This window comes from Sinomicrobium halophytocola (genome assembly GCF_052983395.1).
On record NZ_JBRKIT010000034.1, the window covers coordinates 1 to 57671 of the forward strand.

Here is a 57671-nt window from a genome sequence, read left to right on the forward strand (position 1 = left end):
TACAAAAAGAAAATATCCCATCAAACGATCGTTTGATGGGATATTTAGTATTTTTAATCCTGTTAATCCTGTAACGCTTTTTTAGGACGCTACATCATACAATATTTTTACCTTTAGAAAAACATGACAAATGCCCCCTATCCTACAAAATATTATTAATGCTATAATAAATTCAACTCCGGACAAAAAAGACATCTCCTTCACCACCAAAATTCCGGAAGAATAGTATTTCTGGCCACCTACTACTACTACACACAAACCCGGGATGATATCTGCCACCAAAAGATAGAGGAACCTATACCAAACACACCCCCTCAGCATGTATATCCGCGGAAGGACCAAAACAACATTCAACCCGTTGCTCCCACTTTAAAACCCGAAAAACGGCCATTAAAGCAATCCCTTTGACACCGGAAGTAGTTGGTTTAGCGGCGAACCCATTCCCTTTAGCCGCTAAACAGGTTGCTTTTGATGTCATACCCAACTATTTTGACGGCAAACCGGGTTACGTCAACCGCTAACGGGTTTGCTTCCGATGTCATACCCAACTACTTTGACGGTAAACCGGGTTACGTTGACCGCTAACCGAGTTGCTTCTGATGTCATACACAACTACTTTGACGGTAAACCGGGTTACGTTAACCGCTAACCGGGTTGCTTCTGATGTCATACACAACTGCTTTGACGGTAAACCAGGTTACGTTGACCGCTTAAGGGAATGGGTTTACGGTGCCATGAACCCCTTTAACGGTAAAAGGGAAAGGGAATGAATGCGTAAGCAATTGGGTTAGCGGTTAACCCGGTTGCTTATGACTGCGTACGCAAATACAAAAGCGGCGAACTTAATTAAGTTCGGTGTTAACGCAATCCCTTAAATGGGACTATCCGGACTTGCCGGGGAATAAAAACCCCAGTAGTTTCCGCCACCGGAAATACTTCCGGATGACCCAGGCAAGTACGATAAGAACCATAACCGCTGTAGCCATCAACTACCAGCGTGGGCTGGTAGCACCGGTACGCTGTACGGCCCTGGCTTCGCACTGCCGGGCTTCCCGGGTATGGGAGCTGTCCCCCAGGTTGTATTTTTCCTGTAAGGTATGCCGGTGATGTCTGCTCAACAATGCATCGTAAACAGTTACATTCCTCGTAGATCTTCATCCTTTTCGGTCTTTCTCCCTGAAGCCCGGACCGGGGCTCACAGGCATGATAGCCATCCATATTGACCCTATAAATAATTCCTCGCTACCCGGACAGGTTTTTCAATAAAAAAATGCAAAAAGAGAAAAGCTACCGAACCCCGAATCTACGTTAAAAGACCGCACTTCACGGATATCGAACTATCCACTCTCCCCAAAATTCACTACTTTTGGTAAAACTTAAAAACTAAAACATGGGGATCATTCAAACCTTACATTCGTACTGGGCTTACCTTACCCTGATCATGCTCATTATTGCTGTTATTAACGCTATTGTCGGTTATTTCAGCAGTAAACCTTTTATCATCGGGAAGGACCTTCGTATCAGTCTTTTTGCCCTTATATTTACGCACATTCAATTGCTGCTGGGCATTGTCCTTTACTTTGTTTCCGATCGTTTCTCCCTCTGGTCCGAACTGGGGGCAGGCGGTGTCATGAAAAACGACCTGGCCAGGTTATTGCTCGTGGAACACCCTTTTACCAATATACTCGCCATTATACTGATAACCATAGGCTGGTCCAAACACAAAAAAGTGGAAAACGCCAAGGGAAAATTCGGTAAAATAGCCTTTTTCTATACCATAGGCCTTATTCTCCTGCTGAGCAGAATTCCCTGGTCGCAGTGGATGTAAATAATACGATGCACTAGCGCAGCCGAAGGGTGCCAATGGGATAATTCGATAATGAAATAGTAGTCTTAAAAAGACAATCCTCTCCCCCTCCAGGGGGAGATGCCGCAGGCAGAGGGGGTGTCCCCCGGCAAAAACCAAATACTATGCTAAACACATTGATATCCTGCATAGAAGACAAAGGCGTACGGGCCACCCCGGTGAGGATACTCACCCTGGAACAGTTCTGCAAGGATTCCAATGCCAAAAGCCTTACCGAATTGCAAATACTGCTCGACACCGTAGACAAGGCCACCATATACCGCACCCTGAAAACCTTTGAGAAGCACGGCATCCTCCACGCCATAGACACGAACGGGGATGCCGTAAAATACGCGCTGTGCAGCCCGTTCTGCCTTGCGGAAGAGCACACGCATACCCATCCTCACTTCGTGTGCGAAAAATGCAATGCGACGCACTGCCTGGACAAAACCAAAGTAGCTCTGAACAACTTTCCTTCCGATCATACTTTCGAGAGTATGGCGGTTATCATAAAAGGATTGTGCCCTTCCTGCAAATCTTCCCGGTAAATGCCATATCCGAACTGCTTACTCCAACTCCATTACCTGTACCGGGAGACGGGAAAGCGCATTTCAAATCCGGATCAGCTCATAAACTTTGCAACCGGGTTACATAAAATTACCCTTAATTTTACTCCATAATATCCAATACGTGCCCGGATCAAATATATTTCCGGCACATAAATACAATCTTATGGAGCCACATACTCACAATAACGGGGGTAATCACGATCACAACCACGGCGGTATCTTCGGAAAGAATACCGAATTGGTCTTTTCCCTGATCTGCGGTACCCTCCTGCTTGCCGGTTTTCTTCTTAATAAATTTACAGGTTTGAGCGGGTATGATCTATACCTGTATGTCCCGGCATATTTCTTCGGAGGGTTCTACGCGACTAAAGAAGCCTTTGAAAAAATACGCAAAAGAGAATTCGAAATAGACTTTCTGATGCTCGTAGCAGCCATAGGTGCGGCCATCCTGGACAAATGGGCGGAAGGGGCATTGTTGTTATTCCTTTTCAGTCTCGGTCATTCGCTGGAACACTACGCTATGAACAAGGCCAGGAATTCCATTAAGGCCCTCGGCAACCTCAGCCCTAAAACCGCCCTGGTGAAAAGAAACGGAAAGAACGAGGAAATCCCCGTGGAAGATCTCAACATCGGGGACATCATACTCGTAAAACCCAATAGCAAGATCTCGGCAGACGGTGTCATTATAAAAGGAAAAAGCAGTGTGGACCAGGCCTCTATTACCGGCGAAAGTATCCCGGTTGACAAAATTCCCGCAGAAAACGAGGAAAAACTATCGGATTTCAGCACCGTACCGGACGAGAGCAAAGCTTTTACAGGTACTATAAACGGTAACAGCGCGTTGGAGGTCAGAGTACTCAAACTGTCCAAAGATTCCACTCTTTCCAGGCTTGTAGCCCTGGTCAGCGAGGCCGAAGCCAAACAGTCCCCCACCCAGCAGTTCACCAAAAAATTCGAGAGAATATTTGTTCCGTCTATTATTCTACTGGTTGTAGCACTGTGTTTTGCCTACCTGGTCATAGACGAGCCTTTCTCGGCCAGTTTCTATCGCGCCATGACCGTTTTGGTCGCAGCCAGTCCCTGTGCCCTTGCTATTTCCACACCAAGCGCCGTGTTAAGCGGTGTTGCCCGCGCCGCACAGGCGGGAGTGCTGATCAAAGGAGGAAAAGCCCTGGAGAACCTGGGCAGCCTTTCCGCCATAGCATTCGATAAAACCGGGACCCTGACAAAAGGAGAGCCCAGACTTACCAACGCGATTCCTTTTGACGGAATTTCCGAAGAGGCATTCCTGAACTGTGTCCTTGCGGTAGAACGTCAAAGCGACCATCCGCTTGCCAAGGCCATTACCAAAGATATTTCCGAAATGTTGCAAAAATTCCAGACGAATGAAATCGAAGCAACTGATATCGAAGCACTCCAGGGAAGGGGAATTAAGGCGACTTACGAAGGTGAAACCGTGTATATCGGCAACCCTGCCCTTTTTGAGGAAGATCTGAAAGTACCTGTCCCCGATACTATAAAAAATAAGATCCGGGATTTTCAGCAACGGGGACACACCACAATGCTGGCCCGGAAAGGAGACACTTTTCTCGGGGTGCTGACTTTAATGGATACGCCCAGGGAATCTGCTGAAACTACCTTACAGGCATTGAAAGATTTGGGAATTCGTCGTATGGTTATGCTTACCGGCGACAACCAGAAAGTGGCCGATGCCATTGCAGAACAAACCGGGCTCACGGATGCTTATGGTGACCTGCTGCCCGAAGATAAGGTAGAAGCCATACGGAAACTAAGAGAAAAAGAAACACAGATAGCCATGGTCGGGGACGGTGTCAACGATGCCCCGGCCATGGCAAACAGTACCGTAGGTATTGCGATGGGTGCCGCGGGATCTGACGTAGCCCTGGAAACGGCAGACATAGCGCTTATGGATGACAAGCTCGAAAAACTTCCCTTTGTCATAGGACTCAGCAGAAAATCCAGGCAGATCATACGGCAGAACCTGTTTATCAGCCTGGGAATCGTATTATTCCTGATCCCGTCCGCCATTATCGGCTTTACCGGTATTGGTCCTACGGTGGCCATACATGAAGGTTCTACCCTGATCGTTGTTATCAACGCCCTCCGGTTACTCGCCTACAAGCGTTAATGTACCTTTTTGCTGTCTCCGGGCGCCTGGTCGCGTGAAAACATGCCGTAATCCCGACTTACCTCAGCCACCCGGAGCCTGTAATCCCGGAAAACATAAGCTCTTCCCTTCCTTTGGGCTCCTCTGTGCATTTCTAACGTACGCCACGACTTTACCGACTCCTCGTCTTCCCAGAAGGAAAGGGAAAGTAGTTTTTCCGGCTGTGCCAGGCTCTGAAACCGCTCCACGGAAATAAATCCGGAAGCCTTCTCCAGTTCTTCCCGTAACCCGGCTGCTATATCCAGGTAATCCTGTTTGTTCTCCTCAGATAATTCCACTTCAAAAATTACTGCAATCATTCTGTTCTTTTTTAAGGTTAACAAAACCAAACCCTTATCAAAATTGAAGTTCATAGGTTTTGATAAGCAATCCTCCCCGTCTGGCAGACGGGGAATTTGCGCTTTAGTTATTGGTTATTAAGTTATTGAGTTATTTAGGCAATACCCATAAACTGAATAACTCAGCAACCTAATAACCCGACTGTTCTTTTATGAAAAAACCACAACGGACTGATCTTTAACTAAAATAAAAATCTGACCCTTAATTCGCATTAATAACTTCAACTATTTTTGAGACCAATCAAACAATCCCTCTATTCCGAAAGTTTCAATATCACCCGCTCCGGAATCCTGGCGTGGTACAACGGAGCATAGGTTATATCCGCCGACAATTCCATTGTTTTAAAACGGGAAGTCATATAGTCAAGCATGTCCGTTGCCAGGCTTATGGAAAAGTGATCGGCAGGACAGAAATGAATACCGGAACTAAATGTCAGGTAATCTCCGTTATTTTCCCGGCCGGGATCAAAAGTTTCCGCACGCTCAAATACGGCGCTATCCCGGTTCGCCGATGCCAGCATCAACAAAAGTTCTTCGCCTTCTTGAAGGTGATATCCACCTATTTTCATATCTGCCGACAATATTCTCCTGGTATGATGAAAAACAGGAATATGCCGCAGTGTCTCTATCACCAGTTTCCGGAAATACTCCCTGCTGTCCTTTTCCGGAGTATCCTTCCGGCAGAGGAATTGTATAAGTACATTGTTCAAAAGCCCCCACATGGCATCATAACATTGTATGCAAAGCCCTATCAGGTTAGAAACATATATTTCCGTATCTGCCATTCCCCGACTCATATTCCTCAGGTGTTTTTCAATGGACGGATACAGACTTTGGGAAACCGTATCCAATTGTCCTGTATCTTCATGTGTCATGGCAGTTGTCATGTATTTTTTAATTATTGTGATGTTTGACAGTATAAAATCTATATCCCCTTTCCCGAATCGCAAGCTTTTTAACAATACAGTTATCGGCAATACTTTCGCTACTGTTTCCGTCCAGTCCACACTTTCTTTATGGATCCCGGCCAGCAATCCGTCCATAATTTCCTTTATATCCACAGGCTCCATGAGTTTGACAAGATACATGACCACCTCTTTCCTCTTTTGGTGCTGCGGGAGATTGCTCCTCCTGGCCAGGTTTTCCCGGATAATCCGGGTATAGCTGCTGCACGATCCTTCCGTACCGGAATACGATTGTGGTATTTTTACCCTGCTGTTTTCCAGGACATAAAGACAATTTTTATAACCATATATGGCCCACACTCCGTTTATCTCATCCCGGTATACGGGGTTTTTACTTCGCATCCTTTCATACAACAAAAAAGGGTTTTCCACTTCGGATTGTAAAAAACAGGTGTTCATTTTTTTAGCTTTGGAATTATTACCGGTACAAGATTACATCATTCTGTCCCGGGATATTTCATCGGTAAATGAAATGTAAAATATCCTTCTGTCGTAGCTTTGTATAAAAACAGGAAATGACCTTTGAAGCCCGTTATAAAAAAATAGCTTCTCTGCTGGGAGAACCGGTACGGGCCACGATGCTTTGGCACTTACTGGACGGCAGGACCTATACCGCCGGAGAACTGGCTGTTTGTGCGGATACTACTCCACAGTCGGCCAGCAACCATCTCCAGAAGCTTTTATCCGCAGGACTACTGGCAGTGGAAAAGCAGGGAAGACACCGGTATTACAGGCTCGCCACTCCCGAAGTGGCTTATGTCATAGAATCTATCGCCAACCTGGTTCCCCCTGAAAAGCAAAAAGATCGAAAAGAGCAACCTACCGTCTCGGGGCCCAAATACGCAAGGACCTGTTATGACCATCTTGCAGGAAAGGCAGGGGTAATGATAACGGAAGCTATGGTAACGAACAGGATATTAATTGCCGAAAATGGTACTTTTACCGTTTCCGATACCGGAAAATCGTGGTTTTCCGGATTAGATATCGATGTGGACAGCCTTCGTTTAAAGAAGCGTTCTTTCGCAAGACCGTGCCTGGACTGGAGTGAGCGGAAACATCATCTTGCCGGGGCTTTAGGTGCCGCTCTCCTGGATCGGATGATCTCCTTGCAATGGATACGGAAAAAACAAAATTCCAGGGAAGTTATCATCACCTCCGCAGGACGACAAAAATTATATGAATTACTAAAAATTAACCTGTAATATGCTTTTCAGACAATAAGAATAATATCAGAACCAGAACCCGAGGTTAAAAAACCACAATCCCTTGCCTCTCTCGGGAGACCAGGAATACTTCAGTTCTATAGGCCCCACAAAGGTTTCCAAGCCATAACCTACGGCATACCCTGTATAGGTCGGGGCCTGAAACCAGTCACCCCCTTCAAAAATGTCGTTCCCGGCATTGGCAAAATTAGCTGTAAAATTCAAATGGTTTTTACGCATAAATTCATAATCAAGCGTAGCAGTGCCCTTCACATAACTGTTTCCTCCGAAACTGATAAAATCATATCCCAGGAACGGCTTAAAATTATTGATAAGATCATTCCCGTAACCTCCGAGTACATATTCCAGGGATTCTGCCCCGGTCTCCCCTAAGGTAGAGCCCGCTTCTGCAGAGAGGTTCAAAGCTATATTGCGGTGAAAAACAGGAGTGGCCACCCCCGCTTTAGCTTTTAGCATGGAAAACTCGCTAAACGTATTGTTGTAATTGGAAGACGCAAAGTAAAAGTGATAATCCGCATCAAAATACAATCCCTTCCTGGGAAAATGACGGCTGTCGTATGTATCCAGCTTCATAAAACCGTATAAACTGTAATAATCACTGTCCTCAAAGGTGGCTTTTCTGCTGTCTCCCTGCGATATGGTTTCCGATTCTATTCGTAACCGTTTGTGTTCCAAACCGGCACCTACGGAGAATTCCTCCCGGAAAACGGTCTGCAGGTAGATCTGGTTGGTGAGATCGGACAATTTGGCCCCTATCTGGCTCAGGCCGTCAACAATAGGAGATTGTTGTTCGGAATCTTCCAGGAAATCCACGCTGATATCCGTGGTAAATCTGTTATATGACGATTTTACACCGAAGCTCCAGTAAAAACCCTTATCCAGATAATATTCCAGGTTATACCGGAGATTGTCTCCCAATACAACATCCAGGGACAATACATCATCGTCCAGGAGAAACTGCTTTTTGGTAAGGTTTAACAATACCGCACTTTTGTATAAACCATCGTAATGCAATCCGAAACGCAGGAGCATCGTCCTTTTGTTTTCCTGGAGTCTCATAAGCATATTATACTTATCCTCTTCCTCCTTATCTTTCATAAACCTGTAACGTATACTTTCAAAGTTGTTGGTTGCCGACAAATTTGCCAATCCCTGGTCCAGTTTTAAAAAAGATACTTTCCCCGATGTAGTAAAACGCAGTTTCCCCTTGATATATGCCCTGGAATACTTGTCATTCCCTTCCAGGGTTAAACCGCTTATATCAATACTGTCAACTTCTTTCATGTAATGTTCGGGTCTTGGTCCGGATGTCTGCCGGGCTGCAAGTTCCCGGAGTACTTGCATCTTTTCCCTTGCTGCCGTCTCCCCTTTAGCGATAATAGACTGTCCCCGGTCAAAGGACACTACAGAAAAACCTTTTATCTCCGGTTTTATGTAAACATCCGTTTCCCCGGCCTTCTTCTTCATATCGCTTACGGTACGGTAGTTATTGATCTGCATCAGAATATCGGTCGCTGCACTGAGTTCATCCCTTTCCGCCAATGCATCCTGTACATCAATTCCTATAATTTTCTCCGCACCGAGGGCTTTTACCCCGTTAATAGGGTAATTATTGACCACTCCTCCGTCTATAAGCACATTTCCTTCTATTTCCACCGGATTAAACAGGGAAGGGAACGATCCGCTCGCCAGGATAGCTTCCGGCAGATATCCTTTGTTCAACATTACAGGCTCTCCCGTTTCCACATTGGTTGCAATACAGAAAAACGGAATGGGCAGTTTACTAAAATCTTCGACATCGTTTACGGGATAGAGAAGTTTTACCAACAAGTTGTATATATTCTGGCCCCGCGACAAGGCCCTCGGAAAAGATATTTTAAAATTATCAAAAGGAAGGGTAAGCGCATAACGTTCGGAATTTTCTTTTTCGTAAAAGGTACGGGCAGACCGCGGTACGTTATCCTGTATAAGTTCGTTGAAATCGACTACCTGAAAAATAGAATCGAGCTGTTTTGCCGAATACCCGGATGCATATAAAGCACCTATTATTGCCCCCATACTGGTACCTCCTATATAATCAATACGCACCCCGGCCTCCTCGATGACCTTAAGCGCGCCTATGTGCGCAAGTCCTTTGGCACCTCCACCACTCAAAACCAGTCCCACTTTTACATCTTCCGGGTCACTGTCCTGCGTATAACCGGACAAGGCAGTCATACACAACAGGAAGAGGAGTACATGCTTTTTCATTTTTATATATTTTTAAACCTAAACCCTTTTTTAATGATGAATGATGAACACCAAAAGTAACGGCATCCGTGAATAACGTCATCATTGGCTATTCTGAGATCCGTCACTTCCTTTACCTCATTCCAATATCGAATCCCGAAAGATAAATTACCAACCCCGAAGTTAAAAACCCCTTTTAAAATATTACTTCATCATTCGCCATTCCCCGGTTCTGTTACTTCGATCTTCATCTCATAATATACGCAAAAAACCTCATCACAGATATCCTTCAATGAAAATAATCATAAACCTTCTTTGCCTTCACCTGCCCGATCACTTTTGATATATCGTTCAGTTCTGCCTCTTTTATCCGTTTTACCGAACGGAACTCTTTCAGTAGCTCTTCGGCTGTTTTATGTCCCACGCCTTCAATGTTCGTAAGCTCACTGTCTATTGCGGCATTGCTTCTTTTATTTCTGTGGAATGTAATGCCGAAACGGTGTGCCTCATTCCTGAGATGCTGTATCACTTTCAGGGTTTCCGATTTTTTGTCCAGGTAAAGCGGTACGGAATCTCCCGGGTAATATATTTCTTCGAGCCGCTTGGCAATACCCACTATGGCAATTTTACCCCGGAGTCCCAGAATTTCGAGACTTTTTAATGCGGAAGACAATTGTCCCTTCCCTCCGTCTATAACGATAAGTTGTGGCAGGGATTGTCCTTCTTCCAAAAGTCTTTTATACCTTCGTAACACCACTTCTTCCATAGAAGCAAAATCATCCGGCCCTTCCACGGTCTTGATATTAAAGTGCCGGTAGTCCTTCTTACTGGGCTTGCCGTCCCTGAAAACCACACAGGCCGCAACCGGGTTGGTTCCCTGTATATTGGAATTGTCAAAACACTCAATATGCCTGGGTTCCTGTTTCAGGCGCAGGTCCTGCTTCATCTGTGCCATGATACGGTTTACATGCCTGTCCGGATCGGTGATCTTTACCTGTTTAAAACGCTCCTGCCTGTAAAAGCGGGCATTTCTTTCGGATAGCTCCACCAGTCTTTTTTTATCTCCGAGTTTGGGTATAGTGACTTTAACGTTATCCGAAGTCTTTACGGCAAACGGAACATAAATCTCACCGGACCTCGAATGAAAACGCTGTCGCAACTCCGTAATGGCAAGTTCCAGTAATTCCTTATCGGGCTCCTCCAGTTTCTTTTTCATTTCTATGGTATGCGCCCGGATAATAGAACCGTAAGATAGCTGTAAAAAATTGACATAGCCATAACTATCGTCCGAAACTATGGAAAACACATCCACATTGCTGATTTTCGGGTTCACTATGGTCGATTTGGCCTGGTAATTCTCCAGCACCTCTATTTTCTCCTTGATCCTCTGGGCTTCTTCAAATTGCATCTCATCGGCACAGGCTTTCATCCGGGCCTTAAAGCTTTGGAGGGAATCTTTAAAATTACCTTTGAGTATCTCCCTTATGGCCCTGATCTGTGCATCGTATTCCCCGATGGATTGCAGCCCTTCACAGGGACCTTTACAATTCCCGAGGTGATATTCCAGGCATACCCTGTATTTCCCGGCATTTATTTTATCTGCGGAAAGGTCGTAATTACATGTGCGCAACGGATACAGCCCTTTGATAAGTTCCAACAGGGTCCGGATGGTTTTCATACTGGTATACGGACCAAAATATTCGGAGCCGTCCTTTATAACCCTTCTCGTGGTAAAAATCCGGGGGAAACGTTCCTTTTTGATACAGATCCAGGGGTAAGACTTATCGTCTTTCAGCAAAACATTGTACCTGGGCTGATACTTCTTGATCAGATTGTTTTCCAGCAGCAGGGCATCGGTCTCTGTCGGAACAACAATATGCCTGATATCCTCAATTTTCTTGACAAGTACCCTTGTTTTACCGTATTCGTGATTTTTATGAAAGTAGGAAGAAACCCTTTTTTTCAGGTTTTTGGCCTTTCCTACATACAATATCTTTCCGTCCTTGTCATAAAACTGATACACCCCGGGACTGTCCGGAAGTGTCTGGAGTAGTATTTCTACAGAAGTAGCGCTCATATAGCGAAATTAGTAATTTTATACGTTACTTTTTGCCGATCCGCTCACCGACTTCACCCTGTTTTCTTTCCCGGAAGAAAAGATGGCATGATTTTTAAGGTATATTTGCATATACTAAAAATATTCATACCTAAAATAAAGAATTATGAGAAACTTAAAATTCATATTCGGACTTTTCCTGATGGCTGCATTTATTACTTCCTGTAGTGTACACAGGGTACATACCAATGCTAAAGGAGACATTCCTCCCGGGCAAATGAAAAAGATAACCGGTGAAAAAAGCGCCAAGAAATACGCACCGGGACAACAGAAAAAGCAACAGAACTACCGTTAACCCGTAAATTTCAGTACATGACAAATTTGTTTTATGCAGATTTATCGGTAAATCAGTTTGGCCTGTCCCGATAATCGGGACAGTCGAAATGGACGGGTTAAAACCCTGAAAGCTTTGGGGAGAGGGAAATCCACCCGGATTGAATTTTGTCATGTATTAAACCGCTAAATAACAACCGAAGCTTCGAACCGGGATTGCTTTATAGTACATCAAAAAGTTTCATGGACAAAAAGGAACTAAGAATAAAATACAAAGGCCTGCGTAGGGAAATAACAGATACGGTCGCCGAAGACAAAAGCCTGGGTATAGCCAATAAGATATTATCCTTACCTATATGGAAAGGTACATATTATCACATTTTTCTCCCTATTGAAAAACACCGGGAAATAGACACTTCGTTTATATTGAGCATTCTCCAGGGAAAAGATAAGGAGATCGTATTGGCAAAAAGCAATTTCGAAGACGGCTCCATGCTCCACTACCTGCTTACGGACAATACGGTAATAAGAAAGAATGCTTACGATATTCCCGAACCTGTTGATGGACTGGAAGTGCCCCCCGCAAAAATAGACGTTGTTTTTGTGCCGCTGCTCGCTTTTGATACAAAAGGGCACCGTGTAGGGTATGGCAAAGGGTTTTACGACCGGTTTCTGTTTTTATGCCGGACCGACACGATAAAGATAGGCTTGTCCTTTTTTGAAGCGGAGGAACATATTACGGAAGTCCTGGAAAGCGATGTAAGACTGGATTACTGTGTAACCCCCGAAAACATCTATACATTTTCCTGAGCCGCTTCCTCCTGTTTTTTGGGGAATGCCTGTTTATGGAACATCAAAAGGACCACAACACCGACAAAAATGGCCGAATCCGCAAGGTTAAATACCGGCTCGAAAAAACGAAAGCTCTTTCCGCCCAGGCCGGGCATCCAATTGGGCCAGGTCGTATCTACCATCGGAAAATAAAGCATGTCCACTACCTTACCGTGAAAGAGTTTACCATAAGGTTCGTCTGCGAAAAGGGTCGCCACCTGGTTATGGCTCTCGTCGAAGATCAGTCCGTAAAAAACAGAGTCTACGATATTCCCGAACGCTCCGGCAAAAATAAGGGCTATGGAAATAATTAATATACCGGGACTGTTTTTCTTAACGGCATCGTACAGCCAGTAACCGATACCACATATAGCCAACAAACGAAATATGGTGAGCGCTATCTTTCCAACCTCATCCGAAATAAACGGAATAATATCACTGAGTTTGGTACCCCAGGCCGCTCCTTCATTTTCAATAAATAATATTTTGAACCAGCTGAAAACAGTTACCGATTCTCCCAGGATAAAATGGGTCTTGATATAAATCTTGCTGATCTGATCTATAAGAACGACAAGGAAGATTAGTAAAGCGGCTTTTTTTAAAGACATGATACCTTTTGCAAATATGTCCGCAAAGAGCGGATTTTATATGTCATTTTTCTTTTTCTCCTTCACTCAAAGGCCAAAAATACAAATATTTCCCTTTCGGCAACGGTGTCCTTTGTTTAAAAGAAAACCTGCCGGACACGGAAAATCGGCAGGTCTTTGTATTGCATATTGCTATCGGGATCATCCGGATGCCTGTCAAGACATTACATGCCGTATTCCCCAAAAAATTCTCTAGCTCTTTTGCATGTTTTTGGCTTCGATGCTGAGAGTAGCATGAGGCACGAGTTTCAGACGTTCTTTACTGATAAGTTTACCGGTTACGCGACAAATACCATAGGTCTTGTTCTCTATACGGACCAATGCGTTCCGGAGGTCTCTGATGAACTTCTCCTGCCGGATGGCCAACTGTGTATTGGCCTCTTTACTCATGGTTTCGGACCCCTCTTCAAAAGCTTTGAATGTAGGAGAGGTATCGTCTGTGCCGTTATTACCGTCATTCATATATGCACTTCTTATCAGCTCCAGGTCCTTTTTGGCTTTGTCAATTTTTCCTTCTATCAATATCCGGAACTCTTCCAGTTCTTTATCGGAATATCTTACCTTTACATCTGTACTCATAGCGTTAATGTTTTTGAATAAACAATTTGGTATTCACATCATCAAAAGCAACTTCCGTACCGTTTTCCATATGCTCTTCAAAATCGAGTTCTGCTGTTAGAGTCTCTGTCTTGATATAATCCAGATTACTCGTTACAGCCTGTTCTACAAAACCATCTTTTTGAAGCTTCACATCTATCTTGTCTGTTACGTCAAAGCCGGAATCTTTTCGAAGGTTCTGTATCCTGTTCACCAGTTCTCTTGCTACTCCTTCCCTCCGAAGGTCCTCGGTGATCGTAACATCCAGAGCTACGGTAAGCCCTTCCGACACTGCTACTAACCATCCTTCTATGTCCTGTGAAGAAATCTCCACTTCATCGCTAACTAAAGTAATGCTTTTTCCGTTAATTTCCACCTCAATAAGGCCATTTTGCTCGATTTTTTTAATATCCTCCTGCGTAAAACCCTGTATTTTACTGGAAATCACCTTCATATCCTTGCCAAACCGCGGTCCTAATTTCTTAAAATTAGGTTTCACCTGTTTTACCAGCACTCCGGAAGCATCGTCCAGCAGTTCTATCTCCTTGACATTCACTTCCGATTTTATAAGGTCGGCCACGGCAAGGATCTCTTCCCTGCTTTGCTCGTCCAGTACCGGGATCATTATTTTCTGCAACGGCTGGCGTACCCGGATACTTTCTTTTTTTCGCAGTGACAACACGAGGGAAGATATGGTTTGTGCCTTCTCCATCTTGTGTTCCAGCAATTTGTCGACACATTTCTCGTCATATACCGGAAAATCCGCCAGGTGTACACTTACCTTATTCCCTTTTCCGGTCACTGCCGTGAGGTCCCTGTATAACCTGTCCATATAGAAAGGTGCTATGGGAGCCCCGAGCCTGGCAATTACTTCAAGGCAGGTATATAACGTCTGGTATGCCGAAATCTTATCTTTGCCGTAGTCCCCTTTCCAGAAACGTCTTCTGCTCAGGCGTACGAACCAGTTGCTCAGGTATTCCTGGGTGAAATCGGAAATGGCCCTCGCTGCCCTGGTCGGTTCGTAATCCGCATAAAAACTGTCTACCTTACGGATCAGCGTGTTCAGTTCCGAAAGTATCCAGCGGTCTATTTCCGGACGTTCCTCCAAGGGTATATCGGCTTCTGAATAGGTGAAATTATCTATATTGGCATAGAGTCCGAAGAAAGAATAGGTATTGTACAACGTTCCGAAAAACTTACGTCGCACCTCGGCTATCCCTTCTACATCAAATTTCAGGTTATCCCACGGGTTGGCGTTACTGATCATATACCAGCGGGTAGCATCCGGACCGTATTCTTTCAGGGTAACAAAAGGGTCTGCGGCATTTCCGAGACGTTTGGACATTTTCTGCCCGTTCTTGTCCAGTACCAGTCCGTTGGAAACCACATTCTTATAGGCTACGGAATCGAAAACCATAGTTCCTATGGCGTGCAGGGTATAGAACCATCCCCTGGTCTGGTCCACTCCTTCTGCAATATAATCGGCCGGGAAGGCTTCTCCCTGGTCTATTTTTTCCTTATTTTCAAACGGGTAATGCCACTGGGCGTATGGCATGGAGCCACTGTCAAACCAAACATCGATCAGGTCAGACTCGCGCTTCATCGGTTTTCCGGAAGGCGATACCAGGACAATGCGGTCTACCACATTTTTGTGCAGGTCCACCTTTTCATAGTTCTCCTCGCTCATATCTCCGGCAACAAAGCCGGCAAATATGTCTTTCTCCATTACCCCGGCCGCAACCGCTCTGGTCATTTCGGTTTTCAATTCTTCAACGGAGCCTATGATGATCTCTTCTTTACCGTCTTCCGTACGCCATATGGGCAGTGGTATCCCCCAGAAACGGGAACGGGACAGGTTCCAGTCGTTGGCATTCTGCAGCCAGTTACCAAAACGTCCTTCACCGGTAGCCTTCGGTTTCCAGTTTATGGTAGTATTCAGATCGTACATCCGTTCTTTTACCTCGGTCACCTTTATAAACCAGGAATCGAGCGGATAATACAATACGGGCTTGTCCGTCCTCCAGCAATGCGGATAGCTGTGCACGTATTTTTCCACTTTAAAGGCCTTGTTCTCTTCTTTCAGCTTAATGGCTATCTCCACGTCCACCGATCGCTCCGGCATCTTGTCATCGTCGTAATATTCGTTTTTTACATATTTGCCGCCTACTTCCGGCAATTCCTTACGAAAACGTCCCTGGAGGTCTACCAATGGCACGGGATTGTTATTGTCATCGAGTACCAGCATTGGCGGTACTTCCGGAGAAGCTTCTTTCGCCACCCTGGCATCGTCCGCACCGAAAGTAGGCGCGGTATGTACGATACCCGTACCGTCTTCGGTAGTAACAAAGTCTCCCGGAATTACCCGGAAGGCATTTTCCGGATGCTGATACGGCAACGCATACGGCAACAACTGTTCGTATTTTATACCTACAAGGTCTGTCCCTTTGCATTCGGCCAGTACCTGGTAAGGTATCTTTTTCTTTTCGGGGGTATAGGTATCAAAATCCTCCCCGTTTTCCGCTACATAATATTTGCCTGCAAATATGCTTCCCACCAGGTTCTTTGCAAGAACTACCTGTATGGGTTCAAAAGTGTACTGGTTGAATGTTTTTACCAGCACATATTCGATCTTTGCCCCTACGGTAAGCGCGGTGTTGGACGGCAATGTCCACGGGGTTGTCGTCCAGGCCAGCAAATGGATATCACCATGTCCGCGAAGTATTGCCGGAAGCGCATCCTGTTTTGTTTTGAACTGTGCTACAACCGTAGTATCCGTAACATCCCGGTAACATCCGGGCTGGTTGAGCTCGTGAGAACTCAGCCCTGTTCCCGCCTTGGGAGAATAGGGTTGTATCGTATAGCCTTTGTAGATAAGGCCTTTGTCGTATATCTGTTTGAGCAACCACCATACGCTTTCCATATATTTGGATTTGTAGGTGATGTACGGATTATCCACATCTACCCAGTACCCCATTTTGCGGGTGAGGTCGTTCCAGATACCGGTATATCGCATAACCGCTTGCTTACAGGCCTGGTTATATTCTTCTACCGATATTTTTTTACCGATGTCCTCTTTGGTGATACCGAGTTCCTTTTCCACGCCAAGCTCTACCGGAAGTCCGTGTGTATCCCACCCGGCCTTACGCTTTACCTGGTAGCCTTTCTGAGTCTTGTAACGGCAAAAAATATCCTTGATAGCACGCGCCATCACATGGTGAATTCCCGGCAGCCCGTTGGCCGAGGGCGGTCCTTCGTAAAAAACGAAGGGTTTGCATCCTTCCCGCGATGTTATACTCTTTTCAAAAACACTGTTTTCCTCCCAATAGTTCAGGATTTCTTCTGCCAGTCCGGACAGTTCAAGACCTTTATACTCGGTAAATTTCATTAGTTATGCTCCTTATCTCTTTTAAGATTGCGAAATTAATCATTTTCAACGAATTGTAAAGGAGGTAAGCCGGGAAAATCGGCGGGTTTGTTACAGAGACAAGCCATGACAACTTCCATCGGCCGAAACCCCGGGTATTTAAAGCTGGTTATGAGTTTATTCTCTTCAGTCTTCAAAACCGGGACGATGAAATTCCCGTACATTGGGAAATTCTTTCAGGATACCTTTTTTTATCTTTTCCAGCAGTACCAGTATACGGAGTATTTCGTCTTCGTGTTCTTCAAAACGCGACAAAAGTACCGTCCAGGCAAAGACAGAACGTTCCGTGCCTATCAGCGCCACTTTTGCCGAACCGTTGCCATCGTTCTGCACCGGATCGTCATCTTCATCGGGGAAACTGTTTTCGTATTGCAGGGCACGCATGATCTTTACGTGGATCTGAAAGCTGTACCAGTGAATTACCTCAACGGCTTCGGAAACTTCGAGGAGAGACTCTTTTGCTTTTCCTTCCGTAAGTCCCAGCCTGGCATTTTTGAGAAATTCGTCTTTTACACTTTCCAGTTGTTTTTCATTTTTCCCCAGCCATCTTTCATTTTCTTCCGCATATTTTTTGCTCAGCACAGACAGGTCGTGTTTTATGGTTTTCCTTTCCTTTTTCATTTCTTCTTCTGCAGCATTTCCCTGTTCTACACCGCTCAGGTCAATGCCTTTTTCGCCGGCGATTTCCGTCATCATTTCCACAGCCTGTTTCAGGTTGTCATGGACTCCCTGCCAGAATTTTTCATTTCCGGCATCCTTCTCTCCGTCTGCCAAACCTTTTTCCATGCTGTAAACACGGCACCTGGATGCCAGGTGACAACGTTCGCACCAGCGATCGCAATAATTATATACTCCCGGGATAAAACGTCCGTCATTATCCGCAAACAATTTCATCAATGCTTCTTTATCCATAGTTATATCTTTTCGTAACACCCCGGGGGTCCGGGATCTCCTGTTTATCTTTTACAAACAACCTTTCATGCAAAAACCGTCTCAACGGAACACCTCGTGTAAAATCTGCAAGGACTTCGGCTTGCGGAAGCCCGTAAGATGCAGTTCGTAATAAGTTATAAGGGCATTTAAAATATTCCTTCGAATTTCTTTTGTGAGTTTAATCCGGGACATGTTCTCAAAATCCGTACCTAAAAATTTCCGGAAGTGGGTCAGGGTATCTCCGTCAATAACGACGCTATATCCCGCATGGGAGACAAAAACGCCTTCAAGAAGGTCAAAATAAGGGAGATGTTCTGAGGATGCATCCGGGTAAAAACCGAGATACCTGGTTAGTTTCAGAAGGAATAATATATGAAAGTTCGCTGTTTTTTCCTGTGTATCCAACCAAAGGAGGGCTTCTTCCATGTACCGGTACAACGCGGTATTCTCTTCTTCCTCCTGTATGCAGTTGTTCAGCACTTCGGCCAGGAAAAGCACCACGGTATTCTTGGTCATATCGGAATAAACGGTATGATAATGATGTTCTACCCGGGCATCTTTGATATGCTCCAGGTTGCCTTTACCCTTGTGACCGGCGGTGATCTCTAACTGATTAAGCGGAAAAAAAAGGGCTTTTTTTAATTTCCCCTTACGGGAGGACAGTATGCCACGCAAAAGATAGGACTGCACACCACAGCGTTCGGTAAAACACTTTACGATAAGACTGGTATCGCTATATTTTATAGCCGACAGCACTATGGCTTTGGTGGTAATTACCATACACGCAATGATTATTTCCCGGATTCACTACAAACCTAAGGAAATTTTGCAAGTATCCGGATACCGGAAAACCAGTATATCAGGGCAAGCGCATCATAATTGAGCAATCCCATTTAAGGTTAAAAGCTTAAGGTTTGTTACCGGATACCGGTTTGCCAGTTTGCCGGTTGTTGATGAGTTCGGAGTTGAAAAGGAAACCTTCCCTGCAAAATTCCAGGACTCCCCAACTTAGCACCCAATATCTTCAATCTTTATCAGATTCCTGAGCCCTTCGGCAGGATATCCGCCGGACGGGCAGAATAAAGCCGAAGGCCGGTCACTTTGTTTCCCGGTCATCCATTACTCACCATCTGCCTTCCTGTATATGGTATAGTTACTTTATACCGAAAAATCCGGTATTTGCTGCTGCCATAATTTATAATAATGTCCCTTATTGTGATACAACTCCTTGTGGCTCCCTTCTTCTATAACTTCTCCCTTGTCCAGCACCACAATTTTATCGGCATGCACCACGGTACTCAGCCGGTGGGCAATGACCACAATGGTCTTATTTTTCTCCCGCAGATTGGCAATGGTTTTTAGCACAAAGCTTTCCGAAGTACTGTCCAGTGAAGAGGTGGCTTCATCCAACACCAGTATTTCTGGCTGTTTGTAAAGCGCCCTGGCTATGGCAATACGTTGTTTTTGTCCCCCGGAAAGGGTAGCCCCGTTTTCCCCGAGATAGGTCGCAAACCCGTTGGGCAGGTTCTCTATAAACGGGAGTATCCCTATGCTCTTGCATATTTCCATGATCCTTTCCATATTGGGCTGGAATTCTCCGACAGCAATATTTTCTACCACATTTCCTCCGAAAAGATCTATTTTCTGTGGCACTACTCCTACCAGGTCTCTCAGACTGGAGTTTTCAATGTATTTTAAATCGTATTCCCCTATGATGATCTTCCCTTTCTGGATAGGGTAAATGTTTTGCAGAAGGGAGATCAGGGTTGATTTTCCGGAACCGCTCTCCCCGATTACCGCGGTGATCTTACCTTTGGGTATATCCAGGGAAAAATCTTTAAAGACTTCTACCCGGGTGCCATATCTGAAAAACACATTGCGGAAAGCTATATCTCCCATGTTTTCCCGGGTAAGTTTTATTTTATCCTCCTGTTCTTCGCGTTCCAGGTCCATAATCTCAAACAGGCGGTCTGCTGCGATCCAGGCATTTTGTATTTGCTTGTTTGCCCCTACCAACTGGGCCACCGGACCTGTAAAATAACCGATAATAGCATAAAAAGACAGCAATTCTCCAGGGGTTATCTCGCGGTCAATGACAAAATAAGAACCACTCCACAACAGGATAATGGTAAACAACTGGGAAATAAAGGTAGAGGAAGTACCAGAGAAAACGGTATTTAAAGCCGACTTATAGCCGATATTCAACAGGTTAATAAAACGGGCTTCCGTCTTAATATTTGCAAAAGACTCCAGCCCGAAACGTTTGATGGTCCCCACGGAGTTCAACGATTCTACCAACTGGCTTTCCAGGTCGGCTGCACGTTCCATAACTTTTCTCTCCGCTCTTTTATTGAGCCGGTTGGTCACCACGTAAATACCAATATAGAACGGAATGATAGCCAGCATAATAAGTGCCAGTTTCCAATAGTAAAAAAACATTAATGCGAAAGAAAAGATAAGAATAAGCACATTTACGGTAAGGCTGAGCGCCACCCCGTTGATGAAGGTACGTATCTTAACGGCATCGTTAATACGGGAAATAATCTCTCCTACCCGCATGGTATCAAAAAATTGCTGCGGTAATTTCAGCAGGTGTTTATAATAACCGAGTATGAGCCGGGCGTCTATTTGCTGTCCCGTCTTTATGAGAAAGGTGTCTTTGAATATCCCTACGATTATCTGCAATACCAGCAGTATAAGCATTACAATACTCAAGAGGTTGAGAAGTTTGGTATTACTCCCCGTAAGCACATAATCTGTGATCTTCCCGAGATAAATAGAAGTGGAAAACCCGAGCAGGGTAACAATAAGCGCCCCGAAAAAAGCCTGCAGAAGGACAAATTTATGAGGACGTAACAAAAACCAGAACCGCCTGAGCGAAGAAACCTTTTCATTTCCGGCAGAAAAACTTTCGTCCGGTATCAAAATCACCAGAACTCCTGTCCATTCTTCCTGAAACTCCTTATGGGTTTTCTTGTGCATTTTTCCATCTCCCGGATCCATGACCACCACATGTGTCTTGGTTACTTCGTAAACCACCACATAATGGTGCAATACCTCGCGGACAATAACATGGGCTATTGCGGGTTTGGGAATCTTAAAAAGGCTGTTAATGTCTCCTCGCACTCCCTTGGCCTCAAAGCCCAGTTTCTGGGCGGCTTCAATCAGGCCGAGTACATTGGTCCCTTTCTTATCGGTACTGGCATACTGCCGTATACGGGCAATGGGTATCTGTAAATTATAATGAGCTGATATGGAAGCCAGACAGGTAGCGCCACAATCGGTAATGTCGTGTTGTTTTATTATGGTATTCTTTTTTGCCATAGTAGTAATTCGGGTTTGGGAGCGCAAAGTAACCCTGAAAACTGCAAAAAACATGCAGAGAGTGTTTTTTTAACCCGGGGAAGCAGTTCAGGAGGGATCAGGATTAAGGGAACGCATTGCTGAGAAAGCAGAGATTTTAGCCCGGACGCCCGGGATGCTTTTGGTTACAGGTTTTAAATTCCAGGCACCCGTATTCGCATATGCAGTACTCAAGCGACAGGTTGTTTAGTTCTTTAGTCGGGAGTTCTGAGTTGTTCTATAAAATCATCCCAATCTGTTCTGTACCCGGGAAAGTACATTTTCTGAATTACTGCGGGTATCACCCCCTCCGGCAAATATCTCTGGCTAAAAGATTCCCAACCGCAGAGCTATTAAAAAACCATCGTCAACAAAAAAAGCCATTCCCAAAAAGGGAACGGCTTAAACTTTCAACTGAAATATATTACAAATATCTCTATGCTTCCGCAGAAGCAGAAATCGAAATACTTCCAAGCAGGTTAGACAGGAGAGAAACAGCCCCGCCTACAGTTCCGGTAACGAAGCCTAATATGCCGGAAAGCGCACCGCTTAAGCTTCCTATACCTATGCTGATAGTTAATCCGCCGTTTGTTTCGTTCATCTCTGTAGCGTTCAGTTCCTGAACTCCGTAGTGGTCTAAATTTTTCATAGTAGAATCTAAATTAAGTTAATAAAACAATTATAAGGTGTACAACTTCGTAACAGTTGTGGTTGGATTCCGGCTGACCAAAGCAACCGAAATAATATCACAAAACACTTATTCAGGTGTGTAAACTCTTATTTGATCAAGGCTAAGTTAGCTATATTCACTGCACAAACCTTGCAGTTTTAAAGCTTACTTCCCGCACAAGAACTTTTCTTACATAGACATAAAAAAAAACTGCTTTCCCTATTCGGAAAAGCAGTCTTATAAACGTTCAAAGGTTGGGGATACTACAATCCTCCGATAATTCCGGCTACATATTGTGCAACAGCCACTGCCGCATCCTGCACAGCGTCTACCACAATATTAACCACTCCAAGGGCCAACCCAAGTGCTTGTCCGAGGCTAAGAGTTATGCCTCCGTTGATTTCATTCATTTCCGTAGCGTTCAATTCCTGAACTCCGTAGTTTTCCAGATTTTTCATGATTTGTTAAGTTAAGTTATACAATAAGATTAGGATATCACTTCCGCACGATCATCAGATCATATAAAAATGATGGGGTACAAAAAAACGAAGTGCCAAAGTTTACTGCTAATTTACTATAGTTCACTGTAAAAACCTTGCAGTTTTGTATGTTTTTGATTACAAAAAAAAGAGGGTGACCAAAATCACCCTCTTTCTTTGTATTCTCTTGTAAATTCTGGATTAGATACCTCCAAGAAGACCTCCTAAAAGACCGCTTACCAGGTTTACAACAGTTCCTACAACACCGGTTACAGTCCCGATAATTCCGGTTACCAGGTCAATAACTCCGTCGAGATCTCCTAAAAGACCACCGTTTACTTCTTTTAATTCGTTAGTGTTCATTTCCTGAACTCCGTAGTTTTCCAGATTTTTCATGATAAAGTATTAATTAATTACACATTGATTTTTGATTATTTAAATAGTCTTTTACCTTTTGTAAAAGATTAAAAAATACATAGTCAGGCAGGACAACTATCTGCCGTTACGCTTATGACGTAATGTCCTGCAAAAAGCTGTTCACATATTCTTCCACGGCCTGTACCGCGGCATTCATATATCCTAAGACAATATTAAGGATGCCGTTTAGCAGTGATATGGCATCGCCAAGATTTATGCCCCCGTTAATTTTGTACAGTTCGGAACTTTCCAGTTCCTGAACTCCGAATTTGTTCAAATCCTTCATAACAATTCAATTAGGTTCAATAAGGTTTGGGTGGGGTCAAAAAATATTAAATGGGGAAGTTTGGATACCGCTAAATTAGTCTTATTCACTGCACAAACCTTGCAGTTTAATGTTTTTTTGATTTCTAATCCATGAAAAAACCGGGTGTTTTCGTATAAAACCCGGTTTTGACATTTCCGATTGGTGTAACGATTACAGTCCGCCCAACAGACCTCCTAAAAGACCTGTAACGGTGCTAACTACAGTTCCTACAACACCAACAACAGTATTGATCACACCAGTCACCAGGTTAAGAACCCCGTCAAGACCTCCGATCAGTCCACCGTTGATTTCGTTCATTTCAGTAGCGTTCAGTTCCTGAACTCCGTAATTGTCTAAATTTTTCATAATGTTTGATTTTAATTAAGTTATATGAATTAATTACTTGATTATGCTATTTCATTGTATATCAAATTCAAAACAAAAGCTTACACGACCTTTATTTTACTATGCTAAGGTAGGTTTGTTCGCTGCACAAACCTTGCAGTTTTTCTTTTAATTGGACGGAAATAAAAAACCGTATCAAAGAGAATTTCCAGATTTTCCGGGACAGAATCCCTGTTTTCTGTATTTCTCTTTAATACGGTTTTTCTGTATCTCCGAATAAACCTGTTACAGGTCTACCATTCCGGTGATAAGACCCAAGGTGAGTTCCACGATGCTTCCCACTACGGAAACAATTCCTCCTACCACTCCGGTAACAGTTCCGAGAACTCCGGTAACAAGACCGATAACCGCTCCCAGGTCAAGACCTCCGTTGATTTCCTGTAATTCAGCTGTGTTCAGCTCCTGAACACCATAATTGTCTAAGTTTTTCATGACATAATACTTTTAAGTTACACAATAATTTAGGACATAGTATTTAAGAAAATATTACAAAACAAAAGCTTTGGCATCTTTGTTTCATACAACTAAGATAGTATCGATCCCTGCATAAAGCTTGCAGTTTGAATTTTATTTGATAAAAAATAACTTCCCCCGAAAATCTCGGTAAGTTCATTATCCTTCAGCACAGTCACGGAAACCGTTACCTGAAGATCAAAATCATCTTCATAAAAATATGTTTTGTGCACCCTGCTATACGACACAGGAGCCTCTATATCTTTCAACTGCTCTATGAGCTGGTACACCTTACGCTCACTTATCTGCATAAGCCGCGCCAACTGGGGAGGCGACCCCGTAGCTTCTTTTACAATAAGCTGATGTAGTTGTTGCAGTCGTTCCAGGTTCTTTAAATTATTCATTACCTAAAGGGGTTTTAGATGGTTAATTCCACTCTAAACGTACAAATCGTATTATTTTTCTCAATCCTGACGTGCTCTGGATGGATTCAGCCAATCATCTACCTTATCATAAAGCAGATCGAATAAGGATCTCTCGGTAAGCTTAAAATTAGCTGTCAGGGTCATTCCTTTTTTCAGATTTCCTTTAAAACCGTTTTTCAGTTGCAGGTAATTCTCATTAACGCTGCACCTTACCTTAAATGCAGCAGATTCCTCGTCGATGGTTTCTATATCGTTACCTATACTTACTATCTGCCCCGAAGCAAAGCCCCACTGATTATAATTAAAGGCATCTATCTGGTACGTTATGGACTGTGCCTCCTTTACCAGGCCGATATCCGTAGGTGCCACATAACATTCAATAAGCAATTTGGTGTCCGGAGAGATCTCCCCGATCTTCACTCCCGAATTTATATATCCGCCAACATCCAGTCCGCCAACATTTAACAGTGTGCCCGACACAGGGGCTGTCAGTACGTGGTTCTCATTACTGGAGCTGTACTGGTTAAAATCCGATCCCAGTTCATGCAGTGTATTATTCAGGGAAGCGTGTTCCGATTGCCATTGATAACGCTGTTGTGTCTTATAGTTATCCAGGTCATTCACGGCCATATCGTATTCCAGCTTTTTGGCTTCGTATTCGGAATTGGAAATCACTTTACGCTTGTGGAGCTTTTCGTGTCTTTCAAAATCTTTACGTGTTGTTTCCAGACGCGTTTTCAACTCTTTAATCTTTTGATTGTACTCCATGTAGCTGGCTTTATACTTCGCGGAAGAAAGCTGGGAAGCAGATATAGGCCTGTTACCGGAAAGCAGGGACAAATCATGTACAAAAGTCCTGTTTTCCCCGATTTGCTGCCGGTACAGCGAAAGTTTGTCACTTACCTGTTCGTTATTCAGTATAAGCAAAGTATCGCCGGCTTCCACCCTTTGGTTATTCATCATGTTTTTGTATGCCACCTTTCCGGAATTGATCAGGGTAAGTACCGTACGCTCATCTTCAGGCTTAATAATACCTCTTGATGTCGTATATACGTCCACGTAAATAAAAGGAAGCGACAATAGAAATCCCATAATACTCAACAGAACGACAGCGTAGATGATTTTACTACGGTTCCTGAGTTTAAAATGATGGGCCTCCACAGTACTATCAATTATTTCTTTGGGGAAGATTTCCATAAAGCACATTGAGATTTTGAAGTATAAAAATAGGCAAATTATCGATAATGTGCCCAAGTTTTGCGATAAATTACTGTAAATATATCGCAAACCGAGAATTAAATGACAGGAAAAAACACTGGAAAACAACAATATAAGAAGTGTTTCTACAAAAGGAAATGACATACGTACATCGAAAAAACAGTTACCGGACAGAAAAATATAAAAGTAATCTCAAAAGTTCCGAAAGCTATCATTCCGAACCGATCCGGAAAACGTATAATACTGATTTAAAGCATATTTAAAACCAAAAACAACACGTCAACCTTACTCCACGCAAAAGTTCAGATTAACACACATATTACTTCAGGGATGCTTTTACGCAAGGCTTTATACAGAAACGCAAATAACGGGTAAGGAGGTAAATTTAGGCCCTATGCAGTCTCCCTTCTATAACAAGATATACTTTAAAAAAGAATCTCTGAAAAACATAAATTGAACGCCTTACTCCCGTAAAAGGATATCCGGAAAGGATAATAAGCATATTTTTAACCGGCTTATATTGGAGTGCCGGCAATAGAAATCCATACGGAACGGAATAAAAAAGAGGTTGCCTTTTAAAGACAACCTCCCGATATATCATCAACTACGATAAAACCGCTACACTACACCTTGTGCCAGCATGGCATCGGCCACTTTTACAAACCCGGCAATGTTAGCCCCTTTAACATAATCTGTATACCCGTCTTCCTGCTTACCGTATTGGATACAGGAATTGTGTATATCCAGCATAATTTTCTTCAGCCTTTCGTCTACTTCCTCACGGGTCCAGCCCACCCTTAGGGCATTCTGTGACATCTCCAGTCCGGAGGTAGCCACACCACCTGCATTAGAAGCTTTTCCGGGAGCAAATAATAATTTGGAATTGTGAAATACCTCCACTGCACCCGGGGTCGATGGCATATTCGCACCTTCGGCAATACAAAAACAACCGTTTTTCACCAATATTCCGGCATCTTTATCATCCAGTTCATTTTGTGTGGCACAAGGCAACGCAATATCACATTTTTCTCCCCACGGAGTTTTTCCTTCCACGTATTTCGCCTTGGGATATTTATCAATATACTCGCTGATCCTTCCGCGTTTAACGTTTTTGAGTTCCATTACATAGGCGAGTTTTTCTACGTCTATGCCATCTGCATCATATATATAACCCGACGAATCGGATAGGGTAAGTACCTTGGCTCCCAACATCACGGCTTTTTCCGCAGCGTACTGGGCCACGTTTCCGGAACCGGATATAACCACTTTTTTCCCCTCAAAACGCTCTCCTATAGTCTTCAGCATACTTTCTGCAAAGTAAACCGTCCCGTATCCGGTAGCTTCGGGCCGGATTAGAGAACCACCCCAGGAAAGGCCTTTTCCGGTAAGTACTCCCGTAAATTCGTTTTTAAGTTTTTTATACTGGCCGAACATAAAGCCTATTTCCCTTGCCCCCACACCGATATCACCGGCAGGAACATCGGTATTTGGTCCTATATGACGGAAAAGCTCCGCCATGAATGCATGGCAAAAACGCATGATCTCGTTGTCTGACTTTCCTTTGGGGTCAAAATCGGCACCTCCCTTTCCGCCACCCATAGGCAGCGTAGTAAGACTGTTTTTGAACACCTGCTCAAAGGCCAGGAATTTCAAAATACTAAGGTTTACCGAAGGGTGAAAACGGAGCCCCCCTTTATACGGTCCTATGGCAGAGTTCATTTCTATACGGTATCCGCGGTTTACCTGGATCTCTCCCTTATCGTCCACCCAGGGAACGCGAAACATGATAACCCTTTCCGGTTCTACCATTCGCAACAAGATATTCTTTCCGTTATAAATATCATGTTTCTTTATATATGGGATCACCGTTTCCGCAACTTCCTTTACGGCTTGCATAAATTCCGGTTCGTGGCCATTCCGTTCTTCCACGAGTGCTAAAAATTCTTCAATTGTTTGTTTCATAAGTGTGTCGTATCAAAAATAGAGTCAAATTGGAAAATTCTTAAAATATCGCTGCAAATATACGATATAGTCAAAATGATGGTGTTGTTTTTTCAAATTATTAACGATGTTTTATCCCAGAGCTTGTTTCATATCTTCGGTTAGATCATCAATATCTTCTATTCCTACGCTAAGCCTTATCAGGGCATCCGATATGCCTAGTTTTTCTCTTTCTTCTTTCGGTATGCTCGCATGGGTCATACTCGCGGGATGACCGGCCAGCGACTCCACACCTCCGAGAGATTCTGCCAGGGTAAACACTTTTAACTTCTCTACGACACTTATGGCTTTATCCTTGTCGTTACCTTTGATCACAAAAGAAACCATTCCGCCAAAACCGCGCATCTGTCTTTTGGCAACTTCGTGGTTCGGGTGGTTTTCCAGTCCCGGCCAGTATACCTTTTCCACTCCGGGGTGCCTTTCAAGAAAAAGAGCCATGTCCCTGCCGTTCTCACAATGGCGCTGCATTCGCACATGAAGGGTTTTTATTCCCCTCAGCACCAGAAAACTATCCATAGGCCCACAAACGGCGCCGCTGGCATTCTGTATAAAGTACAACCTGTCTGCCAGGTCCTTGTCCCTCACGATCAGCGCTCCCATCACCACATCACTATGGCCTCCCAGGTATTTCGTGGCCGAATGCATAACAATATCAGCCCCCAGGTCCAGCGGCTGTTGCAGGTATGGCGTGGCAAAAGTATTGTCTACGGCGAGCAGCAACCCGTTTTTCCTGGCTATGGCCGAAACTTTTTCGATGTCTATAACATTCATCATAGGATTGGTGGGTGTTTCCACCCAGATAAGCCTTGTGGCAGGAGATATGAAGTCTTCTATTTTCCCGGCATCTGCCATACCCGTAAAACGGAACCGGATACCGAGATTTTCATATATTCTGGTAAAAAGCCTGTATGTTCCCCCGTAAAGATCGTTGGTAGAGATAACCTCATCCCCGGGCTTTAAAAGTTTGAGGACCGCATCTATCGCTGCCATACCACTGGCGAAAGCCAAACCGTATTTTCCGTTTTCCAGGCTTGCAAATGCATTTTCAAGTGCCGACCTGGTAGGGTTGTGTGTCCTGGAATATTCGAATCCTTTATGTCCGCCGGGAGTAGTTTGCGCATAGGTGGATGTCTGGTATATGGGAGTCATAACGGCCCCGTAAGCTCTATCGTATTCCTGCCCCCCGTGAATGGTCTTGGTATTGAACTTCATATGCACATTGTTTAATCCGGAAACTGCCCGTGCCCGCATTACACTTAACCGGAAATGCCGCACCACACAGATCTTCCGTTCCTGTAACTGCTACACAAAAATAGTATTTACTTTTTCCTATTCATAATAAAGAAGTATCTTTAGCTTATTATTCTTGCTTTTACAGAGCAATGGACTCCCTTAAAAAATGGTTCTTGCCGTAACCCACAGAATATAAGCACATAACACCCGAACAGAAAAGCTTAATAAATTTAACCGGAACCAATGAAAGTGAAAAATATACACTACCGACTCGGACTCTTACCCATTTTCTTATTTCTTATCCTGGCAGGCTGTGTCACGAACGACGAACTTTCTTATTCCCCTCACAAAATAGCGACGGACTCCGGAGATTGCGATCAAAGTCCATGTGCCAAAGTCAAAGTGAGCTTCCCTACCGCAGTGGCCTCTACGGCTATTGCGAATAAGATCAACGCTATAATCGACGACAAGATCATAAGCTATTTTATCATAGACCCCGATGCCAAAAAGGAAGAATCCATAGAAAAAGCGGTGGAAAATTTCAAAAATGAATACCTCAAAGACAAGGAAATGCAACCGGATTTTGCATTCGGCTATGAAGCGGACATCCAGGGAGAAGTACTCTTTAAAGGAGAAAAGCTGCACAGCATTGCATTCTCGGCATTTATGTATACCGGGGGTGCGCACGGGTATTCCAGCCTCACCTATCTCAACCTGGACCCTCAAACCGGCAAGGAATACGACAACAAGGAACTTTTCACCGACATGGGGTCGTTCCGGAAAATCGCGGAAAAAAAATTCCGGAAACAGGAAAAAATTCCGGAAGGCAGTAACATCAACAGTACCGGATTCTGGTTTGAAGACGACACCTATCAACTTCCGGAAAATATCGGTTTTACTAAAGACAATATCATCCTTCACTACAATGCCTACGATATCAGTTCGTATGCGGAAGGTGGCAAGACACTCGAAATCCCCCTGGAAGAGGCAAAACAATACCTGGCTATTTTATAGCCCGTTTTAACGCCAGTATATACCCCAGGTGAAGACCTTCGTGCATATTGTTATAAGCCATCGCCGAGTCTATATCGGAGAGGGTCACATTCATGCTGGTCGTATAGGTGTTATATGTCTTAAAAAGCCCCTCCCGGTAATCCTCCTGTAATTTGTCAGGATTACTCAAAAATATTTCCCTGAAATAGCGCAGCTCCTCTTCCGTTATCGGTTTTTCCGGGTCCGGAGCGGTCCCCTTCCTATAGTCATTTATAATATCTTCGCTCACGTTGCATTCCAGCCCGGACAACCTGTAACACAATATCTGTTGCGACACCACAAGATGTGCCAGGTTCCACGCTATGTTATTATTAAACCCTTCGGGGATCTTATTGATCTCTTCCGGGGATAATCCTTCAATGGCATTGACTACCAGGTTCCTCGTGCTTTTTAAAATTTCCACTTGTTTTTCGTACATCGCTGATCTTTTTTCCAAAACTAATCCAATTCATTTAAACTTTTCCGGTCTGTCATAAAAAGTAAACGAGTAAACAAGTTAAAGAACTCAAAAACAAGTTTATAAAAAAGTTTAAATCCCCTCATCATTCAGGTGCATTCCCCTCCGGAACAAACGCATTAAAAAATTATAAATAGTTCAATCAAGATTGCAGGTTGCAGGTTTCAAGTTCCAGCGAAAGGCACCCAGCCTCCCGGTCATCCTTACAATCCCTATGCCGTCATTTCACAAACACCTTTAACTCATTCCCACACTCTCACACTCTCAGATACTATGCACATGATGTGTTTACCCAGCATTCCCCTTTTTTCGTATCGGAAAAGTTATACTACTTTTGTGCAAAGCATTATTTTATGGACAAGATATATCACCTCAGCACCTGCGACACCTGCAAACGAATCATAAAGCAACTTCAACTTCCGGATTCGTTCGTCTTACAGGACATAAAATCCGAACCGATCACGGTAAAACAGCTGGAAGAAATGAAAAAACTGGCCGGTTCTTACGAAAGTCTTTTCAGCAGAAGAGCAAAACTGTATAAGGAAAGGAACCTGGCGGAGGAAAAACTAACCGAAGAAGACTACAAGCGTTTTATCCTGGAGCATTATACTTTCCTGAAAAGACCGGTAATACTGGCGGACGGAAAGATCTTCGTAGGAAACAGCAAAAAAACTGTCGAAGAAGCTGCAAAGACCATTGCAGGAATGCAGGGTTAAGGCCCGCTATGCAAAAAGAAACCCGGATTTCCGCCTGCAAAAAAGCAGTTTCGGAAATCCGGGCTTTGAAAGTCTTCGCCTTTACTTTTTATTATAATTCCAGTGCTTTTTTAATATTTCCGTCCATGAGCAGTTCTTCCGGGCTCTCCAGGGCTTCTTTTATAGCCACAAGGAAACCTACGGATTCCCGTCCGTCAATGATCCTGTGATCATAGGAAAGGGCCACATACATCATGGGGTGTATCTCTACTTTTCCGTCTACGGCAATAGGGCGCTCTATAATATTATGCATTCCCAGGATACCGGATTGCGGCGGATTGATAATAGGTGTAGACAACATACTTCCGAATACCCCTCCGTTAGAAATGGTAAAGGTTCCTCCCGTCATTTCATCTACGGTGATCTGTCCGTCACGGGCACGGATGGCCAGACGTTTGATCTCCGATTCGATTCCCCTGAAGCTCAGATTTTCCGCATTTCTTACTATCGGAACCATAAGGCCTTTGGGGCCTGATACGGCTACGGAAATATCGCAGAAATCATAGCTTATTTTATAATCTCCGTCAATCATGGAGTTTACGTCCGGGTATAGCTGCAATGCTCTTACCACCGCTTTTGTAAAGAAACTCATAAAGCCGAGGCCAACCCCGTGCTTTGACTTGAATTCTTCTTTATATTGATTTCTCAGCTTAAAGATCGGTGTCATGTTCACCTCGTTAAACGTGGTGAGCATCGCTGTTTCGTTCTTGGCCGAAACCAGGCGCTCTGCAACTTTTCTGCGGAGCATGGAAAGTTTTTTACGTTCCTGCCCCCTGCTTCCGGGCCCGGGTGTCCCCATAGAAGGCACCGCTTTTACAGCGTCATCTTTGGTTATACGCCCGTCTTTACCGGTTCCTTTAACCTCATTGGCAGCAACTCCTTTTTCCTCCAGTATTTTTTTAGCTGCAGGAGAAGCCGTACCAGAGGCATATGTTTCTTTCTTTTCGGGCTGGGCCGGTTGTGCTGCCGGTTTCGCCTCTTCTTTCGGAGCTTCTTTCTTCTCTTCTTTAGCTTCCGGTTTTTCTTTTTCGTCTGCGGAACCTCCTTCCGGCTTCGCGGCACTGGTATCTATTAAACAAACCACTTCCCCTACGGCAACAGCATCGCCTTCTTCGGCTTTGAGCGTAATGATACCACTCGCCTCCGCAGGAAGCTCCAGGGTTGCTTTATCCGAATCCACTTCCGCAATGGCCTGGTCTTTCTCTACATAATCTCCGTCAGAAACCAGCCATTCGGCTATTTCCACTTCTGTAATAGATTCCCCCGGCGAAGGAACTTTCATTTCTAAAATCATTGTTCTATAATTTTATTGGTCGTATTCTTATTTTTAGTTTCCATATATGGTAAGGATATTTTTTAATGTCCGTAACCATTTTTGGCCCGGTAATCCCGGATGTTGTTATCCCTGGTTTCGTCAAAGACATACGCTATAACTTCCTGATGTCTTTTTTTGGACCTTACGGCACTTCCGGCCGCAGGAGAGGAATAGAACCTTCTGGAACATACTCTGAATTCTCTCGCGTTCTCCAAATGCATCAGCAAATGGCTCCACGCACCCATATTCCGGGGTTCTTCCTGTGCCCACACAACGTCTTTGGCACTCTTATACTTACTTATAACTTCCTTGATCTTATCGGAAGGCAACGGGAACAATTGTTCCAGTCTCACCAGCGCTACGTCTTTCTCCCTGCCTTTCTCCTCACGGGCTTCAAGCAGATCGTAATAGAATTTACCGGTACAGAAAACCAAGGTCTTTACATCTCCGGCCTTTACGCCCGCATCGTCGATTACCGGCTGGAAAGATCCGTTTACAAAGTCTTCCACACTGGAAACCGCTTTCGGATGGCGCAGTAAACTTTTAGGCGTAAACACAACAAGAGGTTTACGGAAATTCACTTTCATCTGTCTGCGCAGCAGGTGATAGAAGTTGGCCGGGGTAGTACAATCCGCCATATACATATTGTCTTTGGCGCAAAGCTGCAGATACCTCTCCATACGTGCCGAAGAGTGTTCCGCTCCCTGTCCTTCATAGCCGTGCGGCAACAACATCACGAGGCCGTTCTGTATTTTCCATTTGTCTTCCGCAGCAGAGATATACTGGTCGATCATTATCTGTGCCCCATTACTGAAATCTCCGAACTGGGCCTCCCATATGGTCAGTGTCTTAGGACTGGCCATGGCATAACCGTAGTCAAAACCTACCACTCCATATTCTGACAGTAATGAGTTAAAGGCATAGAAATGACCCTGTTTTTCATTCAGCTCATTCAGCAACACCACTTCTTCTTCGCTATCCTCTACCTTGAGAACGGCATGGCGATGCGAAAAAGTTCCTCTTTCCACATCCTGTCCGCTTATCCTTACATTAAAACCTTCGTCCAGCAGCGTCCCGTAAGCGAGAAGTTCTCCCATAGCCCAGTCCAGGGTATCGGTTTCAAAGAACATTTTGTGCCTGTCCCCTATGAGTCTTTCTATTTTCCTGAGGAACTTTTTATCTTCAGGAAGCTTAGTGATAACCTCCGCTATCCTGGTGAGCTTATCTTTGGGATAACCGGTATCGACCGGCTTTAGCATCATATCTTCCCTTACCAGCTCATATCCTTTCCATTCATCCTCCATAAAAGGGATGATCCGGGTGGTATTCTCTTTCCTGGAATCCTCCAGTTCTTCCTCCAGCAGTGTTTTGTATTTGGATTCGAGTTCACTTACATACCCGCTGTTTATAATACCTTCTTTTATCAGCTTCTCCGCATAAATATCCCTTGCGTTTTGATGCTTGGCAATGGCTTTATAGAGTTTCGGCTGCGTGAATTTCGGCTCATCTCCTTCGTTATGACCATACTTGCGATAACCGAGAAGGTCGATAAAGACATCTCTTTTAAAGGTCATACGGAAATCGAGAGCAAAAAGCGCTGCATGCACTACCGCTTCCACATCATCCGCATTGACATGAAGTACGGGCGATAAAGTCACTTTTCCGACATCGGTACAGTAAATAGACGAACGGGCATCGAGATAATTAGTGGTAAATCCTATCTGGTTATTTACGACCATATGAATGGTACCCCCGGTTTTGTAACCGTCCAGCTTAGCCATCTGTACTACCTCATAGACAATTCCCTGTCCTGCAATGGCAGCATCTCCGTGTACTACTATAGGAAGTACTTTTGAGAAGTCATCTTCATAGTGGTTGTCCTGCTTTGCCCGTGTAATCCCTTCCACTACCGCCCCCACAGTCTCCAGGTGTGAAGGGTTGGGCGCGATGTTCATCCGTATCTCCTTACCTGCTTTGGTCCTTCGTTCGGAAGTCCAGCCCAGGTGATATTTAACATCCCCGTCAAAAGCAGGGATCTCATAGTCTTTTCCGTCAAATTCGCTGAAAATATCTTTTGCGGATTTTCCGAAGATATTGGTCAGTACATTGAGGCGGCCACGGTGGGCCATCCCCATAACAAACTGCTTTACTCCCAGGTCTGCCGCCTTGTCTACAATAGCATCCAAGGCCGGGATAAGGGATTCTCCCCCTTCGAGTGAAAATCTCTTTTGCCCCACATACTTGGTGTGCAGAAATCCTTCGAACGATATGGCATCATTCAGCCTGCCGAGAATGTGTTTTTTCTCTTCGGCAGAAAAAGAAGGATGGTTATCGTTGATATTGAGCTTGTTCTGTATCCATTGTACTTCTTCAGGCTGGCGGATGTACATATATTCCACCCCGATGGAATCGCAGTAGATCGCCTGAAGGTGGTCTATAATCTCCCGCAGGGTTTTGGTTCCTATACCGAGTATTTCACCGGCCTTGAATCCCACATCCATATCCGCATCCGTAAGACCGAAGTTCTCCTTCTCCAGCGTAGGAGCATATTGTCTTCTTTCCCGCACCGGGTTGGTCTTGGTGAACAGATGTCCCCGCGTACGGTAGGCATCAATGAGATCGACGACCCGGAATTCCTTCACCACTGTTTCCGGCACTTCTGTTTTACCGGAAGTCCCTGCAGAAGAAGTTGTTCCGGGAACGGTTGCTTCAACACCATTCGAAGCCACAAAGTCACCGGGTGCGGCGCTCTCCACTCCAAAATCGAATCCTTGAAAAAAAGCCCTCCAGCTGGGTTCTACGCTGTCGGGATTCTGTAAATACTGATCGTATAGGTCAGCAAAAAATGCTGTATGCGCAGCATTCAAAAAAGAATACTTGTCCATATTATCTTTTTCAGCTGTCTCGTTATGACAAATTTTTTCCAAAAGTACGATATTTCAAATACATGGTGTTAAAGTTTTGACACATTTATATATACAATTAGTAAGATTTTAACAAGTCGAAACAAAAACACAGCCGTAGCAACTATATCCCCTTTTTTTGTGGGATTCCTGGCATTTTACGTGATAGATTTCAAGACCCGGAACGGGAGTCGGAAGGCCTTCCGGAAGCTATTATGAAACCGGAGTTACGGTGTCAGATCCTGTTCTTGAACCACACCTTTTGCCACTCTCTTTTCAGGATAAGAAACGACACTTCCCCGGATATCTCTACCGTATCCAGTGCCTGTATGCTTTTCACTGCTGTTTCGGGGACGTCGATAATATAGAGCAGGTTCAGATAATCGTTAAACCTGTCCCGCATAAGCAGAAAGACCGTTTCGTGAAGTGTTCTCCCCAGTTTTTCGGGAGAAACGGTCGTTTCCAGGTCCATATGGATATTAGCGGACAGAAAATCCTTATTCAACTGCATCACCAGCTTTTCCCATAATTGTTCTTTCCGGGCACAATCCAGTAAGGACGCCATATCTTTCACCTGTGGTACCACAACATTATTTTAGTCTGATGGTTATTTCAGCGGAGCGGGCCATCACCCCGTTCCGCCCTTTTCATTATGGTTCTGTACTCTCGTTTTTGTAAACCACTCCTTCTTTCATCACAAAAACCACGTCCCGGAGGGTTTTTATATCTTTGGTCGGATCGTCGTTCACCGCAATAATATCTGCAATATAACCTTTTTTAAGTTGCCCGATCTGATCTTTCATTCCCAGCAACATGGCCGGAGTAACGGTGGCTGACCGGATAGCTTCTGCTTCCGGCATCCCCGCTTCTACCATATACTGGAATTCCTTTGCATTATCCCCGTGTTTATACACCCCGGCATCCGTACCGAAAGCTATTTTCACTCCTTTCTTATACGCTTTTGCAAAAGTGCCCTGTATCTTCGGCCCCACTTCCCGGGCTTTGGGGACTACCAGGTCGGGGAAATACCCATCTATCTCGGCTTTTTCAGCCACTTCTTTTCCTGCGATTATGGTTGGCACATAATAGGCATCGTATGCTTTCATCATCTCCATAGTCTCCTCACTCATAAACGTACCGTGCTCTATGGTCTTCACTCCTCCCTGAATGGCACGCTGCATGCCTTCATCGCCATGGGCGTGAGCTGCTACCAGCATACCGTAATCGGCTGCCGTTTCGGTTATGGCCTTTATTTCATCTAAAAAGAACTGCGGATTATGCCCGCTTTTTGCCACACTGAGCACTCCGCCGGTAGCCGTTATTTTTATGACATCCGCGCCGTTTTTGTAACGCTGACGCACGGCTTTCCGGGCTTCCTCCGGCGAATTTATCACGCCTTCCCTGGGCCCCGGATCTCCCATAAGGTCTTTACGGCTGCCATTGGTAGGGTCCGCATGTCCCCCGGTAGTGGCGATGGATTTTCCTGCGGAAAAAATCCGGGGACCCGTCACATATCCTTTTTTTATGGCATCACGCAACGCGGTATTAATACCACTACCGCCCAGATCCCTGACCGTGGTAAACCCTGCCATCAGCGTCTTTCTGGCATATAAAGTAGATTCAAAGGCCACATCGGCCTCATTTTCGGTATACCTCGCCAGGTAGCGTTTGGGGTTGGTCTCGTGTTCCAGGTGGACGTGCATATCCACAAGTCCCGGTAAAACGGTTTTGCCGGAAAGATCTATAATGTCTCCTGTATGTTCCGGGGTTATATAACCATCTGCCACCTCTGTTATTTTACCATCGGAAATAACCAGGGTTTTTTCGTTGAGGATCTTACCGCTCTCCGTATCGAGAATTTTCCCGCAATGCAGGTAAATCTTTTGTGCCTGAAGTAAAGCCACACTGAAGAGCGCGGCACACAGAAGTATTTTTTTCATTGTTGTTCTGTTTGGTTAGTTAATTCGTATGAACTACAAAACAGTCCCGTTTTCCGGAAAAATTGAAAATTCTTCCGGGCGGACTGTCCTGCTTACTCGTTGTTAGCTCGCAACAATTTAATCAAACTTCTGTAACATCCGGGCGCAAAGGCCGTATTTTTTCGGCATGTAATTTTTAATTTCTTCAAAATTACCACCTCATTCATACCGATTTATCAGCTTCTTATTTTCTTTTCCCACGCCCAGGCCGAACGCATGGCTTCATCGAGAGTAGATTTTGCCTTCCATCCCAGCTCCGTATTGGCTTTGGTGGTATCCGCATAGGCGGCGGTAATATCCCCTGGCCTGCGGTTTACTATTTTATAATTGAGTTTTTCCCCGGAAACTTTTTCAAAACTTCCGATCACTTCCAGCACGGAACTTCCTTTTCCGGTACCTACATTGTACACTTCGTAATTACTTTTATTATCACCCTTCAGTAACCGCTGCAGCGACACCACATGGGCTTTTGCCAGGTCTACAACGTGGATATAATCGCGTATCCCGGTACCGTCGGGTGTCGGGTAGTCACCCCCGAAAACAGAGACTTGTTCGCGCACTCCGGCGCCGGTCTGTGTAATAAAAGGCACCAGGTTTTGCGGTACTCCCAGAGGCAGTTCGCCTATTTCCACGGAAGGATGCGCCCCTATGGGATTGAAATAACGGAGCGATATGGCTTTCAATTCTTTATATACATTACAGGCATCGGCTATGATCTCTTCTCCTATCTGTTTGGTATTTCCATAGGGAGATTCCGCTTTTTTAACGGGGGCATTTTCCGTGATCGGCAGTTCGTCTGCCTGTCCGTACACCGTACAGGAAGAACTAAAGATAAAGCAGGACTCTCCCTTATCCCGAAGCTCCTGTAATATATAGACCAGGGTATTGATATTGTTCTCGTAATACAACAGCGGTTTTTCCACGCTTTCGCCAACAGCTTTGGATGCGGCAAAATGGATAACCCCGGAAACGTCGGAATGTTTGGCAAAAAACTCCTTTACTTTCGCTTTTTCCCTGAGGTCTATCTTTTCGAACTGAGGGGTTTTTCCCGTAATACGGGTTATTCTTTCGAGCACTTCTATGGAGGAATTGGAGAGATTATCGATGATTACCACCTCAAATCCTTCGTTCTGCAATTCCACCACGGTGTGGGAGCCAATAAAGCCAAGCCCCCCTGTTACCAGTATTTTCTTTTTTTCTGCCATTTTCAAATAACCTTTATCGGGTTAATTCACTATTTATTTACAAATTCCTTTATTTTGGATGTAATGTATGCTATCTGCTCGTCGTCCAGTTCCGTGTGCATGGGCAGGGATATCACTTCTTCCACCAGTTTATTGGTCACGGTAAATTCTTCTTCTTTATATCTTTCGTCTACATATGCTTTTTGCCTGTGCAGGGGTATGGGATAATAGATTCCGCACGGTATTTCGTGTGCTCCCAGGAAGGCCACCAATGCATCCCTGTCCGCTCCCGCTATTTTGAGAGTGTATTGGTGATAGACATGCGAATCGGCTTCTCCTACCAGGACCGGGGTAACCACGTTGTCTTCTCCTTCTAATGCTTTGGTATATTTTGCGGCGGCCTCTTTTCGTTTCTCGTTATAGGTATCCAGCAAGGGCAATTTGGCACGCAGTACGGCCGCCTGTATGGAATCGAGCCGCGAATTCACCCCGATGACATCGTGGTGATAGCGTTCATACATACCGTGGTTGACAATACCTCGTATAACATGTGCCAGGTTGTCGTCATTGGTAAAGATAGCTCCGCCATCCCCGTAGCAACCGAGGTTTTTCGAAGGAAAAAACGAGGTAGCCGCCACATCGCCTATGGCGCCGGCTTTTACCTTATTACCATCTTTAAAGGTGTAAGTAGCCCCGATCCCCTGTGCATTATCTTCAATCACGTAGAGGTTGTGCTCCTTTGCTATTTCCATAATAACATCCATATTGGCACACTGGCCGAAAAGGTGTACGGGCACTATGGCTTTTGTTCTCGGCGTTATGGCTTTACGTATGGCTTCCGGGTCTATATTAAAAGTATCCGGTTCCACGTCCACAAGTACCGGGGTAAGCTGAAGCAGGGCAATAACTTCTACGGTAGCCGCAAAAGTAAAGTCGGCCGTGATCACTTCGTCTCCGGGCTCCAGGCCGAGACCCATCATCGCTATCTGCAAAGCATCCGTACCGTTGGCGCAGGGAATAACGTGCCTCACTCCGAGATATGCCTCGAGTTCTTTTTGAAATTCACGTACTTCCGGGCCGTTGATAAATGCCGTGGAACTAATAACTTCTGCTATGGAACGATCAACGGTATCCTTGATAAATTCGTACTGACCCTTGAGGTCTACCATCTGTATCTTCTTCACTATATCTGTATTTAATTTGCGTGCCGCATACTGAAAAAACCCACTTCGCAGAAAAGTTAACGCTACGGGTTATCGATAGATGAGCGGCTGAAAAACATTTCAGAAAAACCAAACAATAATACGAAATAAAGGAACGTCTGCCAATGAAACGGGAATGAATTTCTCCGATCCCGAAAATTCGGTTTTACCCTGCAGGTTTGCAGAAAGTAATGTATTTTAGCAGCCAAAGAACAGGATTTCATTCCGTTCCTCAAATTCCGGTTGTACCATGCTGTCTTTTATCTACAACATCCTGATTTCCGTTGCGGGCCTTCTACTAAAGATCATAGCCCCGTTCAACAAAAAAATAAAGCTTTTTGTCAACGGCAGAAAAACGGTATTTTCCGATCTGCGGAAAATTACAGTCCCGGGCGACAGGATCATTTGGTTTCACACGGCTTCGCTCGGCGAATTCGAACAAGGACTCCCCGTCATTGAAAAGATCAAAGCCGAATTTCCCGATCGCAAAATACTGGTCACCTTTTTTTCCCCTTCCGGATACGAGGTAAAAAAGGGCAGCAAAGCCGCAGATATCATCACATACCTGCCCCTGGACACCAGGAGGAATGCAAAAAAATTCCTCAACATGGTAAAGCCCGAACTCGCCGTATTTGTCAAATATGAATTCTGGCCGAACTACCTTTCCGAACTTAGAAAACGAAAAATAAACACTATTCTTATTTCCGGCATATTCCGTAAAGACCAGTTGTTCTTTAAGCCCTACGGGGGATTTATGCGACATTCCCTCCAAACGTTCCGCCATTTTTTCGTGCAGGACGCAAATTCCGGAGAACTGCTCAAAGGCATAGGTATAGACCGGGTGACCGTTAGCGGCGATACCCGCCTGGACCGGGTAGAGGAGATCCTGCACCGGGACAATACACTTGAGTTTATGGAAACATTCAAGGACGGCAAACCCTGTTTTGTGGCCGGAAGCACCTGGCCGGAAGACGAAGAACTGCTTTCCGAAATGATAAACAATGCCCCGGAAGGTATTAAGTTTGCCCTGGCGCCGCACAATATAAAACCCGCACACAATGAGAGCCTGCTAAAATCCATTCGCAGAAAGGCCATACTTTATTCCGAAAGAGAAAAACACCATTTACAGGACTACGATGTTATTATCATCGATACCATAGGAATACTGACCAGAATATACAGTTATGCCGACATCGCATACGTAGGCGGTGGTATGGGCACCACCGGACTCCATAATATCCTGGAACCTGCGGTTTTCGGGATTCCTGTCATTATCGGCAAAAACTACGGCAAATTCAAGGAAGCCAATGAACTGGTAAAACTGGGCGGAGTACTTTCTGTTTCCGACAAAAACCAGCTTTTTGAGACCTTTTCACAACTTATTGAAAAAGAGGAATATAAAAAACAAACAGGAGGAATTAACTCACTTTATGTTGAAAAAAATACAGGCGCCGTAATCCAAATCATTGATTTTTTACGTATATTATTATAACAGGCAAATAAAGGAAGGTCAACGAAAAAAATATTTTTCCTGATTTTTCTATTTATTAACTCGTAAAAAATATTCAGATTATGAAAAAAGTATCTTTAAGCATGGTTTTATTGGCTGTATTTGCAATTACCCTCGCGTCATGCAGGGACACCAAGAAAAAAGAAGACGCCGGAGATAAAATAGAAAATACTCTGGATGAAACCGGAGACAAGGCAGAAGAAGCCTGGGATGACACCAAGGATGCTGCGGAAGATACCTGGGACGACACCAAGGATGCCGCAGAAGACACCTGGGACGAAACTAAAAAAGCAGCCGATACGGTAAAGGAAAAGGTTAAAAAGACCGGCGAGAAAATCGAAGAAAAAATCGATGACAATAAATAAGCTGAAAACCGGCAGCAAATTGCATAGAAAAACCCGCCACAACAATACGGCGGGTTTTTCTTTTTGACAATCTCTCCTGTTGAACTCGTCTTGAGTTGTTGTATCACAACAATACCCGGGGGCACTCCATACAGCACCAAAACAACAGGATACAACACAAAACGACCTTGACAAATCGGTAGCGTATCTTCGCGAAAGCGGTTTTCTGAAACCCGAAATTGATATTGTCCCCGGCACCGGACTGGGGAAACTCACCGACGAATGCGATCCGGATAACCTGGCTCCCATAGATATCAATGACATCATAGCTATCGCTACAAAGGCTGGGCCCGATATGACACTACTTTTCAGAGAATTAACAAAACGGCTCCCTGCGTAAAACTTTACATCACGGCAAATAAATAGCCCGGTATGCCGTTTAAGATTATATGTGAAACACCCGAAGAAAGAAAAATACACGGCTTAGGGTACGTATCCTCGTTCCGGATGACTAAAACAGGCATTAGTGCAAAGAAAACACATAGCCTCGCCCCATAACAGAATTTTCCCAGCTAAAAAAATTACTCGGGAAAACATCCAAAACATCCGGTATGCTCGTATCTAATGACAACAGTTATTCCGAGCTGCCCCCGGCTAATTGTGAAAAGAAGATATACCCGTCACGCATATAAAGATGTTATCCTGTTTTAACCTTTGGAAGTACATTGTAAAAGTTTGGCGGATTCAAAACACTGAAAATGAACATACGTGCAGGGAAGATCCTATATAACGAAATACCAGATCGTTATAAAAACGGAATAGTGAACCGAAAAGTTTCGGGAACCGTAAAAGATACTATCTTTGCCGCCGTTAAATTTTGGGTGGATATTCAAGTACAGTTTAAAACAGTCTAAATGATGTTAACACTTTCATACATTGCCATTGCTATATACAGCATAGCTTTGTTACTTATTTTCTTTTACAGCCTGGCGCAGTTAAACCTGCTTTTCAATTACCTGGGACACAAACGGAAAAACGATGAAGCTCCCAAGTTCAATTTACTGGACCCGAGAGAGATTCCTTACGTAACTATCCAGCTTCCTATTTACAATGAAGAATATGTAGTAGAGCGGCTTCTGGAGAACATCGCCAAGATAGAATATCCGCAGAACAAGCTGGAAATACAGGTTTTGGATGATTCTACGGACGAATCGGCTTCCGAAACAGCCAAACAGATCGCCAGGCTACAGGAAACCGGGCTTGACATTCAGCACATCCGAAGAGAAAACCGCCAGGGATTTAAAGCCGGTGCGTTAAAGGACGGGCTGAAAATAGCCAAAGGAGAGTTTATAGCCATTTTCGATGCCGATTTTCTGCCCGACAACGACTGGCTGAAGAAAACGGTAATTTATTTTAAGGACCCCGAAATAGGTGTCGTACAAACTCGCTGGGGCCACCTCAACCGCGACTATTCCCTCCTTACCAAAATACAGGCTTTCGCCCTGGATGCCCACTTTACCCTGGAACAGGTGGGGCGTAACAGTAAAGGACACTTTATCAACTTCAACGGTACGGCTGGGATATGGCGCAAAGAATGTATTATCGATGCCGGAAACTGGGAAGGAGACACACTTACCGAAGACCTGGACCTGAGTTACAGGGCACAGCTCAAAAACTGGAAATTCAAATATCTTGAAGACGTGGAAACGCCGGCGGAACTTCCCGTGGTTATCAGCGCTGCCCGCTCCCAGCAATTCCGCTGGAACAAGGGAGGGGCCGAAAACTTCCGGAAAACAGTTACCCGCGTGATCTCGGCAAAGAACATTCCCTTCAAAACCAAGCTACACGGTGTTCTTCACCTGCTGAACAGCTCCATGTTCTTATGCGTATTTGTTGTGGCATTGCTCAGCATACCTATGCTATATATTAAAAACACCTTCGGACATCTCGGTTGGGTTTTTGAAGTAACCAGCTTCTTTATAGCCAGTACGATCATACTGTTTGTGTGTTACTGGTTTACTTATAAAAATATTCAGGGCAGCGGATTTGATAATTTTATCGATTACATCAAAATGTTCTTTACCTTTTTCTCCGTAGCCATGGGCTTTTCCCTGCACAATTCCGTAGCCGTACTGGAAGGCCATATCGGTAAAAGAAGTGAATTCGTAAGGACGCCAAAATTCAACATCAAGAATCTCGCAGACAGCTGGAAAGGTAATAAATACCTCCACGAAAAGATATCCCCCAACACCCTGCTGGAAGCGGTCCTGGCCTTTTATTTCCTCTTTGGCATGTACAGCGCCATATCGCTGAACGATTACGGGCTGTTTCCGTTCCATTGCATGTTGTTTCTCGGCTTCGGATTTGTATTTTTTAAATCTCTTACCTCCAAAGCTTAATCACAGGAAGAAAGATATTTAAAAGAAAAAATATTCAGAAAAGACAAAACTAAAAAGGGCTGTATTTAAACGGCCCTTTTCTCTTTTTCGATTACATCATTTTAAGATTGATAATCTCCTGTTGTGTCAGCGGACGCCAATGCCCCCTTGGCAGGTCTTTCTTGGTAAGCCCTGCAAAAATAACCCGGTCCAGTTTAATCACATCATACTCCAGGTGTTCGAATATCCTGCGCACAATACGGTTTTTACCGCTGTGTATCTTGATCCCTACCTCGCGTTTAGGTGTATTTTCTATGTAGCTTATTTCGTCTACCTCTATGAGACCGTCATCAAGGGTGAGTCCCTGTTGTATTTTTACCAGGTCTTCCTGCTTAAGGTTCTTGTCCAGTTCTACATGGTATATCTTCCGGACCCCGTGTTTAGGATGGGTAAGCTTTTTGGCCAGGTCCCCGTCATTGGTAAATAACAGTAAGCCCGTAGTATTGCGGTCCAGCCGCCCGACAGGCAGCAATTTGGATTTGGATGCATTGGACACCAGTTCCATAACCGTTCTTCGCCCCCGCTCGTCCTTGGTCGTGGTAATAAAGCCTTTTGGCTTGTTCAAGAGCACATATTCTTTCTTCTCCGGCCGGATCACCTTTCCGTCAAAACGGACCTCATCCGTTAGCTTTACCTTATATCCGAGCTCTGTAACCGGCTTTCCGTTTACAGACACATTCCCCGCAGCAATATAAATATCCGCATCCCTGCGCGAACAGATTCCCGCATTGGAGATATACTTATTCAGCCGTATTTCATCCGGGTTTTTCGACAAGGGATTTTTACGTATGGGCGCATTGCCCCTGGCATAGCTTTCCTTGCGTTCTCCCCCTTGTCTTCCGGAGACCTTTCCTTTCCTGTTCTTATCGGTTCTGCTCATGTCCTGTTTTTTGGCAAAGATAGGATATTAGTCCTTAACTGCATTACCCGTTATTTTTGAAAGCGGGGAGTCTTATCCTTTTAACTTTTACAGGATACGGTTCAGCACCAGATCAATATCTATCAGCAGAATACTGAATACCCCGGCCACAATTATAAACTTAAGGATATTGTGCAATACCAGGTAATCCTTCTTGGAAGACGCTTTCCACATCAGTACCAGGAATACCAGGAGCAACAGAAAACAACCGTAAAAGAAAATATCCATATGACCTATTTCAAATCTGGCGATCAGTAAATAGGTCGGCACCCATGTAATGAATGCCAACAGGGTAATAATACTCTTGGAAGCCCTTTCCCCGTATATAATGGGGATGGTCCTGTACCCCTGAATCAGATCTCCTTTAATATTTTCAAGGTCTTTGACCATATCCCGTATCAGGATAATGAGAAACAGAAAGACCGCGTGTACAAAAATCACCGAGGCAAAATTCTTGTAATAGATAAAAACGGCAAAAAAAGGAGTGATCGCCAGAACAGAAGATACCATATTCCCTACCATAGGAATGCGTTTCAGCTTATGTGAATAGAACCACAACGCAAAAATATATACCGAAAAAAAGGCGACGGCACGAAAAGATACATAACTGGCAAAAATCACCGAGACAAAATTCAGGATAAAATACGCCGTTAATTTTGTGCGCTGGCTGATCAGGCGGTCGAGCATGGTTTTCCGGGGGCGGTTAATCAGGTCCTTTTCCGCATCATAAAAATTATTGATAATGTAACCGGAAGCAATAGCCAGCGCTGAAGCGGCGACAATAGCAAAAAGATTACCGTCCAGAACTACCCGCATAAGTGGTTTTTCCGGAGCGAGAATATAAACAGAGGTGAGATACTGGGCGATAACAATAACCAGAATGTTATATCCCCGGACCACGGAAAAAATACTTAGAAGCTTAAGCAATAGCAGTCTGTTTTTCCTGGATAGCTGCACATTTTCAATTTTTACGGCCTTATGCGAAAATAAAACCGGAAACGGTAAAGCGTTCCCGATAGATACTGCGAATATACGGAAACCAATATTCTTTTCATACGTATTGCAGGGCAAACACATCATATACAGGAACACAAGGAGACGAGGAGTCCCGATATCGGGATGGAGATGTATGGTGATTGATAAAGATTGCTCTTCCCTGAGCTTGCCAAAGGGCTCAGGAACCGGATAAAGATTGGAGATCTTGAGTGTTAAGTCGGGGAGTCTTGGAGTATTGCAGGGAAGGCTTCCCGTTTCAACTCCCGAACTAATCAACAACCGGGTCACCGGCAATAAACCTTAAACATAGAAGTACTCAATTATGACGCATTTGTCCTGATACGTACTGTGTTTAAGATTATTTATGCGATTCAGAAGTTGTAGACCACTTCAAGGTTGTAGTCTTTGAGCGCTTTTCGGGCCTTATCGATATCCTGTGTAAAACCGAGAATATATCCTCCTCCTCCCGAACCACAAAGTTTCAGGTAGTATTCATTGGTTTCAATACCGTGTTTCCAGATCTTATGAAACTGCGCGGGGATCATGGGCTTAAAATTATCCAGGACCACATGCGACAATTGTTTGATATTTCCGAAAAGGGATTTCACATCGCCTTTCAGAAAATCTTCCACGCAGGCGTCGGTATGTTTGATAAACTGGTCTTTAAGCATTTTCCGGAATCCTTCCTGCTTCATACTTTCCATAAAAATATGGATCATAGGTGCCGTTTCACCGACCATCCCGCTGTCCAGCAGAAAAACCGCTCCCTTACCGTCTTTCTTTTGGGAAGGTATGCCGGCAGGTTCTATATTATCCTTGGAATTGATGAGTATGGGAATGCTGAGATAACTGTTCAGAGGATCGAGTCCGGACGACTTTCCATGGAAAAAAGATTCCATTTCCCCGAATATCTTTTTCAGTTTCAACAATTTATCCCTGGTAAGATTTTCCAGTATGGTGATCTTATCGTTAGCATATTTATCGTAAATCGCAGCCACCAGCGCACCGCTGCTACCTACCCCGTAACCCTGGGGTATACTGCTGTCGAAGTACATCCCTTCTGCCACATCTCCCTTCAATTTTCCTATATCAAAAGTCACCAGGTCCGGCTTTTCGGTTTGCAGGTTCTCCAGGTAATCCGCAAATCGTTTCAGGCTGAGATTAGATTCGGACACCTCTTCTGAAGATTCTTTGGCCGTTTTCAGCGCCCCGTTATAAAAATTATAAGGAATGGACAACCCTTTGGAATCCTTAATGATACCATACTCTCCGAAGAGCAGTATTTTCGAATAAAATAATGGTCCTTTCATGTATTATTTTATTGTTTTTTCAACGGTCACATGGAACCTTTGATGCTTAAAATAATCATCCTCACTTCGGCAAACTCAATGCACCGCCTGTGTGTTTAATAATTTTTTTAAACATGCCGGTTTCATTCTCTTTAAAATTTCGGCCTAAGCTTTATAAAGATACACAAATCTAACGGCGACAACAATTTTTATTGCATTTTAACACTATTTTTCGCAAATAAATATTATTATCTGTCAGATAACTTATAACCGTTTTTTATTACACAACAAAAATTTCATTTCGATAATTCCTCACCCTAAAGCTTTCGGAATTGATACCCCAGTCATTTCGACCGGGCTCGATGCATCGCCTAAAGGGAGCATCCCGATAATTATCGGGATCGGGTAAACTGATTTTCCTAGAAACCGGGTTAAAACAATTTTTATTATGTACTAATTTTTATAAAAATCCGGCCCCTTCGCCAATGCGGTCGCAAATATAGTGCCCGTTTTCACAATATGCAACCAACTCATTATTAATAAATTCCATCACCACATTTTTTTCCTCTTCCGGGTACAAAACATGTACGTTTGCCCCTGCATCCAGGGTAAAGCAAATGTTAGATCCGGATTTCTTACGAAAACCCCATATTTTACGGATGACCTCCAGGGTTGCGGGGCTCATCAATATAAAATACGGTTTACCGGTCATCATCATGGCATGCAGGGTCAGGGCTTCACTTTCCACGATTTCCGTAAAGCCTGCCATATCCCCGGTTTTTAATACGTGCTGTAATGCAGACAGGTTTTCACCTGCCTGTGCAAAACGACGTTCCGCAAAAGGATGTCCATGCATAAGGCCATGGCCCACAGTACTGCTCACCTGCTTTTCCCCGCGGTCTACCAGTAATATGGTATCCTGGTAAGTCCGGAATACAGGATGTACTTCTTCCGGGTAAGAAACACCATAAAGATCGGTACTCCCGGTCAGCCCGGGATGACTTCCCCATACGACCAGCCCGCCTTCTATACTGCGGCATGCACTACCGGAGCCCAATCTCGCCAGGAAAGATGCCTTCCGGTAAAATTTCTCCTCCGGCATATCCGCAGACATCTCTTTCTCCATAGACATCAGGCATAGCGCCAGGGCGCTCATTCCACTCGCCGAAGAAGCTATTCCGCTACTGTGGGGAAAAGAATTGGATGTTTCTATCGTAAAGTGATAGTCCTTCAAAAAGGGTATATACTTTTCAATACGTCCGAAAAAATCATTTATCTTAGGCTTAAAATCTTCCCTTGTTTTTCCTTCGAAAAGCAGATCAAATCCGAAACCGGAAGCCGGCCGCTCCAACCTCTTAAAACGCAGAGTTGTCGTTGTGGCACAAGTGTCCAGTGTGAAACTAACAGAAGGGTTTGCCGGCAACTGTTCGCCCCGCTTGCCCCAGTATTTCACCAGGGCTATATTGCTCGGTGATCTCCAGGTAAAACTTCCCGTGTCTATGGTAGTCCGGTATCCGGAAGGCATAAAGTCCTTTTCTGTCATCAGTCCGTAAAATTTGTGCAAAGATAGTGCTTTCCTCACTTTCTTACACCGGAAAGTCCGGGAGTCAAAAAAATCCGGCCTGTCGTTAAGTTACTGTTAAATTGAGCATAATTTTGGTGTTCACTACATATTATTGTAGTTTAGGCCGAAAGAAAACAATTAAAATTCCTACAAAAATGAAATTTTCAGGCAAATTAAAATCTACTCTGATCTGTTTTTTAATGGTAGGCGCTACCGCTTTCGCACAAACAGCAGAGCAGAAAAAAGTAGATGTATCAGATGATGAACTGGGTAAAATAGCTTCCGCTTTTCAGGGAGTACAGGAAGTTAATGTAAAAGCCCAGCAGGAAATGGTAAAAACCGTGGAAGACAACGGTTTTGACATCGATCGTTTCAACGAATTATACGAAGCATCGCAATCTCCCGAGAAAGAAGCGGATGCCAGTACGGATGAGAAAGAAAAATTCGGTGTGATCATGAATAAAATGCAGGAAATGCAATCCGGCTTTCAAAAACAGATGGAAGACGCCATAACCAAGGAAGGTATTTCCCTCGACCGTTACCAGGAAGTTGCAGTAGCACTACAAACCGATACGGAACTACAACAACGTTTACAGACATTGCTGACACAACAGCAGTAACCCACGTTTGATAAACAATATTACAGAAAAAGGGATCGTCTGAAAAGCTATTCAAGCATCCTGTCCGGGGAAACATACAGGTCCCGGCCATACAAAGCCTTTACCCGTCCCCCCCCGGGACAACCGATTAAGTGCTTTTCGGACGTCTCTTTTCTTATTCTGTTACTTCTCTCCTGACAGACTTTCTGTTATCGCCATAGCGGCCATATACCCCCCGGTCCATGCGTTCTGAAAATTAAATCCCCCGGTAACGGCATCTATATTCAGTACTTCTCCTGCAAAAAACAGGTTTTCGTGGATTTTACTTCCGAAGGTTTTAAAGTCTATTTCTTTCAGATCCACTCCACCGGCAGTAACAAACTCTTCCTTAAAAGTACTTTTCCCGGTAACCCGGAAAATGCTTTTGGTAAGTTGCCCGGCGAGGTTTTCCAGCAATCCTTTCCGTATTTCCGCCCATCGCATATCTTCGGAAATCCCCGATGCTTCCGCGAGTTTTACCCACAATCTTTTCGGAAGGTCAAAAGGTCCGGAAGAGAAAATATTCTTTTTCCCGTTAACTTCCTTGATATCCTTTAAAATCTCCATCGCTTCCGTAAAAGCAACCTGATGCAACCAATTTACTTCTATAGAGAACTTATAATCACAATCGTGTAATTCCCGGGCAGCCCATGCCGATAATTTCAGAACGGCAGGGCCACTAACTCCCCAATGCGTGATAAGCAAAGGCCCCTCGAAGGTCATAAGATTCTTTTGTCCTGCCAACCGGACGGAGACCCGGGCGGACAACCCCATAAGCCCGGAAAGACGCGGATCTTTTATATGAAAAGTAAAAAGTGAAGGAACAGGAGGCACTATGGTATGCCCCAATTGTCTGATGATATCCCACATTTTCGGGCTGCTTCCGGTAGCTACGAGAAGCTTACGGCAGGTGAAATTCCCCTTAGCCGTCACCAGTTCCCAGCCAGTTCCGGCGGATTGTATTTTCCTGATCGCATGCCCCGTAAGAACCTGCACTCCACGTTGTGTGGTTTCCCGGACCAGGCAATCGACAATGGTCTGTGACGAATCGGTTTCGGGAAACATCCGGCCGTCTTCTTCTGTTTTAAGTGTCACCCCCCTGTTTTCGAAAAACGCTACCGTATCTCCGCTGCAGAAAGCATGAAAAGGCCCCAGCAATTCCTTTTGTCCCCGGGGATAATGGGTAGCCAGTTCGCGTGGAGCAAATTCGGCATGCGTGACATTACATCGCCCGCCGCCGGATATTTTTACTTTAGCCAATACCTCACCGCTTTTCTCCAGTATTATTATCCTCGTACCCGGCACAGCCTCCGCTATATGGGCAGCGGCAAAAAAGCCCGCAGCCCCGCCTCCCGCAATAATTACATCCGCATCTTTTGACATCCTTATCTCTTTGCAGGAAATTAGTTCAGTTTATATACCAGGTCCCTCTTACTCAGTTCCGTCAGGAGTTCATTTGAAATACGTATCTTTTTTTTCCGGCTGGGCATATATAACTTTAATTTCTCATCCATTTTATAAACTGTAAAACTCAGCGCGTGATCTCCCGTATGCGCTTGTATAATATCCTTGAGCACCCGGATCTTGGAATCTTCCAGGTCTTCGATGTTAAGGTGGATAGTGAGTTTTCTTGCATAGGCCTCCATAACGTCCTGTAATAGCTGCATATTATTGAACTGCAGGCGGGGATCTCCACGCTGACCGGTATCCCTGTTCACCCAGCCTTCACGGATAAACACTTTTATGTAAATAAAGGAATTCACCATCAGGAAATGCCTGAATTTAAGGTATTCTTCTCCAAAGATCTTGAACTCATAGGTATCTGTGTAATCTTCCACAAAAAATATAGCCCATCCTTTTCCGTTCTTGGAGGTCCTGTGCTGTACATCGGTTATAACCCCTGCCAGGGAAAGTTCCCTGTTGGTATAGTTTTCCAACTCATTCAGCAGGCTTATACTGCCGTTGCAGAAGTATTGCATTTCGGTCTTGAAATCATCCAGCGGATGGCCGGATATATAAATCCCCACAACTTCTTTCTCCCTGCGGAGTTTTTCCATAGTCCCCCATTCTTCACACGGCGGCACTATGGGCTCGGGAATCTGTATTTCACTGGCTTCTCCGAAAAGGCTTACCTGTGCGGAGTTTTCGTTTTCCTGGTATTTGGCGGCATAGCGCATTACTTTTTCCAGGAAAACAATGCCATCGCCTTCATCGTGAAAGTACTGGGCGCGGTGCGTTTCATCAAAAGAATCGAAACCACCGGCAAGAGCGAGATTCTCAAATGCTTTTTTATTGGCCGCACGAAGGTCCAGCCGCTTGGCCAGATCGAATACGGAACGATACGGTCCGGATTCCCTATTCTCTACTATAGTCTCTACGGCACCACGGCCAACTCCTTTAATGGCCCCCATTCCAAAACGGATGGCATTGTCTTTGTTTACGGTAAACTTGTAAAAGGATTCGTTTACATCAGGCCCGAGAACATTCAGTCCCATACGCTTACATTCTTCCAGGAAGAAGGAAACCGATTTGATATCATTCATGTTGTTGGAAAGTACAGCCGCCATATATTCCGCAGGATAATTGGCTTTCAGATAGGCTGTCTGGTAACCGATCCAGGCATAGCAGGTAGAGTGACTTTTATTAAAAGCGTAACTTGCAAAGGCTTCCCAGTCTTTCCACACTTTTTCCAGGACTGTCCTGTCGTGACCGTTCTTTTCCCCACCGTCGAGGAATTTCGGTTTTAACTGTTCCAGCAGGGCAAATATCTTTTTACCCATCGCCTTCCGCAATACATCCGCTTCACCTTTGGTAAACCCGGCGAGTTTTTGCGACAGCAACATCACCTGCTCCTGGTAAACCGTAATACCGTAGGTTTCCTGGAGGTACTCTTCCATTGCAGAGAGGTCATAGGTGATCTCCTCTTTACCGTGTTTCCGGTTGATAAAACTGGGGATGTATTCCAGAGGTCCCGGACGGTACAAAGCGTTCATGGCTATGAGGTCGGCAAAGACCGTCGGTTTCAGTTCCTTCATGTATTTTTGCATCCCGGGAGATTCGTACTGGAATATCCCTACGGTTTCACCGCGCTGAAAGAGCTCGTATGTCTTTTGATCGTCCAACGGGAAATCATCCGGGTTGAGGTCTATATCGTGCTTGTATTTGACAAGCTTTACCGTGTCCTTGATCAGGGTCAGTGTTTTCAGCCCGAGGAAGTCCATCTTCAGCAGGCCTGCACTTTCCACCACCGAGTTGTCGAACTGTGTAACGTACAGGTCGGAATCCTTGGCTATGGACACCGGAACGAAGTTGGTGATGTCGTCAGGAGTAATAATAACGCCACAGGCATGTATCCCGGTATTCCGCACGGAACCCTCCAGTATTTGTGCCTGTTTTATCGTCTGGGCTTCGAGATCGGCTCCTTCAGCCAGGTTTTTCAGTTCGTTCACCTTCAAGAGTTCATCCGAACGGAGACTGGATTTCAGCTTACTGTCATCCAAAGAGAATATTTTGGCCAGCTTCATATTGGGAATGAGTTTGGCTATCCTGTCGGCATCTCCCAGGGGAAGGTCCAGCACCCTGGCCGTATCCCGGATAGAAGATTTGGCGGCCATAGTACCATAGGTAATAATCTGGGCTACCTGGTTGGCCCCGTACTTATTTATAACGTAATCCATAACCCTGCTTCGTCCCTCATCGTCAAAGTCGATATCGATATCGGGCATGGACACCCGGTCCGGGTTAAGGAAACGCTCAAAAAGGAGATCGTAAGCTATGGGATCGAGGTTTGTAATTCCGAGACAGTATGCAACTGCCGAGCCTGCCGCCGAGCCACGCCCGGGCCCTACGGAGACTCCCATTTCTCTTGCCGCCGCGATAAAGTCTTGCACAATAAGGAAGTATCCCGGGTACCCGGTCCGCTCGATAACACTCAGTTCAAAATCGAGACGTTCCCGTATTTCTTCGGTAATTTCCGGGTATCTCCCCTTGGCTCCCTCATAGGTGAGGTGCCGCAGATAGGCATTTTCTCCTCTTTTCCCCCCGTCTCCGGTATCCTGTGTATCCTGGAACTGTTCCGGTATATCAAACTTCGGCAGCAACACGTCCCTTGCCAATTCATAGGGCTCTATCTTATCCACTACTTCCCGGATATTGGAAATCGCTTCGGGAAGATCGGCAAAAAGGACTTTCATCTCTTCTCCGGACTTAAAATAATATTCCTGGTTCGGCAGGCCATAGCGGTATCCCCGTCCTCTTCCGATAGGCGTAGCCTGTTTCTCCCCGTCTTTTACACAGAGAAGAATGTCGTGCGCATTGGCATCTTCTTTGGCTATATAAAAGGTATTGTTGGTAGCTATCATTTTTACGTCGTGCTTCCTGGCAAACTGCACAAGGACATTGTTCACCCTGTCTTCATCTTCCTGCCCGTGACGCATCAATTCGATGTAAAGGTCCGCTCCGAACTGCTCTTTCCACCACAACAGGGCTTCTTCGGCCTGGTTCTCCCCGACATTCAGTATTTTACCGGGCACTTCACCGTAAAGGTTACCGGTAAGCACGATAATATCTTCTTTGTATTTTTTAACAACTTCTTTGTCTATCCGGGGCACATAATAGAACCCCTGCGTATAGGCCACGGAAGACATTTTCGCCAGGTTGTGATAGCCTTTTTTGTTCTTTGCCAACATAACTACCTGGTACCCATTATCCTTACGGCTTTTGTCCAGGTGATTCTCACACACATAAAACTCGCAGCCCACAATGGGTTTTATCTCTACTTCAACAGCTTCTTCTCCCTTCTCCGCCGCCTCTGCGTTCTTTGCTTTTACCGACTTGTTATAGTTTCCTATCTCTTTAACAAAGTGAAAAGCACCCATCATATTCCCGTGATCGGTAATGGTAACAGCAGGCATTTTTTCACGGGCGGCGGCGGCTATCAGGTCGGGCAGGCTCGAAGTGGCCTGCAATACCGAAAATTGTGTGTGATTATGCAGGTGCACAAAGTCCAGTTTTTTAAGCTCTTCCTTGTTTTCTTCCAGTTCCTTCCTGGAGATATCCGCACCTTGCTCTTTCTGTATCCTTTTGCGAATGGCATCGGAAGCAGCTTTCAGGTTAATGTGTTCCAGCCCTATAAGCTGTATCTCCTGCGGATTAGCTTCGCGAAATCTTTCGAAATACCCGGGGAGCACATCCAGTTCTTCTTCCGTAAACCCTTCTCCTATCCGGATGAGTTCAAAGAAACAGCGGGTAGTGGCTTCCACATCAGCCGTAGCGTTGTGGGCTTCGGCAAATGCCACTCCGAAGAGTTTTTTGTGCAGTTCGGTCAGCGTGGGAAGCTTGAATTTTCCTCCGCGACCTCCCGGTAAACGGCAAAATTCTGCCGTGGTTTCCGTACAGGTGTCCAGTACGGGCAGGGAAATAAGAGGTGAATCCATCCCTTCCCGGTAAAACTCACACCCCATGATATTCACATCAAAGCCTACATTCTGTCCGACTATAAATTTGGTCTTGGCCAGGGCTGTGTTAAATTTTTCCAAGGTCTCCTTTAACCCAATGCCTTCTTCTTCGGCAAGTTCGGTAGATATTCCATGCACCCGTTCCGCATCAAAAGGAATATTAAATCCTTCGGGCTTCACAAGGTAATCCCCGTGTTCTACAAGGTTCCCCATATCATCATGCAACTGCCAGGCTATCTGTATACAACGGGGCCAGTTATCCGTATCGGTTAACGGGGCATCCCAGCGTTTTGGCAATCCGGTAGTCTCGGTATCGAAAATAAGGTACATAAGGGTTGTGGTTTGTGTGGTCTGCCAGAGGCAGGATTTTTTACGATTACTGTCCGGTGGCATTTCGGTTGAAGGCCTTCTCTGAGGCCACATGAAATACGCGTAAATCTTTAACCGGACCCAAAAAATGTGCAGGGTAAAATTACACATTATTTGGCATTAGGAAAAGAGGCCTGGAAAGTAGTTATCAACGGAAAAACGAACTTTCGTACCCCTACTCTTCTTCCGCCCGGAACGCGTGCAACTGTGCGTTGATTATTTCCCGGGCCCGGGCTTTCAATGCCACCCGATCGGCCACCGTGAGACCGGTGGTTTCCAAAAAAGTATGCACCTTGGCCCGCATAATTCCCGGGCTGCCACTCAGAAAGGTATACGAGAACCTCTTTTTGTTATCTGCAAAGGTCATGGGTACTATGGGAATCTGGTATGCTATAGCCAGGCGGAAAGCCCCGTCTTTGAATTCATCGAGAAACACCTCTTCGTCCGGGACGCCCCCTTCCGGAAAAATACAGATACTCAACCCGTCATCCAGGCGTTTTTTAGCCCGCTCATAAACTTCGGTACGACTTTTTATATTGTTGCGATCTACCATAATACACGCCCGTTTATAGAAGAATCCGAAAATAGGTATTCTGGTAAGTTCTTTTTTTCCTACAAACACAAAAGGGTTCCGGGAAGCCTTTAACATAAGCATGATATCCGTCATACTCGTATGGTTGGCAATTAGCACATAGCTCTTACCGCGTTCTACTTCCTGTTCCCTTTCAATTACAGGATAAAACCCCATGCCGTACAGGATAACATTAGCCCAGATATTTCGTACCAGCCAGAAGAAATGATGGTAATACCTGTCTGACGAAGTAAGTACCAAAAACAGGGGAGACAGAAGTACAATAGTACAAAGCATAAGTACATAAAACCAAATTCGCCAGATAATTATAAGGGGGTATTTAAGTAATTTCATCATAATTCAAAGTTAATCTTTTAAAAAAAATTCATATATTTAGATGAAAACTTTTAAATATTCCTGTTATGTTATATGCAATAATCATCGGGGCCATCGCCGGATGGCTGGCCGGCAAAATTATGAAAGGCGGCGGATTTGGCGTACTTATTAACATTCTCCTGGGTATCCTGGGAGGCTTTGTAGGGAACTGGCTTTTCGGGGTTCTGGGCATCAGCATAGGCTCCGGCATACTCGGGGACCTTATCACCGGGATTATCGGCGCTGTCGTCGTCCTCTTCATTGTAGGACTGTTTAAAAGATAGCCCGCCCTCAAAAATCAGAATCCGAATTACCTTACCGCTTTTACAACGTAGCAAAAGCGGTTTTTTACTTCCCGGGCACCTCACCTGACCTCACCCGCAAAATTTATCCTCCATTCTGCGGCAAATGTTTTTATTTTGTTTTTATTTTGCAGGACAATAATCCGGCTTATTTACAAAAACCGTTTACACAATACCTTTAAAACACCCGATCCGCCTAACGGCCCGGAAAGGTATGAAAAACATCTGTGAATTTGCGAAACTAACGAACCCTGCGAAACACCGAACCGTAAAAAATAACGACAGGTGTAATACGAGAGACAAAAGCTTATGGCACGAATACTAACAGGCATACAAAGTACGGGCACCCCCCACATGGGAAATATCCTGGGGGCAATACTCCCCGCAATACAAATGTCGGAACAACCCGGAAACGATTCTTTTCTGTTCATAGCGGACATGCATTCCCTGACGCAGATAAAAAACGGGGAGGAATTACGACAAAACACCTATACTGTTGCCGCTACCTGGCTGGCTTTCGGGCTGGATATAGAAAAAGCGGTCTTTTACCGCCAGAGTGACGTTCCGGAAACCGCCGAACTCGCCTGGTACCTCAGCTGTTTTTTCCCGTTTCAGCGACTCACCCTTGCCCACTCTTTTAAGGATAAGGCCGACAGGCTGGAAGATGTCAATGCAGGCTTGTTCAGTTACCCCATGCTTATGGCCGCAGATATCTTGCTGTATGACGCCGAAATCGTCCCCGTGGGAAAAGACCAGATGCAGCACCTGGAAATCACCAGGGATGTAGCCAGCAGGTTTCACTCCAAAATGGGCGAAACTTTTGTTATTCCCGAGGGAAAAGTACAGGAAAACACGCAATACATTCCGGGTACGGATGGCGGTAAAATGAGTAAATCGCGCGGAAATACCATAAACCTGTTCCT

At 44.7% G+C, this 57671-nt stretch carries 50 protein-coding genes (1 of these 50 running past the window's edge); 15 read left to right on the forward strand and 35 right to left on the reverse strand.

What is annotated here, in order from left to right; translation table 11 throughout:
- Positions 1–989: 989 nt before the first annotated feature.
- Complete coding sequence (locus tag ACVBDY_RS13500; protein ID WP_447175992.1) at positions 990–1118, reverse strand: hypothetical protein; 129 nt, start codon at positions 1116–1118, stop codon at positions 990–992.
- Between the two features lie 272 nt (positions 1119–1390).
- On the opposite strand from ACVBDY_RS13500, the gene ACVBDY_RS13505 reads away from it, so the two are divergent.
- From ACVBDY_RS13505 to ACVBDY_RS13515, 3 genes are all read left to right on the forward strand, one after another.
- Entirely contained in the window at positions 1391–1828 is a 438-nt protein-coding gene (locus ACVBDY_RS13505; RefSeq protein WP_447175993.1) for a hypothetical protein, read from the forward strand.
- Between the two features lie 143 nt (positions 1829–1971).
- On the forward strand, positions 1972–2394 hold the full coding sequence (locus tag ACVBDY_RS13510; RefSeq protein WP_447175994.1) for a Fur family transcriptional regulator: 423 nt from the start codon (positions 1972–1974) through the stop codon (positions 2392–2394).
- Positions 2395–2578: 184 nt separating this feature from the next.
- Positions 2579–4564 (forward strand): heavy metal translocating P-type ATPase, encoded by a 1986-nt coding sequence (locus tag ACVBDY_RS13515; protein WP_447175995.1) that lies wholly within the window; start codon positions 2579–2581, stop codon positions 4562–4564.
- Here ACVBDY_RS13515 and ACVBDY_RS13520 read toward each other — a convergent pair.
- On the reverse strand, positions 4561–4902 hold the full coding sequence (locus ACVBDY_RS13520; protein WP_447175996.1) for an antibiotic biosynthesis monooxygenase family protein: 342 nt from the start codon (positions 4900–4902) through the stop codon (positions 4561–4563). The two genes, ACVBDY_RS13515 and ACVBDY_RS13520, sit on opposite strands and share 4 nt — an antisense overlap.
- A gap of 293 nt (positions 4903–5195) precedes the next feature.
- Entirely contained in the window at positions 5196–6305 is a 1110-nt protein-coding gene (locus ACVBDY_RS13525; RefSeq protein WP_447175997.1) for a cytochrome P450, read from the reverse strand.
- A 116-nt stretch (positions 6306–6421) separates the two neighbouring features.
- Between ACVBDY_RS13525 and ACVBDY_RS13530 the strand changes: the two genes are divergently transcribed.
- On the forward strand, positions 6422–7108 hold the full coding sequence (locus ACVBDY_RS13530; RefSeq protein ID WP_447175998.1) for an ArsR/SmtB family transcription factor: 687 nt from the start codon (positions 6422–6424) through the stop codon (positions 7106–7108).
- Positions 7109–7135: 27 nt separating this feature from the next.
- Here ACVBDY_RS13530 and ACVBDY_RS13535 read toward each other — a convergent pair whose 3' ends face one another.
- Positions 7136–9379 (reverse strand): patatin-like phospholipase family protein, encoded by a 2244-nt coding sequence (locus tag ACVBDY_RS13535; protein WP_447175999.1) that lies wholly within the window; start codon positions 9377–9379, stop codon positions 7136–7138.
- A 268-nt stretch (positions 9380–9647) separates the two neighbouring features.
- Positions 9648–11435, reverse strand: a complete 1788-nt coding sequence (uvrC, locus tag ACVBDY_RS13540) for an excinuclease ABC subunit UvrC (RefSeq protein WP_447176000.1) — start codon at positions 11433–11435, stop codon at positions 9648–9650.
- A gap of 145 nt (positions 11436–11580) precedes the next feature.
- On the opposite strand from uvrC, the gene ACVBDY_RS13545 reads away from it, so the two are divergent.
- Both ACVBDY_RS13545 and ACVBDY_RS13550 read left to right on the forward strand, forming a co-directional pair.
- A complete protein-coding gene (locus ACVBDY_RS13545; protein WP_447176001.1) occupies positions 11581–11769 on the forward strand; it encodes a hypothetical protein in 189 nt (62 codons plus the stop codon).
- A gap of 221 nt (positions 11770–11990) precedes the next feature.
- Entirely contained in the window at positions 11991–12557 is a 567-nt protein-coding gene (locus ACVBDY_RS13550; RefSeq protein WP_447176002.1) for a 5-formyltetrahydrofolate cyclo-ligase, read from the forward strand.
- Here ACVBDY_RS13550 and ACVBDY_RS13555 read toward each other — a convergent pair.
- From ACVBDY_RS13555 to ACVBDY_RS13630, 16 genes are all read right to left on the reverse strand, one after another.
- Positions 12542–13186 (reverse strand): lipoprotein signal peptidase, encoded by a 645-nt coding sequence (locus tag ACVBDY_RS13555; protein ID WP_447176003.1) that lies wholly within the window; start codon positions 13184–13186, stop codon positions 12542–12544. The two genes, ACVBDY_RS13550 and ACVBDY_RS13555, sit on opposite strands and share 16 nt — an antisense overlap.
- Positions 13187–13417: 231 nt before the next feature.
- A complete protein-coding gene (locus tag ACVBDY_RS13560; protein ID WP_123215518.1) occupies positions 13418–13804 on the reverse strand; it encodes a TraR/DksA family transcriptional regulator in 387 nt (128 codons plus the stop codon).
- A gap of 4 nt (positions 13805–13808) precedes the next feature.
- On the reverse strand, positions 13809–17207 hold the full coding sequence (gene ileS / locus ACVBDY_RS13565) for an isoleucine--tRNA ligase (RefSeq protein WP_447176004.1): 3399 nt from the start codon (positions 17205–17207) through the stop codon (positions 13809–13811).
- A gap of 165 nt (positions 17208–17372) precedes the next feature.
- Positions 17373–18158 (reverse strand): hypothetical protein, encoded by a 786-nt coding sequence (locus tag ACVBDY_RS13570; RefSeq protein ID WP_447176005.1) that lies wholly within the window; start codon positions 18156–18158, stop codon positions 17373–17375.
- An 81-nt stretch (positions 18159–18239) separates the two neighbouring features.
- Entirely contained in the window at positions 18240–18959 is a 720-nt protein-coding gene (recO, locus tag ACVBDY_RS13575; protein ID WP_447176006.1) for a DNA repair protein RecO, read from the reverse strand.
- A gap of 378 nt (positions 18960–19337) precedes the next feature.
- Positions 19338–21503, reverse strand: coding sequence for a peptidase domain-containing ABC transporter (locus tag ACVBDY_RS13580; protein WP_447176007.1), 2166 nt, complete (start codon positions 21501–21503; stop codon positions 19338–19340).
- A 454-nt stretch (positions 21504–21957) separates the two neighbouring features.
- The gene (locus ACVBDY_RS13585) at positions 21958–22170 is read right to left on the reverse strand and encodes a hypothetical protein (protein ID WP_447176008.1); all 213 of its coding nucleotides are present in this window, start codon (positions 22168–22170) and stop codon (positions 21958–21960) included.
- A gap of 284 nt (positions 22171–22454) precedes the next feature.
- Positions 22455–22649 (reverse strand): hypothetical protein, encoded by a 195-nt coding sequence (locus tag ACVBDY_RS13590; protein WP_123215514.1) that lies wholly within the window; start codon positions 22647–22649, stop codon positions 22455–22457.
- 222 nt (positions 22650–22871) lie between these two features.
- Positions 22872–23066: a bacteriocin gene (locus ACVBDY_RS13595; RefSeq protein ID WP_447176009.1), complete on the reverse strand. Its 195-nt coding sequence runs from the start codon at positions 23064–23066 to the stop codon at positions 22872–22874.
- A 112-nt stretch (positions 23067–23178) separates the two neighbouring features.
- On the reverse strand, positions 23179–23373 hold the full coding sequence (locus tag ACVBDY_RS13600; RefSeq protein ID WP_447176010.1) for a hypothetical protein: 195 nt from the start codon (positions 23371–23373) through the stop codon (positions 23179–23181).
- Positions 23374–23565: 192 nt separating this feature from the next.
- The gene (locus tag ACVBDY_RS13605) at positions 23566–23760 is read right to left on the reverse strand and encodes a hypothetical protein (protein ID WP_447176011.1); all 195 of its coding nucleotides are present in this window, start codon (positions 23758–23760) and stop codon (positions 23566–23568) included.
- A 264-nt stretch (positions 23761–24024) separates the two neighbouring features.
- Complete coding sequence (locus ACVBDY_RS13610; protein WP_447176012.1) at positions 24025–24231, reverse strand: hypothetical protein; 207 nt, start codon at positions 24229–24231, stop codon at positions 24025–24027.
- A gap of 92 nt (positions 24232–24323) precedes the next feature.
- Positions 24324–24656: a DNA-binding protein gene (locus tag ACVBDY_RS13615; protein ID WP_123215509.1), complete on the reverse strand. Its 333-nt coding sequence runs from the start codon at positions 24654–24656 to the stop codon at positions 24324–24326.
- 60 nt (positions 24657–24716) lie between these two features.
- Complete coding sequence (locus ACVBDY_RS13620) at positions 24717–25874, reverse strand: HlyD family secretion protein (RefSeq protein WP_447176013.1); 1158 nt, start codon at positions 25872–25874, stop codon at positions 24717–24719.
- Positions 25875–26513: 639 nt separating this feature from the next.
- On the reverse strand, positions 26514–27857 hold the full coding sequence (gdhA, locus tag ACVBDY_RS13625) for an NADP-specific glutamate dehydrogenase (RefSeq protein WP_447176014.1): 1344 nt from the start codon (positions 27855–27857) through the stop codon (positions 26514–26516).
- 111 nt (positions 27858–27968) lie between these two features.
- Positions 27969–29108 (reverse strand): cystathionine gamma-synthase, encoded by a 1140-nt coding sequence (locus tag ACVBDY_RS13630; RefSeq protein WP_447176015.1) that lies wholly within the window; start codon positions 29106–29108, stop codon positions 27969–27971.
- Positions 29109–29372: 264 nt separating this feature from the next.
- Here ACVBDY_RS13630 and ACVBDY_RS13635 point away from each other — a divergent pair, with 264 nt between their 5' ends.
- Entirely contained in the window at positions 29373–30143 is a 771-nt protein-coding gene (locus tag ACVBDY_RS13635) for a PdaC/RsiV family protein (RefSeq protein WP_447176016.1), read from the forward strand.
- On the opposite strand, the gene ACVBDY_RS13640 is transcribed toward ACVBDY_RS13635, so the two are convergent.
- Positions 30133–30600, reverse strand: coding sequence for a DinB family protein (locus tag ACVBDY_RS13640; protein WP_447176017.1), 468 nt, complete (start codon positions 30598–30600; stop codon positions 30133–30135). The genes ACVBDY_RS13635 and ACVBDY_RS13640 overlap by 11 nt on opposite strands.
- Before the next feature lie 392 nt (positions 30601–30992).
- Between ACVBDY_RS13640 and ACVBDY_RS13645 the strand changes: the two genes are divergently transcribed.
- Positions 30993–31355, forward strand: coding sequence for an arsenate reductase family protein (locus tag ACVBDY_RS13645; protein WP_447176018.1), 363 nt, complete (start codon positions 30993–30995; stop codon positions 31353–31355).
- 91 nt (positions 31356–31446) lie between these two features.
- On the opposite strand, the gene odhB is transcribed toward ACVBDY_RS13645, so the two are convergent.
- From odhB to ACVBDY_RS13675, 6 genes are all read right to left on the reverse strand, one after another.
- Positions 31447–32688, reverse strand: a complete 1242-nt coding sequence (gene odhB, locus ACVBDY_RS13650) for a 2-oxoglutarate dehydrogenase complex dihydrolipoyllysine-residue succinyltransferase (protein ID WP_447176019.1) — start codon at positions 32686–32688, stop codon at positions 31447–31449.
- A gap of 62 nt (positions 32689–32750) precedes the next feature.
- Positions 32751–35594, reverse strand: a complete 2844-nt coding sequence (locus tag ACVBDY_RS13655) for a 2-oxoglutarate dehydrogenase E1 component (RefSeq protein ID WP_447176020.1) — start codon at positions 35592–35594, stop codon at positions 32751–32753.
- A gap of 253 nt (positions 35595–35847) precedes the next feature.
- The gene (locus ACVBDY_RS13660) at positions 35848–36198 is read right to left on the reverse strand and encodes a hypothetical protein (RefSeq protein ID WP_447176021.1); all 351 of its coding nucleotides are present in this window, start codon (positions 36196–36198) and stop codon (positions 35848–35850) included.
- A gap of 64 nt (positions 36199–36262) precedes the next feature.
- Positions 36263–37552, reverse strand: a complete 1290-nt coding sequence (locus ACVBDY_RS13665; RefSeq protein WP_447176022.1) for a metal-dependent hydrolase family protein — start codon at positions 37550–37552, stop codon at positions 36263–36265.
- A 215-nt stretch (positions 37553–37767) separates the two neighbouring features.
- Positions 37768–38796, reverse strand: coding sequence for a UDP-glucose 4-epimerase GalE (gene galE / locus ACVBDY_RS13670; RefSeq protein ID WP_447176023.1), 1029 nt, complete (start codon positions 38794–38796; stop codon positions 37768–37770).
- Positions 38797–38825: 29 nt separating this feature from the next.
- Positions 38826–39959 (reverse strand): DegT/DnrJ/EryC1/StrS family aminotransferase, encoded by a 1134-nt coding sequence (locus ACVBDY_RS13675; protein WP_447176024.1) that lies wholly within the window; start codon positions 39957–39959, stop codon positions 38826–38828.
- A gap of 268 nt (positions 39960–40227) precedes the next feature.
- Here ACVBDY_RS13675 and ACVBDY_RS13680 point away from each other — a divergent pair, with 268 nt between their 5' ends.
- From ACVBDY_RS13680 to ACVBDY_RS13695, 4 genes are all read left to right on the forward strand, one after another.
- Positions 40228–41469 (forward strand): 3-deoxy-D-manno-octulosonic acid transferase, encoded by a 1242-nt coding sequence (locus ACVBDY_RS13680; RefSeq protein ID WP_447176025.1) that lies wholly within the window; start codon positions 40228–40230, stop codon positions 41467–41469.
- 80 nt (positions 41470–41549) lie between these two features.
- Positions 41550–41852 carry a hypothetical protein gene (locus tag ACVBDY_RS13685; RefSeq protein WP_447176026.1) on the forward strand — a complete coding sequence of 101 codons (303 nt, stop codon included), beginning with the start codon at positions 41550–41552 and terminating at the stop codon, positions 41850–41852.
- 737 nt (positions 41853–42589) lie between these two features.
- Positions 42590–42745 (forward strand): hypothetical protein, encoded by a 156-nt coding sequence (locus tag ACVBDY_RS13690; RefSeq protein WP_447176027.1) that lies wholly within the window; start codon positions 42590–42592, stop codon positions 42743–42745.
- Positions 42746–44230, forward strand: a complete 1485-nt coding sequence (locus ACVBDY_RS13695; protein ID WP_447176028.1) for a cellulose synthase family protein — start codon at positions 42746–42748, stop codon at positions 44228–44230.
- A gap of 91 nt (positions 44231–44321) precedes the next feature.
- On the opposite strand, the gene ACVBDY_RS13700 is transcribed toward ACVBDY_RS13695, so the two are convergent.
- From ACVBDY_RS13700 to ACVBDY_RS13715, 4 genes are all read right to left on the reverse strand, one after another.
- A complete protein-coding gene (locus ACVBDY_RS13700) occupies positions 44322–45149 on the reverse strand; it encodes a pseudouridine synthase (RefSeq protein ID WP_447176029.1) in 828 nt (275 codons plus the stop codon).
- 87 nt (positions 45150–45236) lie between these two features.
- Positions 45237–46115, reverse strand: a complete 879-nt coding sequence (locus ACVBDY_RS13705) for a geranylgeranylglycerol-phosphate geranylgeranyltransferase (RefSeq protein ID WP_447176030.1) — start codon at positions 46113–46115, stop codon at positions 45237–45239.
- A gap of 440 nt (positions 46116–46555) precedes the next feature.
- Positions 46556–47494: a mevalonate kinase family protein gene (locus tag ACVBDY_RS13710; RefSeq protein WP_447176031.1), complete on the reverse strand. Its 939-nt coding sequence runs from the start codon at positions 47492–47494 to the stop codon at positions 46556–46558.
- 439 nt (positions 47495–47933) lie between these two features.
- Positions 47934–49016 (reverse strand): diphosphomevalonate decarboxylase, encoded by a 1083-nt coding sequence (locus ACVBDY_RS13715; protein WP_447176032.1) that lies wholly within the window; start codon positions 49014–49016, stop codon positions 47934–47936.
- Between the two features lie 176 nt (positions 49017–49192).
- Here ACVBDY_RS13715 and ACVBDY_RS13720 point away from each other — a divergent pair, with 176 nt between their 5' ends.
- Positions 49193–49657, forward strand: a complete 465-nt coding sequence (locus tag ACVBDY_RS13720; RefSeq protein WP_447176033.1) for a DUF4168 domain-containing protein — start codon at positions 49193–49195, stop codon at positions 49655–49657.
- Positions 49658–49819: 162 nt separating this feature from the next.
- Here the strand turns inward: ACVBDY_RS13720 and ACVBDY_RS13725 are convergent, their stop codons facing one another.
- The 3 genes from ACVBDY_RS13725 to ACVBDY_RS13735 form a co-directional block, all read right to left on the reverse strand.
- A complete protein-coding gene (locus ACVBDY_RS13725) occupies positions 49820–51058 on the reverse strand; it encodes a BaiN/RdsA family NAD(P)/FAD-dependent oxidoreductase (RefSeq protein WP_447176034.1) in 1239 nt (412 codons plus the stop codon).
- Between the two features lie 20 nt (positions 51059–51078).
- A complete protein-coding gene (dnaE, locus tag ACVBDY_RS13730; RefSeq protein WP_447176035.1) occupies positions 51079–55461 on the reverse strand; it encodes a DNA polymerase III subunit alpha in 4383 nt (1460 codons plus the stop codon).
- Positions 55462–55675: 214 nt separating this feature from the next.
- Positions 55676–56428 (reverse strand): lysophospholipid acyltransferase family protein, encoded by a 753-nt coding sequence (locus tag ACVBDY_RS13735; protein ID WP_447176036.1) that lies wholly within the window; start codon positions 56426–56428, stop codon positions 55676–55678.
- Positions 56429–56493: 65 nt separating this feature from the next.
- On the opposite strand from ACVBDY_RS13735, the gene ACVBDY_RS13740 reads away from it, so the two are divergent.
- Both ACVBDY_RS13740 and trpS read left to right on the forward strand, forming a co-directional pair.
- Positions 56494–56730 (forward strand): GlsB/YeaQ/YmgE family stress response membrane protein, encoded by a 237-nt coding sequence (locus tag ACVBDY_RS13740; protein ID WP_447176037.1) that lies wholly within the window; start codon positions 56494–56496, stop codon positions 56728–56730.
- Positions 56731–57057: 327 nt separating this feature from the next.
- Positions 57058–57671: the 5' portion of a tryptophan--tRNA ligase gene (gene trpS / locus ACVBDY_RS13745; protein ID WP_447176038.1), read on the forward strand. The gene runs 355 nt beyond the window's last position; the window shows 614 of its 969 coding nt (coding positions 1–614); it begins with the start codon at positions 57058–57060; the stop codon falls past the right edge of the window.

Bases quoted from the DNA above. Each gene is read 5' to 3' on its own strand.
- ACVBDY_RS13505 (WP_447175993.1), top strand. From the start codon at position 1,391: ATGGGGATCATTCAAACCTTACATTCGTACTGGGCTTACCTTACCCTG.
- ACVBDY_RS13510 (WP_447175994.1), top strand. From the start codon at position 1,972: ATGCTAAACACATTGATATCCTGCATAGAAGACAAAGGCGTACGGGCC.
- ACVBDY_RS13515 (WP_447175995.1), top strand. From the start codon at position 2,579: ATGGAGCCACATACTCACAATAACGGGGGTAATCACGATCACAACCAC.
- ACVBDY_RS13520 (WP_447175996.1), bottom strand. From the start codon at position 4,902: ATGATTGCAGTAATTTTTGAAGTGGAATTATCTGAGGAGAACAAACAG.
- ACVBDY_RS13525 (WP_447175997.1), bottom strand. From the start codon at position 6,305: ATGAACACCTGTTTTTTACAATCCGAAGTGGAAAACCCTTTTTTGTTG.
- ACVBDY_RS13530 (WP_447175998.1), top strand. From the start codon at position 6,422: ATGACCTTTGAAGCCCGTTATAAAAAAATAGCTTCTCTGCTGGGAGAA.
- ACVBDY_RS13535 (WP_447175999.1), bottom strand. From the start codon at position 9,379: ATGAAAAAGCATGTACTCCTCTTCCTGTTGTGTATGACTGCCTTGTCC.
- uvrC (WP_447176000.1), bottom strand. From the start codon at position 11,435: ATGAGCGCTACTTCTGTAGAAATACTACTCCAGACACTTCCGGACAGT.
- ACVBDY_RS13545 (WP_447176001.1), top strand. From the start codon at position 11,581: ATGAGAAACTTAAAATTCATATTCGGACTTTTCCTGATGGCTGCATTT.
- ACVBDY_RS13550 (WP_447176002.1), top strand. From the start codon at position 11,991: ATGGACAAAAAGGAACTAAGAATAAAATACAAAGGCCTGCGTAGGGAA.
- ACVBDY_RS13555 (WP_447176003.1), bottom strand. From the start codon at position 13,186: ATGTCTTTAAAAAAAGCCGCTTTACTAATCTTCCTTGTCGTTCTTATA.
- ACVBDY_RS13560 (WP_123215518.1), bottom strand. From the start codon at position 13,804: ATGAGTACAGATGTAAAGGTAAGATATTCCGATAAAGAACTGGAAGAG.
- ileS (WP_447176004.1), bottom strand. From the start codon at position 17,207: ATGAAATTTACCGAGTATAAAGGTCTTGAACTGTCCGGACTGGCAGAA.
- ACVBDY_RS13570 (WP_447176005.1), bottom strand. From the start codon at position 18,158: ATGGATAAAGAAGCATTGATGAAATTGTTTGCGGATAATGACGGACGT.
- recO (WP_447176006.1), bottom strand. From the start codon at position 18,959: ATGGTAATTACCACCAAAGCCATAGTGCTGTCGGCTATAAAATATAGC.
- ACVBDY_RS13580 (WP_447176007.1), bottom strand. From the start codon at position 21,503: ATGGCAAAAAAGAATACCATAATAAAACAACACGACATTACCGATTGT.
- ACVBDY_RS13585 (WP_447176008.1), bottom strand. From the start codon at position 22,170: ATGAAAAATTTAGACCACTACGGAGTTCAGGAACTGAACGCTACAGAG.
- ACVBDY_RS13590 (WP_123215514.1), bottom strand. From the start codon at position 22,649: ATGAAAAATCTGGAAAACTACGGAGTTCAGGAATTGAACGCTACGGAA.
- ACVBDY_RS13595 (WP_447176009.1), bottom strand. From the start codon at position 23,066: ATGAAAAATCTGGAAAACTACGGAGTTCAGGAAATGAACACTAACGAA.
- ACVBDY_RS13600 (WP_447176010.1), bottom strand. From the start codon at position 23,373: ATGAAGGATTTGAACAAATTCGGAGTTCAGGAACTGGAAAGTTCCGAA.
- ACVBDY_RS13605 (WP_447176011.1), bottom strand. From the start codon at position 23,760: ATGAAAAATTTAGACAATTACGGAGTTCAGGAACTGAACGCTACTGAA.
- ACVBDY_RS13610 (WP_447176012.1), bottom strand. From the start codon at position 24,231: ATGAAAAACTTAGACAATTATGGTGTTCAGGAGCTGAACACAGCTGAA.
- ACVBDY_RS13615 (WP_123215509.1), bottom strand. From the start codon at position 24,656: ATGAATAATTTAAAGAACCTGGAACGACTGCAACAACTACATCAGCTT.
- ACVBDY_RS13620 (WP_447176013.1), bottom strand. From the start codon at position 25,874: ATGGAAATCTTCCCCAAAGAAATAATTGATAGTACTGTGGAGGCCCAT.
- gdhA (WP_447176014.1), bottom strand. From the start codon at position 27,857: ATGAAACAAACAATTGAAGAATTTTTAGCACTCGTGGAAGAACGGAAT.
- ACVBDY_RS13630 (WP_447176015.1), bottom strand. From the start codon at position 29,108: ATGAAGTTCAATACCAAGACCATTCACGGGGGGCAGGAATACGATAGA.
- ACVBDY_RS13635 (WP_447176016.1), top strand. From the start codon at position 29,373: ATGAAAGTGAAAAATATACACTACCGACTCGGACTCTTACCCATTTTC.
- ACVBDY_RS13640 (WP_447176017.1), bottom strand. From the start codon at position 30,600: ATGTACGAAAAACAAGTGGAAATTTTAAAAAGCACGAGGAACCTGGTA.
- ACVBDY_RS13645 (WP_447176018.1), top strand. From the start codon at position 30,993: ATGGACAAGATATATCACCTCAGCACCTGCGACACCTGCAAACGAATC.
- odhB (WP_447176019.1), bottom strand. From the start codon at position 32,688: ATGATTTTAGAAATGAAAGTTCCTTCGCCGGGGGAATCTATTACAGAA.
- ACVBDY_RS13655 (WP_447176020.1), bottom strand. From the start codon at position 35,594: ATGGACAAGTATTCTTTTTTGAATGCTGCGCATACAGCATTTTTTGCT.
- ACVBDY_RS13665 (WP_447176022.1), bottom strand. From the start codon at position 37,552: ATGAAAAAAATACTTCTGTGTGCCGCGCTCTTCAGTGTGGCTTTACTT.
- galE (WP_447176023.1), bottom strand. From the start codon at position 38,796: ATGGCAGAAAAAAAGAAAATACTGGTAACAGGGGGGCTTGGCTTTATT.
- ACVBDY_RS13680 (WP_447176025.1), top strand. From the start codon at position 40,228: ATGCTGTCTTTTATCTACAACATCCTGATTTCCGTTGCGGGCCTTCTA.
- ACVBDY_RS13685 (WP_447176026.1), top strand. From the start codon at position 41,550: ATGAAAAAAGTATCTTTAAGCATGGTTTTATTGGCTGTATTTGCAATT.
- ACVBDY_RS13690 (WP_447176027.1), top strand. From the start codon at position 42,590: ATGAACATACGTGCAGGGAAGATCCTATATAACGAAATACCAGATCGT.
- ACVBDY_RS13695 (WP_447176028.1), top strand. From the start codon at position 42,746: ATGATGTTAACACTTTCATACATTGCCATTGCTATATACAGCATAGCT.
- ACVBDY_RS13700 (WP_447176029.1), bottom strand. From the start codon at position 45,149: ATGAGCAGAACCGATAAGAACAGGAAAGGAAAGGTCTCCGGAAGACAA.
- ACVBDY_RS13710 (WP_447176031.1), bottom strand. From the start codon at position 47,494: ATGAAAGGACCATTATTTTATTCGAAAATACTGCTCTTCGGAGAGTAT.
- ACVBDY_RS13715 (WP_447176032.1), bottom strand. From the start codon at position 49,016: ATGACAGAAAAGGACTTTATGCCTTCCGGATACCGGACTACCATAGAC.
- ACVBDY_RS13720 (WP_447176033.1), top strand. From the start codon at position 49,193: ATGAAATTTTCAGGCAAATTAAAATCTACTCTGATCTGTTTTTTAATG.
- ACVBDY_RS13725 (WP_447176034.1), bottom strand. From the start codon at position 51,058: ATGTCAAAAGATGCGGATGTAATTATTGCGGGAGGCGGGGCTGCGGGC.
- dnaE (WP_447176035.1), bottom strand. From the start codon at position 55,461: ATGTACCTTATTTTCGATACCGAGACTACCGGATTGCCAAAACGCTGG.
- ACVBDY_RS13735 (WP_447176036.1), bottom strand. From the start codon at position 56,428: ATGATGAAATTACTTAAATACCCCCTTATAATTATCTGGCGAATTTGG.
- ACVBDY_RS13740 (WP_447176037.1), top strand. From the start codon at position 56,494: ATGTTATATGCAATAATCATCGGGGCCATCGCCGGATGGCTGGCCGGC.